This window comes from Bifidobacterium pseudolongum subsp. globosum, assembly GCF_000741295.1.
Classification (GTDB): domain Bacteria; phylum Actinomycetota; class Actinomycetes; order Actinomycetales; family Bifidobacteriaceae; genus Bifidobacterium; species Bifidobacterium globosum.
Genome location: NZ_JGZG01000005.1, coordinates 459072 through 516742, shown reverse-complemented (window position 1 = coordinate 516742; position 57671 = coordinate 459072). Strand labels below are relative to the sequence as shown.

The 57671-nt window shown below is 63.8% G+C and carries 43 protein-coding genes and 1 tRNA gene (2 of these 44 cut by a window edge); 36 read left to right on the top strand and 8 right to left on the bottom strand.

Annotated features, from left to right (window positions below; translation table 11 throughout):
• Window positions 1-1535: the 3' portion of a bifunctional shikimate kinase/3-dehydroquinate synthase gene (locus BPSG_RS04445; RefSeq protein ID WP_026643153.1), read on the top strand. 115 nt of this gene lie to the left of the window's left edge; only the last 1535 of its 1650 coding nucleotides appear in the window; its start codon lies beyond the left edge, outside the window; it ends in the stop codon at window positions 1533-1535.
• A 54-nt stretch (window positions 1536-1589) separates the two neighbouring features.
• Window positions 1590-2051: a type II 3-dehydroquinate dehydratase gene (gene aroQ / locus BPSG_RS04440; protein WP_026643152.1), complete on the top strand. Its 462-nt coding sequence runs from the start codon at window positions 1590-1592 to the stop codon at window positions 2049-2051.
• Window positions 2052-2104: 53 nt separating this feature from the next.
• Here aroQ and BPSG_RS04435 read toward each other — a convergent pair whose 3' ends face one another.
• The 3 genes from BPSG_RS04435 to BPSG_RS04425 form a co-directional block, all read right to left on the bottom strand.
• Window positions 2105-3070 carry a GIY-YIG nuclease family protein gene (locus tag BPSG_RS04435; protein ID WP_026643151.1) on the bottom strand — a complete coding sequence of 322 codons (966 nt, stop codon included), beginning with the start codon at window positions 3068-3070 and terminating at the stop codon, window positions 2105-2107.
• 27 nt (window positions 3071-3097) lie between these two features.
• Window positions 3098-3772 carry a hypothetical protein gene (locus tag BPSG_RS08830; RefSeq protein ID WP_236822919.1) on the bottom strand — a complete coding sequence of 225 codons (675 nt, stop codon included), beginning with the start codon at window positions 3770-3772 and terminating at the stop codon, window positions 3098-3100.
• 101 nt (window positions 3773-3873) lie between these two features.
• Window positions 3874-4299: a hypothetical protein gene (locus tag BPSG_RS04425; RefSeq protein ID WP_026643149.1), complete on the bottom strand. Its 426-nt coding sequence runs from the start codon at window positions 4297-4299 to the stop codon at window positions 3874-3876.
• Window positions 4300-4482: 183 nt separating this feature from the next.
• On the opposite strand from BPSG_RS04425, the gene BPSG_RS08300 reads away from it, so the two are divergent.
• From BPSG_RS08300 to BPSG_RS04345, 17 genes are all read left to right on the top strand, one after another.
• Window positions 4483-6171: a hypothetical protein gene (locus BPSG_RS08300; RefSeq protein WP_152595142.1), complete on the top strand. Its 1689-nt coding sequence runs from the start codon at window positions 4483-4485 to the stop codon at window positions 6169-6171.
• Window positions 6172-6185: 14 nt separating this feature from the next.
• Complete coding sequence (locus tag BPSG_RS04415) at window positions 6186-6977, top strand: hypothetical protein (RefSeq protein ID WP_026643147.1); 792 nt, start codon at window positions 6186-6188, stop codon at window positions 6975-6977.
• A 684-nt stretch (window positions 6978-7661) separates the two neighbouring features.
• Window positions 7662-12701, top strand: coding sequence for a type I pullulanase (gene pulA, locus BPSG_RS04410; RefSeq protein WP_236822920.1), 5040 nt, complete (start codon window positions 7662-7664; stop codon window positions 12699-12701).
• 310 nt (window positions 12702-13011) lie between these two features.
• Window positions 13012-14553: an alpha-amylase gene (locus BPSG_RS04405; RefSeq protein ID WP_051591929.1), complete on the top strand. Its 1542-nt coding sequence runs from the start codon at window positions 13012-13014 to the stop codon at window positions 14551-14553.
• A gap of 353 nt (window positions 14554-14906) precedes the next feature.
• A complete protein-coding gene (locus BPSG_RS04400; RefSeq protein WP_051591928.1) occupies window positions 14907-17042 on the top strand; it encodes a hypothetical protein in 2136 nt (711 codons plus the stop codon).
• A complete protein-coding gene (locus BPSG_RS08690) occupies window positions 17039-17491 on the top strand; it encodes an InlB B-repeat-containing protein (RefSeq protein WP_157928616.1) in 453 nt (150 codons plus the stop codon). The genes BPSG_RS04400 and BPSG_RS08690 overlap by 4 nt, the downstream gene beginning before the upstream one ends.
• Window positions 17492-17687: 196 nt before the next feature.
• Window positions 17688-18473 carry an ABC transporter ATP-binding protein gene (locus BPSG_RS04395; RefSeq protein WP_033502208.1) on the top strand — a complete coding sequence of 262 codons (786 nt, stop codon included), beginning with the start codon at window positions 17688-17690 and terminating at the stop codon, window positions 18471-18473.
• Window positions 18474-18477: 4 nt separating this feature from the next.
• Window positions 18478-20790, top strand: a complete 2313-nt coding sequence (locus BPSG_RS04390) for an ABC transporter permease (protein WP_026643145.1) — start codon at window positions 18478-18480, stop codon at window positions 20788-20790.
• Window positions 20791-20799: 9 nt separating this feature from the next.
• Window positions 20800-21702 (top strand): helix-turn-helix domain-containing protein, encoded by a 903-nt coding sequence (locus BPSG_RS04385; RefSeq protein ID WP_051591926.1) that lies wholly within the window; start codon window positions 20800-20802, stop codon window positions 21700-21702.
• A gap of 52 nt (window positions 21703-21754) precedes the next feature.
• The gene (locus BPSG_RS04380) at window positions 21755-23431 is read left to right on the top strand and encodes a CTP synthase (protein ID WP_026643143.1); all 1677 of its coding nucleotides are present in this window, start codon (window positions 21755-21757) and stop codon (window positions 23429-23431) included.
• A gap of 144 nt (window positions 23432-23575) precedes the next feature.
• A complete protein-coding gene (locus tag BPSG_RS04375) occupies window positions 23576-25219 on the top strand; it encodes a L,D-transpeptidase family protein (RefSeq protein ID WP_026643142.1) in 1644 nt (547 codons plus the stop codon).
• Between the two features lie 135 nt (window positions 25220-25354).
• Window positions 25355-26809 carry a Fe-S cluster assembly protein SufB gene (sufB, locus tag BPSG_RS04370; RefSeq protein ID WP_051125530.1) on the top strand — a complete coding sequence of 485 codons (1455 nt, stop codon included), beginning with the start codon at window positions 25355-25357 and terminating at the stop codon, window positions 26807-26809.
• A 3-nt stretch (window positions 26810-26812) separates the two neighbouring features.
• The gene (sufD, locus tag BPSG_RS04365; protein ID WP_026643140.1) at window positions 26813-28039 is read left to right on the top strand and encodes a Fe-S cluster assembly protein SufD; all 1227 of its coding nucleotides are present in this window, start codon (window positions 26813-26815) and stop codon (window positions 28037-28039) included.
• Between the two features lie 3 nt (window positions 28040-28042).
• Window positions 28043-28822, top strand: a complete 780-nt coding sequence (gene sufC, locus BPSG_RS04360; protein WP_022857601.1) for a Fe-S cluster assembly ATPase SufC — start codon at window positions 28043-28045, stop codon at window positions 28820-28822.
• Window positions 28823-28837: 15 nt separating this feature from the next.
• Window positions 28838-30127, top strand: coding sequence for a SufS family cysteine desulfurase (locus tag BPSG_RS04355; RefSeq protein WP_026643139.1), 1290 nt, complete (start codon window positions 28838-28840; stop codon window positions 30125-30127).
• A 60-nt stretch (window positions 30128-30187) separates the two neighbouring features.
• Window positions 30188-30727: a Fe-S cluster assembly sulfur transfer protein SufU gene (sufU, locus tag BPSG_RS04350; protein ID WP_371836517.1), complete on the top strand. Its 540-nt coding sequence runs from the start codon at window positions 30188-30190 to the stop codon at window positions 30725-30727.
• A gap of 82 nt (window positions 30728-30809) precedes the next feature.
• Window positions 30810-31367 (top strand): metal-sulfur cluster assembly factor, encoded by a 558-nt coding sequence (locus tag BPSG_RS04345; RefSeq protein WP_026643136.1) that lies wholly within the window; start codon window positions 30810-30812, stop codon window positions 31365-31367.
• Here BPSG_RS04345 and BPSG_RS04340 read toward each other — a convergent pair whose 3' ends face one another.
• On the bottom strand, window positions 31368-32240 hold the full coding sequence (locus BPSG_RS04340) for a TrmH family RNA methyltransferase (RefSeq protein ID WP_026643135.1): 873 nt from the start codon (window positions 32238-32240) through the stop codon (window positions 31368-31370). It lies immediately after the preceding gene.
• Between the two features lie 54 nt (window positions 32241-32294).
• Complete coding sequence (locus BPSG_RS04335) at window positions 32295-33092, bottom strand: 16S rRNA (uracil(1498)-N(3))-methyltransferase (protein WP_026643134.1); 798 nt, start codon at window positions 33090-33092, stop codon at window positions 32295-32297.
• A gap of 95 nt (window positions 33093-33187) precedes the next feature.
• Between BPSG_RS04335 and BPSG_RS04330 the strand changes: the two genes are divergently transcribed.
• From BPSG_RS04330 to era, 6 genes are all read left to right on the top strand, one after another.
• A tRNA-Leu gene (locus BPSG_RS04330) sits at window positions 33188-33275 on the top strand.
• A gap of 212 nt (window positions 33276-33487) precedes the next feature.
• Window positions 33488-33823 (top strand): histidine triad nucleotide-binding protein, encoded by a 336-nt coding sequence (locus BPSG_RS04325; RefSeq protein ID WP_026643133.1) that lies wholly within the window; start codon window positions 33488-33490, stop codon window positions 33821-33823.
• Window positions 33824-33903: 80 nt separating this feature from the next.
• Complete coding sequence (locus BPSG_RS04320) at window positions 33904-35031, top strand: PhoH family protein (RefSeq protein ID WP_026643132.1); 1128 nt, start codon at window positions 33904-33906, stop codon at window positions 35029-35031.
• Window positions 35028-35573 carry an rRNA maturation RNase YbeY gene (ybeY, locus tag BPSG_RS04315; protein ID WP_026643131.1) on the top strand — a complete coding sequence of 182 codons (546 nt, stop codon included), beginning with the start codon at window positions 35028-35030 and terminating at the stop codon, window positions 35571-35573. Before BPSG_RS04320 ends, ybeY begins: the two co-directional genes overlap by 4 nt.
• A gap of 12 nt (window positions 35574-35585) precedes the next feature.
• Window positions 35586-37007: a hemolysin family protein gene (locus tag BPSG_RS04310; RefSeq protein WP_033502209.1), complete on the top strand. Its 1422-nt coding sequence runs from the start codon at window positions 35586-35588 to the stop codon at window positions 37005-37007.
• Window positions 36994-37971, top strand: coding sequence for a GTPase Era (gene era, locus BPSG_RS04305; RefSeq protein ID WP_026643128.1), 978 nt, complete (start codon window positions 36994-36996; stop codon window positions 37969-37971). Before BPSG_RS04310 ends, era begins: the two co-directional genes overlap by 14 nt.
• Window positions 37972-38079: 108 nt before the next feature.
• Here the strand turns inward: era and BPSG_RS04300 are convergent, their stop codons facing one another.
• Entirely contained in the window at window positions 38080-40134 is a 2055-nt protein-coding gene (locus BPSG_RS04300) for an AMP-dependent synthetase/ligase (protein WP_026643127.1), read from the bottom strand.
• Between the two features lie 262 nt (window positions 40135-40396).
• Between BPSG_RS04300 and BPSG_RS04295 the strand changes: the two genes are divergently transcribed.
• From BPSG_RS04295 to BPSG_RS04285, 3 genes are read left to right on the top strand one after another with little or no spacing between them, the layout of a single operon-like run.
• Window positions 40397-41536: an NAD(P) transhydrogenase subunit alpha gene (locus BPSG_RS04295; RefSeq protein ID WP_026643126.1), complete on the top strand. Its 1140-nt coding sequence runs from the start codon at window positions 40397-40399 to the stop codon at window positions 41534-41536.
• A 2-nt stretch (window positions 41537-41538) separates the two neighbouring features.
• Window positions 41539-41841 (top strand): NAD(P) transhydrogenase subunit alpha part 2, encoded by a 303-nt coding sequence (locus BPSG_RS04290; RefSeq protein ID WP_022857588.1) that lies wholly within the window; start codon window positions 41539-41541, stop codon window positions 41839-41841.
• Entirely contained in the window at window positions 41841-43256 is a 1416-nt protein-coding gene (locus tag BPSG_RS04285) for an NAD(P)(+) transhydrogenase (Re/Si-specific) subunit beta (protein ID WP_026643125.1), read from the top strand. The genes BPSG_RS04290 and BPSG_RS04285 overlap by 1 nt, the downstream gene beginning before the upstream one ends.
• Before the next feature lie 88 nt (window positions 43257-43344).
• Here the strand turns inward: BPSG_RS04285 and BPSG_RS04280 are convergent, their stop codons facing one another.
• Window positions 43345-44355, bottom strand: coding sequence for an alpha/beta hydrolase (locus tag BPSG_RS04280; RefSeq protein WP_051591925.1), 1011 nt, complete (start codon window positions 44353-44355; stop codon window positions 43345-43347).
• Between the two features lie 255 nt (window positions 44356-44610).
• Here BPSG_RS04280 and BPSG_RS04275 point away from each other — a divergent pair, with 255 nt between their 5' ends.
• The 3 genes from BPSG_RS04275 to BPSG_RS04265 all read left to right on the top strand — a co-directional run bounded on the left by BPSG_RS04275 (window position 44611) and on the right by BPSG_RS04265 (window position 47572).
• Window positions 44611-45237 (top strand): 50S ribosomal protein L25/general stress protein Ctc, encoded by a 627-nt coding sequence (locus BPSG_RS04275; protein WP_026643123.1) that lies wholly within the window; start codon window positions 44611-44613, stop codon window positions 45235-45237.
• A gap of 268 nt (window positions 45238-45505) precedes the next feature.
• Window positions 45506-46633, top strand: a complete 1128-nt coding sequence (locus tag BPSG_RS04270; protein ID WP_026643122.1) for a branched-chain amino acid aminotransferase — start codon at window positions 45506-45508, stop codon at window positions 46631-46633.
• A 117-nt stretch (window positions 46634-46750) separates the two neighbouring features.
• Window positions 46751-47572 (top strand): trimeric intracellular cation channel family protein, encoded by an 822-nt coding sequence (locus BPSG_RS04265; RefSeq protein WP_080699170.1) that lies wholly within the window; start codon window positions 46751-46753, stop codon window positions 47570-47572.
• 99 nt (window positions 47573-47671) lie between these two features.
• On the opposite strand, the gene rpsT is transcribed toward BPSG_RS04265, so the two are convergent.
• A complete protein-coding gene (gene rpsT, locus BPSG_RS04260) occupies window positions 47672-47932 on the bottom strand; it encodes a 30S ribosomal protein S20 (RefSeq protein ID WP_026643121.1) in 261 nt (86 codons plus the stop codon).
• A gap of 153 nt (window positions 47933-48085) precedes the next feature.
• Here rpsT and lepA point away from each other — a divergent pair, with 153 nt between their 5' ends.
• From lepA to BPSG_RS04235, 5 genes are all read left to right on the top strand, one after another.
• Window positions 48086-49966 (top strand): translation elongation factor 4, encoded by a 1881-nt coding sequence (gene lepA / locus BPSG_RS04255; RefSeq protein ID WP_026643120.1) that lies wholly within the window; start codon window positions 48086-48088, stop codon window positions 49964-49966.
• Between the two features lie 37 nt (window positions 49967-50003).
• Window positions 50004-51173 (top strand): radical SAM family heme chaperone HemW, encoded by a 1170-nt coding sequence (hemW, locus tag BPSG_RS04250; protein ID WP_026643119.1) that lies wholly within the window; start codon window positions 50004-50006, stop codon window positions 51171-51173.
• Window positions 51174-51475: 302 nt separating this feature from the next.
• On the top strand, window positions 51476-55996 hold the full coding sequence (gltB, locus tag BPSG_RS04245) for a glutamate synthase large subunit (RefSeq protein WP_051591924.1): 4521 nt from the start codon (window positions 51476-51478) through the stop codon (window positions 55994-55996).
• A 1-nt stretch (window position 55997) separates the two neighbouring features.
• Window positions 55998-57533 carry a glutamate synthase subunit beta gene (locus BPSG_RS04240; protein ID WP_026643117.1) on the top strand — a complete coding sequence of 512 codons (1536 nt, stop codon included), beginning with the start codon at window positions 55998-56000 and terminating at the stop codon, window positions 57531-57533.
• A gap of 86 nt (window positions 57534-57619) precedes the next feature.
• A protein-coding gene (locus tag BPSG_RS04235; protein WP_026643116.1) for a tripartite tricarboxylate transporter TctB family protein crosses the window boundary here: on the top strand, window positions 57620-57671 show its start. The gene runs 407 nt beyond the window's last position; only the first 52 of its 459 coding nucleotides appear in the window; the start codon lies at window positions 57620-57622; the stop codon falls past the right edge of the window.

Sequence of the window (57671 nt, the reverse complement as noted above, 5' to 3'; positions counted from 1 at the left end):
TCCGTGACGCCGACATCCAGATCGAACGGCGCATCGGCATGTCGATCCCACAGTATTTCGCACAGCAAGGCGAGCCCGCGTTCCGCGACGTGGAGCGTGAGGTGATCCTCGAGACACTCGAAGGCTTCGACGGCATCTACGCATTGGGCGGCGGCGCCCCGATGACGCCGGCCGTGCAGCAAGGACTGGCCGCATACGCGCGCGCCGGCGGCAAGGTGATTTACCTGCAGGCGGACCCGCATGAGGCCATGACCCGAGCACGCCGCGCCGGCGGCCGGCCGATGCTCGACGGTGACGCCGATGCACGCTGGATGGCCCTCTACGAACAGCGCGACCCGACCTACCGCGCCGTGAGCAACGTCGTGGTCCGCACCCACGGCATGACCCCCAAAACCGCAGCGAGGAAGATGATTGAGATGACAGACGAAGGCATTGTGCATGTAGACGGTTCCGGCATTGAGCCCTACGACGTGCGCATCGGCGAAGGCGTGTTGAACCACCTGCCGGACGTGCTCGGCGAAGGTCCGGTGCGCGTGGCGCTCATCCATACGCAATCCGTGCAGCGGCACTCCGACCGCGCCCGTGCGATCCTGCGCAAGGCAGGCTACGATGTGAGCGACATTGTGGTGCCCGACGCCGAAGCGGGCAAGACCGCGCACGTGGCCAACGGCATCTGGGAAAGGCTCGGCAACGAAGGCTTCACACGGTCCGACGCGATCGTCGGCCTTGGCGGCGGCGCCTGCACCGACCTCGCCGGGTTCATCGCGGCCACATGGATGCGCGGTGTACGCTATGTGAACTGCCCGACCTCGCTGCTGGCGATGGTCGACGCGTCGACGGGCGGCAAGACCGGTATCAACACGCCGCAAGGCAAGAACCTCGTCGGCTCGTTCTACACGCCCGCTGGTGTGCTCGCCGACCTGCGCACACTCACGTCGCTGCCGAACGACATCTTCATCGAAGGCCTCGGCGAAGTAGCGAAATCAGGCTTCATCCGCGACCCTGAGATCCTGGCGATCCTTGAGGAGCATGCCAGCGAACTGCGCGCGTTCGACGGCGAGACATTCCTCGACTCGCCGCTCAAACCCGTCGTCGCCGAACTCATCGAACGCACCGTGCGCGTCAAGGCGCACCATGTGTCCGCCGACCTCAAGGAAGCGGGCCTGCGCGAGTTCCTCAACTACGGACACACGTTCGGCCACGCGGTCGAACAACTCGAGCATTTCCGCTGGCGTCACGGCAACGCCGTGGCCGTCGGCATGATCTACGCCGCCGAACTGTCGAACCTGACCGGGCACCTCGACCGTCAGACCGTGGAATACACCTACGACCTGCTCGACCGGCTTGGCCTGCCCACGTCTTGGAACGGCGCCGATTTCGACGCGGTGCTCGCCCTGATGCACCGCGACAAGAAGGCGCGCGGCAATACACTGCGGTTCGTGGGGCTCGAAAAGATCGGCAAGCCGTTCCACCTCAACGACCCCGATGCTCAAGCGGTGCGCGAGGCGTTCGAACGCGTGCGCCAACAGGCGTGACGCGCAGACGGTATTATCATGGGGCTGGGAAGCCCGCAAAGGATTGGAGTGGATATGGCCGAAGCTGAGCCAGTCAAGGTGATCGTCGTCAACGGACCGAATCTCGGGCGCCTCGGCGTACGGCAGCCGGACGTGTACGGCAGGCAGGACCTCGAGCAGCTGCGCAGGCTGTGCACGCAGTGGGCGCAGGAGCTTGGTCTCGACGTGGACGTGCGGCAGACCGACGACGAAGCGCAGATGGTGCAGTGGATGCACGAGGCGGCCGAGGGGCAGAAGGCGGTCGTCATGAACCCGGCCGCGTTCACGCATTACTCGTATGCGCTCGCCGACGCGGCGCACATGGTGCTTGATGCGGATATGCCGCTCATCGAAGTGCATATCTCGAACCCGGCCGCGCGCGATGAGTTCCGCAAGCGTTCCGTGATCAGCCCGGTCGCCACCGGCACGATCACCGGCCTTGGCTTCTTCGGCTACAAACTCGCGCTTGAGGCGGTGGCCGAGCTGACGAAGGCGTGAGCGGAATACATTCCAACACCGATACGATGAGGGGAAGGGCGCCAGACGACCTGTCAGTCAGTGCCGGCATCCTCTCCTTCACCGGTACGGCGCCACTGGAGCTTGGAATTGTAGCCATGGGGGTGGTCGGCCTTTTCGTTTCGCACCGAGCCAAGCGTGTCCATCCACCAGTGCTCACGTTCGATGACCGTGCGGTCCGCCACACGGGGGTCGAAGATGTCGAGGATCGAATATTGGAAGTGCTCCTCGATGTACGACACCCCTTGTTCGGTGACCAGGTCTTTCAATAGCTTGTTGCCGCCGGTGTGGTCGCCTTGCGCGTATTCCTGCCAGCGTGACAACAGGCCACGTTCGCCACCATGGCGGCTGTAAGCCGAACCGACATAGTGCCAACCGGTGAGCGTGTCGGTCTGCAGATACACGGCGTTGACAGCTCCCAGTGCGCCGCGCCATTCGTCGTTATGCACGGCGGCGACGAGCTCTTTGAAGGACAGACGTACGTTGTCGTATCCGGGGAACGGCATCGCGGACACAGGCGATTGCGCGATCTTCTCGACGATCATCGTGTCGAAGAAGCGCGCCCGCAGCCCGGCATCGGCCATGTCGTTCACCATCTGTATCGCGCCTCGCCTCTTGCGGTAGACGACGACGGTGCGCGCTTCGAAGGGGCGGAAGCGCTCGATCGGTTTGCGTTGATAGACCTCGTTGCCTCCGCGCATCACCGTGTCACCAACCTCATAGCCGCCGATGAACAGCCAATGGGTTGCCGGTTTCTCACGGCTGTTGAGCTGGATGAACTGCAGCACCTTGCGCCGCCGTAGATTGCCACCGGCCCTGCTGCCGTTCCACCTGCGTGTGAACACCCAATCCATCAGCGCATCGTGCTGCTCATAATACATTGTCATAGCATCGAACCATGCGTCGCTGCTCTGATTCAACCTGATTGAATACTCCGAGAGCTCCTTCTCGGTGATGCCGAGCATCTTGAAGAATCCAATCGGTGAGTTGTCATGCTCCATGATCTGTTCCTTTCTTGCAGTGTGCGGTCATTGCTGCACGCGGTGTTGGCCCCGGGCGTCGGCGAGCTCATGGCGCTGCGCGTGCCAATAGGCGTCGTCCAATGCGGTGGCTCCTTGGGACATCATGTCGAACCATCCATCGTCGACCGTGAAGTCCGCCGTTTCGAACAACGTGAAATCCGCCGGCCAAACGGGGCGCAACTTGGAGCGGAAGGTGTTCAGGGAATCCGGTAACCGGGGGATTTCGTCAAGGCACAACGGGGGGAGTAACGTCGTCCCCTCCTCGGCAAGGGCGATACGATGCCTGCCGATATCGATGATGGCGCCGTCGTTGTGTGCCGCATCTGCGGTGATTTCGAGCAGCTGTACGGTCTGCCACAACCGGTCGATGGCTTCATCATAGATGTTCGTGCCATGTTCGTCATCGATGAGCTCACGATAGAACGGCTTGCCGTCGAAGGCCATGATGTTGAGCTCACGGAAGTCGTTCCCGGGAGCACCGGCGGACTGCAGCCGTGCGATGGAGGTGAATGGCACGGCGAGGGCTGTCGTTTTGTCCTCCGAGGGTGAGGTGACCGTCCAATCCGACCAAGCGAGCGTGGACAACCATCCGGTGACCGCTTGTTCGAGATTGTCCGCGCGCACCGAGCGCGGAACATCGGTGTTCTGGCGAATGCGATAACGGAACCCAAGCGTGGTCATAGGTGCCTTCTTCGATGCACGGACAGTATCTTTGCATCATCATAACTTATATAAAAGATAAAACGATGATGGACGCGCCCCATTGCGTGTTCCAGCCGGTTTTACTTGCTGTTGAGCGTTGTCGTCTCCGCGGTGACCGCCTCGGGTGGGATGATCGCGCGCTCGTCGAAATAGGCGATAGGATTTTTCGAATCGTTGCGTTCGAGCGTTTTGCCGATCCATGGGTCGTAGCGCTCGCCGGCGAGGTCACCGAGGAACCACATGCGCATGTCGTCGCGTTTGACGATGCCCTTGATTTTGGCGACGCAGACGACGACGTTGTCCGGGTTGAGGATGATGCCGATATCACATCGCACCGCGCGTCCCGGTTCGAGCTTCCACCAGCCGGCGCTGCAACTCCAGACGTCTCGCTGGGAGAGGCCCGGTTGCCAACCGATCGCGGTGATCGCATGGTTGTCGGGGTCTTGTTCGTCGTAGTCCAGGATCTTTCGCGGTCCGATCTTCATGGTGACGATTTCGGCCATCATCGTCCTTCCGTGCAAAGTACTTCATTATCTTTTTACCAAGATAGAGCAACATTCGGGCATGTCGGGATTGCCGTGGGCTCCGTACGACGATTTGACAGGTCGCTAGGCGTGGATTACAGTTCTAGCTACTTTTATCTTTTATAAAAGATAAAAAGATAAGGAGAGGCGATGGGGCGCAGGAGTATGGAGATTAGCGACGTCGTTGTCGTCGATGATGGGCGGATCCGGGGTGACGAGGCGCCAACTGAAACGACTGACCCCGATGAACACACCATGTCGCTAGAGGCCGTCGGCGCGAAACGTCGGCCATGCTGCGTGCGCCGATCGCATGGACCTTCGATCAAGAGAAAGGAACATGAGGGGAAGATGACACGTAGAAGAATGGAAACCGGTGACATCGTCCTTATCGATGCGCGCGGCGTCAACGCACTCGGCATCGTCGAGGAGATATCCGGCGATGCCGAAAAAACCGGTGGCTTGGGGAATGCCTCCCAAGGCAAGTGGGCGTATAGGATACGCATATTGTGTGGTTCCCGTCATGCCGATGGGTCGCCTGTGCCGGCGGATACGGACATCTGGATCAACGATGATCCATGGGATGTGCGGGTCGATGGCGAGGATGGGTATGCGCTGCCGGAGCACTTCCAAGGTGAGGATGTGGCAAGGCTGCTGGCGAAAGCCGGTGTGGCGCGCAAAAGCATGACCTCTGATGAGGAGGGGGCATGGAACAGGCGGAAACGGCGCACAGCCATCATAAAGTGGATTATCGCGGTGGTCTGTGTGGTTGCGGTCGTGCTGGGTGCGGGTGTCTTGGTGAAGCGTCACCGGCAGCAGGTTGCTGAACAGCAACGGCAGGAACGGTTGGACAACCTCATTGACAGCACTGATTCATATGCACTGGGACTACTGAGGCAGTGCGGCGATCTGCAGACGATCAGCACAGGGCTCGGCGCACAATATGCAACGGTTGCCCCCCGTACCGATGGGCTCGATTCAGCGACATTGGGGTGCATGCTTGAGTCAATGGGCGAGCAGGATACGGGAGCCAATGAATTGTCGCTCTGGCGAGCACTTATCGGCGCCTCCGTCGGAAACCTCGTGACGAATCCCAAACAATTGGAATCGTTGCCTTGGCAAACGGTGATGGATATCGAGATTCGGTGTGGCAAGGGTTTCGACAGTGTGGTCATGTGTGATGTCCGCAGTGGGGATGAATCATTCGGCGAGGGGGATACGAATGGTGGCGCCTCCTCGGATGATTCGGCGTCGAATGGATCGGCTTCCACAGATGCATCAACATCATCCACCAACAGCTCCGAGGAAGCCGGAGCGCAATCAGGGGAGGGTGAGTTCGATCCGGATAACGTCCGTGGCAGATGGTGCCGGAAGGATGGTGTCACTTGCGTCGTCATCACGCCACAGACCGAGGGGCAGGCGATGCCGCTTGTGATGGACACCTCCCAGATGGGTGATGCGAACCCGTTGCCGGACGGGCAGACGTCGACCCTGATGGTCCCTAATTATCAAAGCCAGCAGGATCCCGCGACCCTCAGGCAGCAATTCCACATGGTCACCGAATACACCTACCGCATCGACTGCAGCACCCAAACGGATGCAAGCTCATGTGACGGCGAGACAGTGCATAAGCCGGCATATGACCAGTCCACTGGCGCTCCTGCCTCGGCCGGCATCATCATGGTGCAGAAGCCATTGGAAGTGGTCCGCGTGGGGCCTGACAACACATTGCCCGTCGATGGGATCGATGCATCGAACCCACCGGCGCAAGTGGCGTATCTCATCATCAAACCGTACGGCGAAGCGCAACCCAACAGCGTCTCTGACGATATGGTGTTCTACTCGCGCATGACTTGAATGGAGGATGGCAGATGACCCGCAGAGCCATGAGATTGGGTGATGTCATCGTCGTTGACGGTGCTGGACTGGATGCGCTTGGCCTGGTGGTCGACGTCTCAACCGACCCCGCGCTGACCAAAGGCGTCGCCTACGATGGAGTGCCGGCGTACCGGGTGCGCGTACTGCATGGGAGGCGGCGTGAGGCGGGTGCCGTATTGCCCGTGCATGGGGATCTCTGGATCCGTGACAATCCATGGGATGTGCACATCGATGGTGAGGATGGCTATGCATTGCCGCATGTGTTCCAAGGTGTGGATGTCGACCGCATGCTGTCTGCGTATGCCGTTTCCAGACGTCCCCCTGAACAGGCTGCCACGCGCCGTTCCATGGCGAGCCTCAGCGCGTCCCCAAGAGTATGGGCCATTGTGGCGGTGATTGCAGTTGTTGCCGTTGTACTGCTTGTGCGTATGAATAATCGCCCGCATCCGGACATCTCGATTCCATTGGCGCAGGCATACGCCATGCACTGTGGTGCATATCCTGATCTACCACCAATCGTGTTGTCGAACAATGGGTTGAATGTGTGGAGAGGTGCCGAGGGGACCGTCTCGGAAGCGGATGAACCATGGACTTCCGATGCCTTTGCGTGTTTTGCGGAGCAGATTGGTTACACGAAAGGGGAGAGTGCTTTCGTTGAGGAGATGGAAGCAGCCGTTGGGCTTAACCAATATGTGATCAATAAGCACTTCGTGATGTTCTGCCAGCAAGTGCGGTACGTGGATGAGGTGTCCTGTGGCGTGTACAACAGGGCATTCATCGGCTAGGCGGCGTTGTTCCCCTGCTCCGAATGCCGCCTGTCCATGAACAGCGGCGTCGCTGGTCGCCACAATCAGCGAACCTGGGTTCTTTGGCTGCAAACGCGCGCTTGAGGCGGTGGACGAGCTCACCAAATGAACCTGCATTTCCACGGTTTGAACAGGAAGCATAAGTCTGGACCTGTGTAATATCGGGAGAAGACCCTCTGTCCCGTGGGTCGGAGGGTCTTTTTGTGCCGTGCAATGTGAACAGAGTGAGGCAATACGGTGCAGAAATAGTGTAGAATATTCCTGATTTCATTGCAAACGTGTGCAAAGCTCGTAGCTGAGCTCCTCGGAAATCCGTGCAATAGAAGCATGCGAGGGACTGCATACTTTGGCAAGCCGGCGCGTTGGTGGAGTGGCGGACGTACCGCAAGGCGCTCCATGGATGGGCCGGCCCAGGGAAAAGAGAAATGGAACATCTATGGTGATTCAGCAGGTTAGAGACTGCATGCGCCGGACCACAGGCATAGGCGTGGCCCTTGCCATGGTCGGCACGGGCGCCCTGCTCGCAGTGCCGATGGCGGCGAACGCCGCGGAGGACACCGGGCAGACCACCCTCCCGCGAAAACGGACGTGCAGGTGATCGCATTCCAGTAGACATGGAATTCGATCGCCAAGGAATGCACGAACACGTACGGCCCGCAAGGCGTGGCGTACGTCGAGATCTCACCGCCTCAGGAATCGATCCAGGGCGCCCAGTGGTGGACGAGCTACCAGCCGGTGAGCTACAAGCTCGATTCGAAACTCGGCACCGAAGCCGAGTTCAAGAACATGATCACCACCTGTAATGCCGCCGGCGTCGACATCATCGCCGACGTCGTGCTCAACCAGGCGACCGGTTCGGACGTCGCCGCAGGTGAGCAGACCGGCGTTGCGGGCACGAAGTACAACGGCTCGACCGGAGACTACCCGGGCTTCACCGGTGAGAACGACCGGTATCCCAAGGGCGTGACCGCAGCCGACTTCCACGACTACAACAACGGCGCGAGCATCTCCGACTACACCAACCAGCAGGAGGTGCAGGAAGGCCGCCTGAGCTCGATGTGGGACTTTAACACGTCGAGCGAGAAGGTGCAGGAGATCCAGTCCGATTACCTCGCCAAGCTCTACAAGATGGGCGTCAAGGGCTTCCGCATGGATGCCGTCAAGCACATCAACAACGAGGACATCAAGGGCATCAAAGACAAGATGGCCCAGAAGGTCGGCAAGAACGCCAGCGACATCTACTGGATCCAGGAAGTCATCGGCAATGCGAGCGAAGCGCCCGGCATCCAGCCGCGCAATTACCTGGAGACCGGCACCGTGACGCAGTTCGACTACAAGTCGGACCTCAACGCGAAGTTCAAGGGCAAGATCGCCGAACTCAAGGACCTCTCGACGCGCATCGGCGACCTGTCGTCGAATCCGAACGCGATTGCGTCCAAGGACGCGAACGTCTTCGTGACGAACTGGGACACCGCTCGCAACGACGGTGCGATCACGTACAAGAACGATTCGATGTACGCGCTCGCGAACGCATTCATGCTCGCCTATGACTACGGCACGCCGCGCCTGCTGTCGGACTATAAGTACGACGTCAACGACAACGGCGCCCCGGGTGCGATCGCGACCGAAGTGCCTGACGTGGACTTCGACGAGGCGTGCTCGACGAAGGACTGCGAATGGAACTGCCAGCAGCGTTGGACGACGACGCGCGGCATGATCGCGTTCCACAACTACGTGGACGGGACCGCCGTCGAGCAGTGGCAGGACGACGGCGCGAATAACATCGCGTTCTCGCGTGGCGACAAGGGCTTTGTCGCGATCAACAACTCGACCGAAGACAAGACGGCCGAATATGCGACCTCGATGCCTGACGGCGAGTACTGCGACGTCTACGGAGTGCAGGACTGCTCGAAGACCGTGACCGTCTCCGGCGGCAAGGTCAAGGTGACCGTGCCGGCGATGCAAGCCATCGCGATCTACGGCGGTGCAACGAAGACGACGCACCCCGTGTCTGACGTGGCCGTTGACCCGAGCACCCCGGACGTCGTCATCCCGGACAACACCGTCAAGCCGGACGACCAGACGACGACCGTGTGGTACAAGCCCGTCAACACGTGGGACAAGGTCTTCGTGCACCATGGCGCTGGCTCTGATTGGACAGCCGTTCCCGGCGAACAGATGGAAGGACCGGACGCGCAGGGCTACTACACGAAGACGATCGACACCAAGGGTGAGGATCACCAGATCTGCTTCAATAATGGTGCCAGCGAGTGGGACAGCAACGGCGGCCAGAACTATCTGATCCGCAAGGGCGTCACGCATGTCGCGGTCGAGGACGGCTCGCTGTCGGTGGGCAACCCCGAGGCGATCGGCGGCCAGTCCCGTGTGGTCATCCACTACAAGGAGGCCCCGGGCGATCCGGACTATTCGCTGTGGACGTGGGGCACGACCAAGACCGGCGACGGCCTTGACGGCGCACGCTACCAGTTCACCGGTGAGGACTGCTATGGCAAGGTGGCCGAACTGACGTTCGACAAGGAGCTCTCCGACTTCAGCTTCATCATCTCCACTGAGGACTGGTCCAAGAGGGTCGCGGTCAGCGACGATCCCGAGGACGGCAACCGTGACGTCAAGTTCACCGAGAAGAACGGCACTGTGGAAGTGTGGGTCGACGGCGTGAACTCGCCGCGTGAGACCCAGCTGGAAGCGCCCGACGACTACAAGTGCAAGGCCGACAAGGTCGACGTGACCGTGCATTACATGCGCAACGACGGCCTGTACTTCAACGCCGACGACACCGAGACGAAGGTCCCGCAGTGGGATCTGTGGATGTGGAACTCGAACAGCAATGGCTTCGCCTCGAAGTTCACGGGCCATGATGACTGGGGTGAGCTCGCCACCGCATCGTTCTCGAACTACACCTATCAGGCATCCAACGGCGAATCGGACTTCGGTCTGCTGCGCCGCTACGGTGTGGACGAATGGAAAAAGAAGGACGGCTCCGACGGTGACATCAAGATGACCGCCAATGCCATCGTCTTCAGCAATGACGGCACCGCCAAGGCAGAAGTCTGGCTCATGCAGGACGACCCGACCGTCTACACCGCGCGCCCGGCGCTCGGCGCCCGCATCTCGACGGCCGAGATCGCGCAGAACAACGCGATCGACGCGAAGCTGACGAAGCCGGCCGATGTCAAGGTTGAGGATGTGAAGGTGACCGACGCCAAGGACAATGCCGTCGACATCGACACGGTGAAGGCCAATGGCACCACCGTGACGATCACGCTGAAGAACAACCTCGACCTGACCGCGAAGTACACGGTCGAAATCGAGGGCTTCGGTTCGGCCGACGCCGTCGCGGGCTCCGTGGTGCGCACTGACGCCTTCGACAAGGAATACGCCTACGACGGCGACGACCTTGGCGCGACCTGGGCGGATGACGGCACGACCTTCAAGCTCTGGGCCCCGACCGCAAGCAAGGTCGAGCTCGTGACGTTCAAGGACGCCAAGACCGCCGACGCCGAAGCCGCCGACACCATCGCGATGGACCGCGGTGAGAAGGGTGTGTGGAGCGCCACGGCCAAGGTCGCCGACGGCACCGCCTACATCTACCGCGTGTCGTTCGCCGATGGCACCGTCAACGACTCCGCCGACCCGTACGCCCGCGCATCCGTGGTCAACGGCAAGCGTTCCGTGGTGCTGTCGCCGGCCAAGACGACGGTCAAGGACTCGGGTCGCATGGCGCCGTTCTCCAAGAACACCGACGCGGTGATCGCGGAGACGCACATCCGCGACCTCACGAAGAACGAGAACTCCGGTGTGGACGCCGCAAAGCGCGGCAAGTACCTGGGCATGATCCAGAACGGCACCACGAACTCCGCGGGCAAGTCCACCGGCGTGGACTACCTCAAGGAGCTCGGCATCACGCATGTGCAGATCCAGCCGATGTTCGACTACGCGAGCGTCGACGAGACGAAGCCGCTCGATGACTCCAACTACAACTGGGGTTACGATCCGCTCAACTACAATGTGCCGGAAGGCTCCTACGCCTCTGACCCGACCGACCCCGCCAACCGCGTGGTCGAGGCCAAGCAGATGGTGGACGGCCTGCATGCCAACGGCCTGCGTGTGGTCATGGACGTGGTGTACAACCATGTTGCCGATGCCGCGACGAACCCGTTCGGGCTCACGGTGCCGGGGTACTACTTCCGCTACCAGAACGGCTCGCTCGTCAACAACTCGGGCTGCGGCAACGACACCGCCTCCGAGCGTGCGATGATGCGCAAGTACATCGTGGATTCCGTGGCCTACTGGGCGAAGGAATACAACATGGACGGCTTCCGTTTCGACCTCATGGGCCTGCATGATGTGGAGACGATGAAGCAGGTGCGCTCGGCCCTCGACAAGATTGACCCGTCGATCATCATCGTCGGCGAAGGTTGGAACATGAACACCACGATGGACAAGTCCGCGATGTCGATTCAGCCCAATGGCTACAAGCTCGACACCCCGAACTCCACCATTGCGTTCTTCAACGATTCGATCCGCGACGGCCTCAAGGGCTCGGTGTTCTCCGATGAGGACAACGGGTTCGTCTCGGGCAAGCAGGGTATGGAACCGCTCATCATGAACAACATGCTCGGCTGCCGCAACCTCGACGGCACGGCCGAAGGCGCGTTCTGCACCAACGGCGACAGTGGAAACGACGGCAAGGACGGAATTGTCAAGTACGCGAATGCCGGCCAGGTGGTCAACTATGTGGAGATCCACGACAACCTGACGCTCAACGACAAGCTCGAGAAGTCGCTGTTTGTGCAGGGCCGCAACGAAGGCCTCGACGAAGCCGGGCAGAAGGCGAAGGTCATCGAGACCTCGAAGCTCGCCAACTCCGCCGTCTTCATGGCGTTCGGCATCTCCGAGTTCCAGGTGGGCCAGGAGTTCCTGCGCACCAAGGGCGGCGACGAGAACAGCTACAAGTCCGGTGATGCGGTCAACGCCGTGGATTGGGACCGTATGAACGACGCCGACTACGGTGACCACGCCCAGTACGTCAAGGACCTCATCGCGATCCGCAAGAAGACCTCCGCGCTGCGTGTCGAGAGCTATAAGAAGATCTCGAACAGCACGAAGGAACTCAAGGCGGCCGACAATGTGGTGGCGTACGAGATCGCCCGCGACAATGGCACCTACGTGGTGGCGCTCAACGCCGGCGACGAGGCCGCCGCCGTGCCGGGCGTGACCGCCGGCGACTACGGCGTGCTCGTGTCCAACGGCCATACCTACCTGCATCCGGTCCAAGCCGTGGCCCAGGCCGACAATGCCGATGGTGTGGACGCTTCAGTGGCCGGCGCCGCGATCGCGGTCAAGGATGGCCAGAACGTGGTGGTGCCCGCCCATAGCGCGGTGCTGCTCGCCCCGGTCGCCGACCTCGGCCAGCCGGACACCCCGGATCAGCCGGATACCCCGGATCAGCCGACCAAGCCGGATACTCCGGCCAACCCGGATGAGCCCGGCGACACCGACAAGCCGGCCGCCGGCGAACAGCCGGGTGGCAACGCCGCGGGCTCGCAGTCGTCCGCCGGCGCCGCGCAGCAGGTTGCCGGGGTCGCCTCGACCGGTTCGGCCATCGCGCTGCTGGTCGCTGTGGCGGTGGCCTTCGTGGCCGCGGGCGCCGGTCTGCTGATCGTCCGCCGCCGTGACTGAGACGGCAACGGTGCAGGCGCCATAACGGCGCGCATCAGCTGAATCCCGAGGAGGATGCCCCACAAGGCATCCTCCTCGCGCATTATCGGTGCGCATATGCATGGCACGCGAAACAACGGCGTTGCGCCGCACCATCGGCGATTACAGTGGGAACGAGCGCCCGCGCCGCCGCCGGCCCGGGTGATGATTGAGAAGGAAGGACAACGGTCCGATGACAACGAGGACACCTCACACCGCACCATCCATACTGCGTGGGCCCGTTGGCGCAGTGCGCCGCACAGTGGTCCGGGCGTGTGCCGCATGCGCCGGCATGGCGTTGGTGCTCGCGCCGCTCGCCGCATGCGGGCATGCCGACACAGGCAGCACGGCATTGCCCCGCAAAACCGATGTGGAGGTGATCGCGTTCCAGCAACCATGGAATTCCATCGCCCGCGAATGCACCCAGACCTATGGTCCTGCCGGCGTGGCCTACGTGGAGATCTCGCCGCCGCAGGAATCGATCCGCGGCACCCAATGGTGGACCTCATACCAACCGGTGAGCTACAGGCTTGACTCCAAACTCGGCACCGAGGAGGAGCTCGCCCACATGATCGAGGAATGCTCGGCGGCCGGGGTTGATATCATCGCCGATGTCGTGCTCAACCAGACGACCGGGGCGGGGGAGAACAAAGAGCTCACCGGTGTGGCCGGCACCCGGTACAACCCGGGCACCGGAAGCTATCCCGGGTTCACCGGCAACGAGGGGCAACACCCCGAAGGCGTGAACAGCCATGATTTCCATGACTACAACAACGGCGCCTCGATCAGCAACTACCGCGATCAGGATGAAGTGCAGCAGGGCCGGTTGAGCGGCATGTGGGACTTCGACTCATCCAGCGCCAAAGTGCGCGACCTGCAATCGGATTACCTGGCCAGGCTGTACCGGCTCGGTGTGCGCGGTTTCCGCATGGACGCCGTCAAACACATCGACGCCGAAGACGTGAAGGCCCTCAAACAGGCGATGGCAAAGAAGATCGAAGTGCCGGAACAAGACATCTACTGGATCCAGGAGGTCATCGGCAACGCCGGGGAGGCCAAGGACATCCAACCCTCCAACTACTTCGACACCGGCACCGTGACCCAATTCGCGTTCGCCGGCGCCATGAAATCGAATGTGCCCGGTTCGCTCAACGCATTGTCGGACCTGCGCGAGCGCCTTGGCGACATCAAACGCAATCCTTACGCGATCCCGACCGACAAGGCGAACGTGTTCGTGACGAACTGGGACACCGAACGCAACGGCCAAGCGTTGTCGTATAAGGACGGCGCCGCCTTCGCGCTCGCGAACGCTTTTTCGCTCGCCTACGACTACGGCACGCCACGGCTGATCTCCGACTACCGGTTCACCGACAATGACGCGGGCGCGCCAGACGCCACCGAGACAAGCGTGCCTGACGTGAATTTCAACGAGGCGTGCGCCACGAACGACGGCCCATGGAATTGCGAGCAGCGGTGGACGCCCACGCGCGGCATGATCGCATTCCACAACTATGTGCACGGCACCGCCGTGGACCATTGGCAGGAGGGCGCGGATGCCGCTGTCATCGCCTTCTCGCGTACAGGCAAGGGATTCATCGCGATGAACGGCGGTGACGAGGAGGCCAGTGTGGAATTTGAGACCTCAATGCCCGACGGCGAATACTGCAATGTCTACGCGGTGCAGGACTGCTCGCAGACGGTGCGCGTGCGCAAGGGGAAGGTGCGCACGTCCGTCCCCGCGCGATCTGCGGTGGCGTTGTACGCGGGGGCCACGGCCAAGGCGCATCCGTCGTCTCCTGTGGCTGTCGACCCGAGCACGCCACGGCAGGATTGATTGTGCGGATTTCCCCTACAGTGCGGCCGGTGCTTCTCGCCAAGCACCGGCCGCACTGCCGTATCCGTGGTGGTTTGGTGAAGATGGTGGTGTTGCAGAAAAAGACACGTTTATAATTCGCTCGTTGCGATATTATATACTGGTCAATAGTAGCAGGAATGTCGTATATAACTGTATGGTTGCGTCGGCATCATTGATGCCGCGCACCACATCGATTAGGGAGATAGATAAATACGAAGGCCTTCAGGCGAAAACTCACCGCGGCGATCGGCGCCACCACGGCGTGCGCCACACTGACATGTGGGGCGTCGGCGCAGCGCACGCGGACGAACAGGACACGCTCGGCGACCTCCGTGCTCAACGCCTACAACGCACTCAACGGCAACGGCATGATCACCGAAGCGGACAAGGGTCAAGGCGACCGCGGACAGTCCTACAGCTACGCCGCCGCATCGCACGGTGACTGGGTGTACATCGGCACCATGTACGGCGGCCTTGGCGTGCAGGCGATCCTGAACCATGGCATGGCGTCCAACATGGGCATGTCCGCCGAAGCGGCGAAGAACCTCATGCAGACGATGTACGCGGGGCACATGTATCTGGGTGAGCCCGACGGCAAGAGCGCCGGCGGCATGCTGTTCAAGTTCAATGTGAAGACCGGCGAGACAAAGATTCTCATGTCCAAGAGCGCGGGCATCGAAGGTGGCAAGGGCATCATCCCCACATTCCGCAGCGCGTTCGAGATGAACGGCAAACTGTATTTCGAGGGCATGGTCATGGACACGGCGAACCCGGACCTCGACCAGCGCGAGATCCAGACCGCCATCGCGATGCAGAACGGCTTCCCGTGCATCTACGAGATCGACCCGGCCAACGGCGACAAGCTCACGATCGTGCACAACAGTGTGGACACGGAAGGGTTCCGCACGCTCGTCAACCAGAAGGTGTTCACCTCCACGCGCGCGATCGGCTCGTTCAACGACACGCTGATCGCCGGTGACCTCAAGATCGACGCCAACGGCAACGGAGCGGCCTATCTGGTGGCGTCGAACACGCCGTCGGTCCCCGGGTCGTACAAAGTGATCGCCGACATGGCGAGCTTTGACAACCTGCCGGCGATCCACCGCTCCGACGTCAACGGTGGTGGCGGCATCTACCAGGTGCTCGAATTCAATGGCAAGCTCTACGTCGTGGTGTGCACCGGCAGCGCGGACACGCGCAACGAGCAGACCGGCACGCTGCGCTCCTTCGCCATCTATGTGGGCGAGAACAACGGCGACGCGACGAACAAAGCCGACTGGAGCTGGCGGCCGCTCGTCGGCGACCCCACCAAGGGCGCCAAATACTTCTACGGTCTTGACTCCAGCCGCGTGAGCGCCGGCGCCTGCACGCTGCAGGTCTTCGGCGACCACCTCTACATCGGCGATTACAACGACGTGTCGAGCGCACTGCAGGGCTTCGCGATGAACATGGACTTCGTGACCCAGGCCACGAACCTCGAACAGTCGATCAACCTGTACCGCATGGACGCCAACGAGAACGTCGAGATGCTCGTGGGCGACGCCAACGAGACCTTCCCCGACGGTGGCAGCACCGGCCTGGGCAGCGGCTACGGCAACAACATGAACCAGTACACGTGGCAGACCGCCGTGCACGAAGGCAAGATGTACCTGTCGACGATGAACACGACGACGCTGCTCGAACCGATCGCCCAGTTTACCAACGGCGACATCCTGCACATGAGTGCACAGGAGTGGAAGACGACGGTGCAGCATCTGCGCGCGTTCCTGGAGATCGTGCTCAAGGGCGATGACGCCGCCACGCTCTCGCGCACCCGTTCCGTACGCCCATCGGCGGACGACCCGGATGCGCTCGTCGACTGGGCGTGCCGGCAAGCGGCCGCCCGCGCCGCCGCTGACGCCCCGGCCCAGGCCGATGGCGACAACGAGGCCGATGAGGAGTTCGTCCTGACCGACGCCCAACGCGAATCGCTTGTCAAGGGCATCAAGGACGGCGGCATCGTGCCGGAAAGCCTTGACGACGCCAACACCGCAGGGGAACTGTTCGCCATCAACAGCGCGCTGGGTTCCCTGACGCCGCAGCTGGACGAGCGGGCGTCTGAGGAATTCGTGGATGCCTACGGTGACATGCTCGCCGCGCTCACCGCGCTGCCGAAGGTCCCCGAGAGCCTCAAGAAGCTCTATGAGACGCTCCTCAAGCTCTCCTCCAAGCAGAACATGCAGGCGTTCTTCAAGTCCCTGCCGTACCTGGCCAAGTCGAAGCGAGGCTTCAACCTGTTCGAGATCAGCGAGGACGCCAAGGGCGGCGTGACGGTGCAGACCGTTGCCAACGACGGGTTCGGCGACCCCTTCAACCACGGCCTGCGCATCTTTAGCAACACCGACGACTACATGCTCATCGGCACGGCGAACCCGTTCTACGGCACCCAGCTGTGGCGTGTGGCGAACACGCTGTTCCCGTGCATGTGAGCGCAGGGGAGGGCGGCACCGCGTCCGCCGACAAGACCGCCGACGTGGCGCCCGGCGCCACGGTCACACTGACCGCTACACCGGATGAGGGCCACCGCTTCGCCGGCTGGAGGGTGAACCAGGGCGGCGCGGTCATCGCCAACGACAACACCTTCGCCATGCCCGCACACAGCGTCTACGTCGAGGCCCAGTTTGAGCGCATCGATACCGCGCCGGATACACCGGGCACCGGCGACGAGGGGCCGGACTCGCCGGCGGATCCGGACAGGAATGACCCGGCCGGCGCCCAGCCGGGGTCCACCACGACCAATGGGACCCATGCGGGAGGCAGCCGGCAGTCGGTCGAACTCGCGTCCACCGGCGCCTCGACCATCGCCCTGATGGTGGCCGCAGCCACCGCGATCGCGGCCGGAGGTGCGATGATCGCCCTCAAGCGCAAGTGCGCCTGACGCCCTCACCCACATAGGGGGGCAACACGACACGCCGACACCACATCGTTGGAATTCCGCCGATGCTACGGAACGTAGCATGGAAATCCCGTGGTGTCGGCGTTCGTTGCTTGTGGGCGCTGGACCCACCTCGTACGGTGGCCTCATCGACGCGGCGCCACCCGACCGCCGCCCTGACCATCGAGGAGCAGCCACCATGGCACACAGCCACCCGCCGACCGGCACCGCAATCATCAGCGCCCGCGGATTGACCCAATCGTTTCGTACGGCCGACCGTGAACAGACTGTGCTCAACGGACTCGACGTGGACATCCGCCGCGGCGACTTCACCGCGATCATGGGCCCCTCCGGCGCAGGCAAATCGACCCTGCTCTACGCGCTCGCCGGTTTGGAGCGCCCCACCGCCGGCACCATCAAATTCGACGGCGAAACCATCACCGGCATGCGCGACGACGCGCTCGCCGTGTTTCGCCGAACGCACTGCGGCTTCGTGTTCCAACAACACCAGCTGCTCGAACGCAGGAGCCTCATCGACAACGTGCTCGTCGCCGGCGCGCTCACGATGCGCTCCAAGCCGCGCATTGCCGCCAAAGCGCGCGAACTGTTCTCGCTCGTGCACCTCGACGAACGCGCCCAGACGCGCACGAGCGCACAGGTCTCCGGTGGCGAGGCCCAGCGCGCGAGCATCGTGCGCGCCCTGATCAACGACCCCGAGCTCGTGTTCGCCGACGAGCCGACCGGCGCGCTCAACTCACACAATTCCCAGGCGGTGCTCGACGTGTTCTGCACACTGCACGCCAACGGGCAAAGCATCGTCATGGTCACCCACGACCGGCACAGCGCCCTGCGCGCCAACCGTGTGCTGTACCTGCGCGACGGCGCGATCGCCGGCGAATGCACGCTCGGCGCGTGGGACGGCGGAGAACCGTACGGTGAGCGCGAACACACGCTCGCCGTGTTCCTCAATGAGATGGGGTGGTGACCCGATGCGCACACTCGCCCTGCACCAATGGCGCCGCAACAAGGGGGCCTTCCTCGGATTCGGCGCGACCATCCTCATCGCCGCCTGCATGTTGGGCTCCGCGCTCACCCTGTTGTTCACCGTCGGCCCGCGCTACACCGCGCTCGCGGACGAACTGCACACCGCGGACGTGGACATCGTGGTGCCGCGTACAGCCGCCACTGCCGATGTGCGCGACGTGATCGACCACACCACCGGTGTCGCGGCCGTCGATCCCCACGACGTGCTGCTCATGGACACGCAGATCCATGATTTCCGCGGCACCGATTTCGCCATCCGCGCGATGATTACCGACGCCGACGCGTCGCGCACACTCAACCAGACACGCGTGTTGGCGACATCGGGCGACAGCGGCGACCTCTATGTCGCGCAGTACACGGCGTGGTTCGGGCAGTTCGCGCCGGGGGACCGGATCGAACTGCAACTGGCCGGCCATGACGAGTCGTTCCGCATCGCCGGTGTGGTCGAAGAGATGGAATTCGGCAACGCCGGATCGCAGATCCTCGCGTTCAGCGCCCCAGCCGCACGCTTCACCCAGCTTGAACGCGCGTATCCGCAGACGCGCATGACCGAATACGCGGTGAGCATAAGCGCCGGCGCCGACCCGCGCGCCGTGCGTTCACACATTGAGCGGGCGCTCGCCGACGCAGGCGTACCCGTGGCCGCCGCTATCGACTGCGACAGTGTGCGCGCAACCCGTACGATGGTCAGCCGGCTCATCATCCTCATCCTCGTGGTGTTCGCCGTGCTCGTCACCGTGGTCAGTCTGGCATTGTGCACATTCCACATCAGGAACATCGTGGAGACCGACCGTACCGACATGGGCGTGCTCAAAGCGCTCGGCTACACCAGCCAGATGATCTCGCACGCGATGATGGCACCGTATCTGCTCGTGTGTGTGGGCGCGACGTTGGCCGGACTCGCCCTATCCACACTCGCCACCCCAGCGATCGGCTCACTGATCGCGCTGCAGGCCGGCTTCACGTTCCATGCGCAGGCCGACGCGCGCGCTTGGCTCATCACCATCGCGGCGCTCGCCGGCGTCACGCTGCTGTTCGCGTGGATTGGCGTACGCTCCTTGCGTGCACTGCAACCGATCGAAGCGATCCGCGGCATCAGTGCGCGCAGCCAGCGCCATACGGTACGCCCACTCAACCGCATGCCGGGCAATGCGCGCACGGCGATCAGCCTGCAGCAAGCCGCCGCATCCCCCTCGCGCAACCTGCTCGTGGGGTGCATGGCGTTCCTGATGACCCTGATCGTCAGCTTCGCCGCAGTGCTCACATACAACGCCACGGTCAAACCGGACAACCTTTACAACACGCTGTCCACGGAGACGCCACAGGTTGTCGCCACACCAGCCCAAGGAGAAACCACTGAGGCGATGCAACGCATCCGTGCGATTCCCGGCGTACAGAACGTGATCGCATACACCACGGCGCGCGTCGGTGTCGACGGCACCCAACTGCCCGCTTTCGTGAGCGACGACTTCGACGCCGCCAGCAACGACATCCGGTACGACGGCAACCACCCCGCCACCGCGCACGAGATCGCCATAGGGTCAGCGCTCGCGGACGCGCATCCGATCGGTTCGCATGTGACGGTGAGCCACGGCGGTACCGCGCTCGGCTACACCGTGGTGGGCTACATCCAGAGCGTCAACGACGGCGGCTCCGTCTGCGAACTGACCAACGCGGGCTATACACGCCTCGACCAGGACTTCGCACACAGCCCGCACACGCTCTACGTGTACTGCGATGGGGCCGACACCGCGCGCGTCATCCGTGCGATCGAAAGCACGTGCGGCGACCTCGTGACGCACACCACCGACATGGAACGCATGCGTGACACAAGCCAACAGATGTACGGATCGGTCATGTCAACCGTCAGCCTCGCCATGCTCATCCTCGCGGTCGGTCTGACGAGTCTGGTGCTGATGATGGTCGTCCGGTCCACGATCGCGCGCGAACGCCGCCGTTTCGGTATACTCAAAGCCCTCGGCTACACCAGCGGACAGCTCATGCGCCAGATCGCCGCAGCACTCATGCCCGCCACCGCGGCCGGCGCCGTCCTCGGCGCGCTCGTCGCGGGCATGGCCGCGCGGCCTGTGACCGACGCGCTGTTCGCGACAGTGGGCGTCATGCGCAGCCAATTCGACCACACAGCCCTGCTGCCCATAGCCGCTGCGCTCGCCCTGACCGCCGTGCAAGGCGCGCTCGCCTTGGGCTTCGCCACCCCGATCCGCACCATCAGCCCCTACCAGCTCATCACCGAATAGGAGACCACCATGGACGAACAGACAGCCACACCCAAGGCGCGCACAATGGAATTCTCCACACGCCTCAAGGACCTGCGTGCACAATCCGCGCTCTCGCAGGAACAACTCGCGCGCCGCGTCGGCGTCTCGCGGCAGGCCATCACCAAATGGGAAAGCGGCGCAGGCCGCCCGGAACTCGAAAGCCTTGTCGCGCTCGCCGATGTCTTCACGGTGAGCGTCGACGCCCTGCTCGGCGTCGACGACGCGCACGCGGGGCCGGCGCGCGGCGAATACCGGTACGAAAGTGCCACGAACTACGACGTCGACGGCGGCAAGCATTTCGACATCGACTGCGGGTCGATCTACGCGTGCATGATTCGCGGATATGACGGCGAGCAGCTGCGTGTGCGCGTCGTGTCGAACACCGTGGCCAATCTGGCGCGCCACTTCAAGATCTCGGTCGACGACAGGCCCAAACGCCTCGACGTGCAGGTGCGCCGCGGCACCGGCATCAGCGAGACGCTCGCCAAAGACGACGTGACGGTGATCATCTGGGTGCCGCAGCGGTATGTGACGACGGTCGAATGCGCGGCGAAGGCGCAGGAGGCGCATGTGCGGGGCCTGACGTGCGACGGGCTCGAACTCGATGTGCGCACGCCGCGGCTCAGTCTCGACGACGTGCACGCGCATGTGGAGGTCAACTGCAACCTCGACATGGAGATCGACTGTGCGTCGATCGACGGGCGCGTCGATGTCAACCAACTGTCGTCGACCTCGCGCATCACCGTGCCGAAGGACGTGCCGATCGCCGTACTGACGCACGGGCTGCGCACGCGCACGATCGTGGGAGCGGGGGTGCGACAGGACGAGGATTCGCCCAACATCGTCGAACTCAACGGCGTGGCGAGCGAGCTGATCATCGAGGGCAGGTGAGGGGTATCGCTCCGCCGTGCCATGTCACGGCGGAGCGATACCATGAAGACCCATGGTTAGAAGACAACATGGCAATGCTCAAGAACACGTCACCAAGCACATTTTCGTCACCGGCGGCGTCGTTTCCTCCCTTGGCAAGGGTCTTACCGCTTCCTCCCTCGGCCGTCTGCTGCGCAGCCGTGGCCTGCGTGTGCTGCAGCAGAAACTCGATCCGTACATCAACGTCGACCCTGGCACGATGAACCCGTTCCAGCACGGTGAGGTCTATGTGACCGAGGACGGTGCGGAGACCGATCTCGACATCGGCCACTACGAGCGTTTCCTCGATGTCTTCCTTTCGCAGAAGGCGAATGTCACGACCGGCCAGATCTATCAGGAAGTGCTCCGCAAGGAGCGAGCCGGCGAATACCTCGGCCAGTGCGTGCAGGTGATCCCGCACATCACCAACGAGATCAAGTCGCGCATGCGCGCCCAGGCCTCCGACGACGTCGATGTGATCATCACCGAGATCGGCGGCACCGTCGGCGACATCGAATCCCAGCCGTTCATGGAGGCCGCGCGCGAAGTGCGCCGCGACCTGGGCCCGGAGAACTGCATGTTCATCCACGTCTCGCTCGTGCCGTACATCGCGGCCGCCCATGAGCTCAAGACGAAGCCGACCCAGCATTCGGTGATGATGCTGCGCCAGCTCGGCATCTCGCCGGATGCGCTCGTGCTGCGCAGCGACCGCCCGCTCAACCAGTCCATCAAAGACAAGATCTCGCTCATGTGCGACGTCGACGCCGAAGGCGTGGTGAACTGCGTGGACGCCAACAGCATCTACGATGTGCCGAAGGTGCTGTTCGACGAAGGCCTCGACGCCTATGTGGTGCGCGAACTCGGCCTGCCGTTCCACGACGTGGATTGGGACGAGTGGGAGGACCTGCTCGAACGCGTGCACCACCCCAAGCACGAGGTCAACATCGCCATCGTGGGCAAGTACATCGACCTGCCCGACGCCTACCTTTCGGTCACCGAGGCCATCAAGGCCGGTGGGTTCGCCAATTGGGCCAAGGTCAACGTCAAGTGGGTCGCGGCCGACCGTTGCGAGACCGAGGAAGGCGCCGCCGCGGCGCTCGACCAGGTGGACGGCATCGTGGTGCCCGGCGGCTTCGGCATCCGAGGCATCGACGGCAAGATCGGCGCCCTGCGCTACGCCCGCGAGCACGGCATCCCGGCGCTCGGCCTTTGCCTGGGCCTGCAGTCCATGGTCATCGAATACGCCCGCGACGTGCTGGGCATCGCCGACGCCGGTTCCACTGAGTTCGACCCGGATTGCCCGAACCCGGTGATCGCGACGATGGAGGAACAGAAGGACATCGTGGCCGGCAATGGCGACATGGGCCACACGATGCGCCTGGGTTCCTACCCGGCGGATCTGCTCGAGGATTCCCTCGTGGCCGAACTGTACGGCACGACGCATGTGACCGAACGCCACCGCCATCGCTACGAGGTGAACGTGGCCTACAAGCAGCAGCTGCGCGACGGCGGCCTCGTCATCTCCGGCCAGAGCCCGGATGGCGAACTCACCGAGTTCGTGGAACTGCCACGCGAGGTGCACCCGTTCTATGTGGCCACCCAGGCGCACCCGGAGTTCAAGTCGCGCCCCACCAAGCCGCATCCGCTGTTCGCGGGGCTCGTCAAGGCCGCGCTCGAGCACAAGGAGGAGCGCCTCCACATCGCACAGTAAGTGTGCAAACCCCGTGCAATGTGGCATACACCACATTGCACGTGCACGTTTTGTAGGTATCATGGCCGTGAGCACTGTGGCGTTCACGGCCATGTTGCATAATAAGACTCGCATTATCAGTATCTGAACAGCACAAGGAAGCCAATGTCTTTGCACGATGGAAACCAGCCGTTGCCCCAGGGCGGCGGCACCACGCCGAATGGACCTGTCCGCCGCACCGAGGGGGAGCGGACCCAGGCGTTCACTCCATTTCCTTCCGTCGAGCCGATCGACGGGTTCAACGCGACGGCGGCCCCCGCGGCGCCTGCCAAACGGCATCATATCTGGCCGTGGATCGTGCTCGCCGTGGTCGTGCTGCTTGTGGCGGCGGGGTTTGGCGCATTCGCGTTCTTTCAGGACCGTGCGCTGCCGGGCACCACGCTGTGGGGGCACGATGTGGCCGGCAAGACACAACAGCAGATCGCCACGATGATCGACGACCAGGTGAACGCCACCAAGGTGCCGGTGGCCTACGGAGGCAAGACCGCCGAAGTAAGCGCCAAGGACCTTGGGGTGAGCGTGGACGCGCAGGCGATCGCACATGATGCGGTGGACGCCAAGCGCAACGACCCCGTGTGGGACCGTTACGCGTTCTGGGACAAGAAAGACGTGGCCCCCTCCATCGACGTGGCGCAGGCCGATCCCACCGTGCTCGATGAACATCTGGGCACCAACAGCGTCAAGCCAGTCAATGCGGAGCTGACCGTCAACGAAGACAGCGGTGAGGTCGAGGTGACCCCCGCGGCCAACGGCAGTGGCGCGGACCCCACCGAGGCCGCCGAAGCCGCGGTCGCGGCCATCGAATCGTTCGGCGCCACCAAGCCGCAGACGGTGACGGTCGAGCTCAAGGACATCGAACCGCAGGTCACCGATGCCGTGGCCACGCAGGCCAAGCAGACGGTGGACGAACTGGTGGCGAACAAGGTGGGCGTCTCGGTCGGCGACCATGAGATCGCACAGTTCACCGCGCCGATGCTCATCGCCTCGTCGCGCATCGAACCCGACACCGAGGCTGCGCTCGACGAAAACGAAGCACGCAACGGCGTGCTCGTCTTCAGCGCCGACAAACTGCAGCAGCAGTACGACGAAACGATCAAGGGCTCGCTCACCTCCACCAAAGAGGACCGCGAGGTCATCGTGAACGGCAACGGCACCGAGACGGAAGTGATCAAGGAAGGCCACGACGGCGTCAAGATCAAGGACGGCGCCGACGCCTCGATCGGTGTCGACGCGCTGCCGGTGCTCACCGAAGGCAAGGGCACGGTCAAAGTGGCCGGCGAGGTCGACCCGATGAAGGTCAAGCAGATCAAGCGCCATGTGGTCGTCGACCTGTCCGACCACAAGGTCTACGCGTATCAGGACGACAAGCTCGTCAAGTCGTTCTCGATGTCCGCGGGGCAGGGCAACGACTATGCGACCGGCGCGTGCAACCCCTCGGGTGACATGTGCACGCCGCTGGGCGATTTCGAGGTCTGGCTCAAGTACCCCACACAGGACATGTCCGGCACGCTCACGCTCTCTGATGGCAAGAAGGAGACCTGGGACGTCAAGGGCGTCGGCTTCGTGAACTACTTCTCGAAGTCAGGCTGCGCGATCCACCGCATCGCCACGAGCACGCCGTACTCCGACGCGCAGATCGCCGCGATGGGTGCGAACACGTCGCACGGCTGCGTCGGCATCGGCTGGGATGTGGCGGAGTGGTTCTACGACTTCGCCGGCATGGGCACGAGCGTGCATGTGCAGCAGTGACGTGGCGGCCTCTGGCGTGTTTGCGCGCCGGTCTGTTACGTTAGGTCAGGAATTGGTATTGTCCGGTAGTTTTGTGAATGGAGGCGGCGACCTGTGGCGGAACATCCTTTGCCCAACGCAGCGTCTGACGTGGAGATGAACCAGTATGTGGCTGATCGAGGACGCGTCAATGAAGACAAGATAAGACAAGATGACGAGATCATCGAACAATTCGGTGAATACTCGTACGGCTGGCATGATTCGGACGCCGCCGGCGAGGCCGCCAAGAAGGGCATCAGCGAAGAGGTGGTCCGTGAGATCTCGGCGGACAAGGGCGAACCCGCATGGATGCTCGACATGCGCCTGCGTGGGTACAAGGCGTTCGTCGAACAGCCCATGCCAAAATGGGGCGTCGACCTTTCCGGATTCCATGCGCAGGACTTCAAATACTATGTCAAGCCGGTCGGCAAGCAGGCCGCCACATGGGAGGACCTGCCCGACGACATCCGCGAGACCTACGACCGCCTTGGCATCCCCGAAGCGGAGAAAAGCCGTCTCGTCTCCGGTGTCGCGGCACAGTACGAATCCGAGGTCATCTACAACTCGATCCAGGAGGACCTCGCCAAGCAGGGCGTCATCTTCGTTGATACCGACACTGCGGTGCGTGAATACCCCGAGCTCGTCAAGAAGTACTTCGGCACCGTCGTGCCGCCGGAAGACAACAAATTCGGCGCGCTCAACACCGCCGCATGGTCGGGCGGCTCGTTCGTGTATGTGCCGAAGGGCGTGCACGTCGACATCCCGCTGCAGGCCTACTTCCGCATCAACACGCCGAACATGGGCCAGTTCGAACGCACGCTCATCATCGCCGACGAAGGCTCGTACGTGCACTATGTGGAAGGCTGCACCGCGCCAATCTACTCGACCGACTCGCTGCACGCCGCGATCGTCGAGATCATCGTCGAGAAGAACGCGCGTGTGCGTTACACGACCGTGCAGAACTGGTCGAACAACGTCTACAACCTCGTCACGCAACGCGCCTATGTGCGCGAAGGCGCCACGATGGAATGGGTCGACGGCAACATCGGCTCGAAGGCGACGATGAAATACCCGGCGTGCATCCTCGCCGAACCGTATGCGAACGCGTCCACGATGTCGCTTGGCTTCGCCGGCCAAGGCCAATACCAGGACACCGGCGCCAAGATGATCCATCTGGCCCCGCACACGAGCTCGACGATCGTGGCCAAGTCGATTTCGCGCGGCGGCGGCCGCAGCGCCTACCGCGGTCTCGTCAAGATCGTGGACGGCGCGGAGGGCGCCAGCTCGAACGTGGTGTGCGACGCGCTGCTCGTGGACGATTTCTCACGTTCCGACACCTATCCGCATGTCGACGTGCGCGAAGACGACGTGTCGATGGCCCACGAGGCGACGGTGTCGAAGGTCTCGGAAGACCAGTTGTTCTACCTGATGAGCCGTGGCATCGAAGAAAAAGAGGCGATGGCGATGATCGTGCGCGGGTTCGTCGAACCAATCAGCCGTGAGCTGCCGATGGAATACGCGCTTGAGCTCAATCGCCTTGTCGAACTGCAGATGGAAGGATCGGTGGGCTGACCGATGGCAGACCGCAAAGAAATCAACATCCCGGTCGCGGATCCCAACGACCCGTACGCTGTGCCCGCGGCGATGCCGTCGAGCGCGGACACCAACCCGCGCTCGTTCGACCTGGCCGATTTCGCCATGCCGACGCGCAAGCAGGAAGATTGGCGCTTTACGCCGATCGAGCGCATCGAGGAGTTCTTCGACGTGTTCGATCCGAGTGGCGCGACGAGCGTGGACGTGCGGTACATCGACGGCTCCGCGATCGATGAGTCGGTCGTGCAAGTGCGCCGCGTGGATATCGGCGGCGATCTGAGCGGCACGGTGAGCAAGCCCAACGACCGCGTGTCGGTGGTGGAATGGAACAGCGTGCGCACGGCCACCGTCGTGGACATGCTGCGAGAGCCGGACCAGCCGGTCCTCGTGCAGGTGCATGGCAGTGGCCTCGACCTCGACGCGCTGCACCTCGTGATCAATGCGCGCGACCGCGTGCACGGTGATGTCGTCGTGCAGCACGACGGTCAGGCGCGCTTGGCCGAAGGCGTCGAGATCGTGACCGGCGACGACGCGCACATCAGCACGACGTTCGTGCAGGAATGGACCGCGGATTCGAAACATGTGGCGTCGCACCGCATCCATGTGGGCAATGAGTCGTCGCTGCGCCATTCGGTCGTCACCCTGGGCGGCGAGGTCGTGCGCATCCGCATGGACCAGGATTTCGGTGGCGAGCATGGCGACCTCAACATGCTCGGCATCTATTTCGTCGATCCGGGCGAACACATCGAGCACCGCACGATGGTCGTGCACAACCACCCCGAATGCCGTTCGCGCGTCGTCTACAAGGGTGCGCTCAGCGGCAAGGGCGCGCACTCCACGTGGGTCGGCAACGCACTCATCGAGCCCACCGCGCCGGGCACCGACTCCTATGAACTCAACCGCAACCTCGTGCTCACCCCGGGCGCCGTGGCGGATTCCGAACCGAACCTCGAAATCGAGAACGGCAACATCGTGGGCGCCGGGCATGCGAGCTCGGTCGGCAGGTTCGACGACGAGGAGCTGTTCTACCTGTGCTCGCGCGGCATACCCGAACGGGAGGCGCGCAAACTCGTGGTGCGTGGCTTCTTCGGCGAACTCGTCGAAGAAATCGGCATCGAGCAGATCGCCGGCCACCTGATGCAAGCAATCGACCGCCGTCTGGCGCGCGGCGAATCCAGCGCCATGCAGACCGTATTGGAGGAGAAGTAAGCGATGTCCACTCTTGAAATCAAAGACCTGTACGCCTCGGTGGAAACCAAGGAAGGGCGCAAGCAGATCCTGCGCGGCGTGAACCTGACCGTCAATTCGGGCGAGACGCACGCGATCATGGGCCCCAACGGCTCGGGCAAGTCGACGCTCGCCTACACGCTCGCCGGCCACCCCAAGTACGAGGTCGATTCCGGGCAGGTGCTGCTCGACGGCGAAGACATCCTGCTCATGACGCCGGATGAGCGCGCTAAGGCGGGCCTGTTCCTCGCCATGCAGTACCCGGTCGAGGTGCCGGGCGTCTCGATGACGAACTTCCTGCGCACCGCGAAAACCGAGATCGACGGCAAGGCTCCGGCGATCCGCACATGGACCAAGGAGCTCACCGAGGCGATGAAGCGCCTCAAGATGGATCCGAAATTCGCCACTCGTTCGGTCAACGAAGGATTCTCCGGCGGTGAGAAGAAGCGCGCCGAAGTGCTGCAGCTCGAACTGCTCAAGCCGAAGTTCGCAATCCTCGACGAAACCGATTCCGGCCTGGACGTTGATGCGCTGCGCATCGTGTCCGAAGGCGTCAACCGCGCCAAGGAAGCGAACGATTTCGGCATTCTCATGGTCACGCACTACACGCGCATCCTCAAGTACATCAAGCCCGACATCGTGCATGTGTTCGCCGACGGTCATTTCGTCAAGACCGGCGGCCCCGAGCTTGCGGATGAGCTCGAGGAGCGTGGGTACGACGAATACCTGCCGGAAGGCTCGGATTCCGAGTCCGCCCTGGCCTGACTTTTGGAGTGCGCGATGGCAGATTTCGAGGCGATTCGCCGGCAGTTCCCAATCCTGGACCAGCAGGTCCATGGTCGCCCGTTGGTGTATTTGGATTCGGCGGCCACGGCCCAGAAACCGCAGGCCGTGATTGATGCGGAAAGCGGGTTCTACGAGTCAATCAACGCGGGCGTGCACCGTGGCGCCCATGAGCTCGCCGCGCGCAGCACGGTCGCGTTCGAAGACGCCCGTGCCGCCATGGCCCGCTTCGTCGGCGCTTCGGCCGAAGAGGGGCACGAAGAGCTTGTGGTGACCGCCGGCGCCACCGCGGGCCTCAATCTGCTCGCCACCGCCTTTGGCTATGCCTCGATGGGTCGCGGGCCGGCCGCCGCACGGCGGTTCGCGCTCGGGCCGGGCGACGAGATCGTCGTCTCGCAGGCCGAACACCATTCCGTGCTGTTACCGTTCCAGGAGCTTGCTGCGCGCACGGGCGCCACGCTCACATGGCTCGCGCTCGACGACGAGGGGCGTATCCGCACCGACACCGCCGACGAGGTGATCACCGACCGTACGAAGGTCGTGGCGATGACCCATGTGGGCAATGTGACCGGCGCCATCACCGATCTGGCCCCCGTCGTGCGTCGAGCGCACGAGGTGGGCGCCGTGTTCGTGCTCGACGCCTGCCAGTCGGTGCCGCATCTGCCGGTGGACTTCCACGCGCTCGACGTCGATTTCGCCGCGTTCAGCGCCCACAAGATGTATGGGCCGACCGGGGCCGGGTTCCTGTATGGGCGCCGTGAGCTGCTCGAAGCACTACCCCCGGCATGGTTCGGCGGCTCGATGGTCGAACTGGCGTGGATGGACAAACCCGCGCAATACATGGATCCGCCGGCCCGGTTCGAGGCCGGCACACAGCCGGTGGCGCAGGTCGTGGCCGCGGGTGTGGCCGCTCAGTGGTTGCAGTCCATCGGCATGGACGCCGTCGCCGGACACGAGCAGGCCTTGACGAGCGAACTGCTGCGGCTCGGGGACATCCCCGGTGTGCGCATCCTCGGGCCCATGAGCGCCACTGCGCGCATCGGCACGGTGGCGTTCGAAGTCGAAGGCGTGCATCCGCACGATGTGGGGCAGTACATCGACGCGCAGGGCATCGCGATCCGCGTCGGCCACCATTGCGCGCAGCCCGTGCACCGGCATTTCGGCGTCTATGCGTCGAATCGTGCATCACTCGGTGTGTACAACACCATGGACGACGTGCATGCGTTGCTCGACGCCGTGGCCGGTGTGCGCCCGTTTTTCGGGGTGGGCGGCACGCGCGCGGAATAGTGCGGCGCGGGGCCGGTTGGACACAATGGAACAATGTTGCATGCAGGAAAGGCGGGCATGATGCCAATGGCACAGGACGACGGTTTGGAACAGATGTACCAGGAGGTCATCCTCGAAGCCTCGAAGCACCCTTCGGGCCGTGTTGCATTCGCCCCCGACCTCACGGATGAGGCCGTGAGCGCGGGGGAGAGCACGGTCATGGCCCCCCATGAGGCATGTGCGGCCGGCGAATCCCACCAGTTCAACCCGACATGCGGCGATGAGGCGACGATCCATGTGGACGTGTCCGACGCCGTACCGCACCGCATCGAACGGGTGGTGTGGGATGGCCACGGCTGCTCGATCTCGCAGGCGAGCCTGTCGATCATGGTCGACCTGGTGGAGGGCCGCACCGTGGACGAGGCGATGGACCTGTTCCGTACGTTCCACGCGCTGATGGAGTCGCGCGGCGCCGGGCTGGCCGAGGACGCCAAAGCAGATGAGCTTGGTGACGCGATTGTGTTCCAAGGCGTTTCGAAATACCCGATGCGCATCAAATGTGCGTTGCTGGGGTGGGAAGGCCTCAAGGATTCGATGGCCAGGGCATTGGCGCAGGCGTGACGCCTGCTGTGAACTTCGATAACTCAACCATGTGGGCGCACCATGCACCGGTGCGCCCACGTTACAGGAAATGAGGTGCGCGATGAGCGACAATCTGGTGCCAGGTCCGCAGGCGACGATTTTCGATGCGGTGAACAGTGTGGTAAACGACGAGCAGGCGGCGCAGGCGATCATGGCCAACCCGTCGTTGGCGAAGGACGTGGATGTGAATGGTGTGCGCGGCCACGGCAAGGATGACGGCTGTTGCGGCGGCCAGGGGTGCGGTTGCCAAGGGGATGGCGAGATTCCGCTCAAAGCCGTCGATGAGATCGGCCGTGCCACGGCCGCCGATGTGCGTGAGGCCCTCCATCAGGTGATCGATCCGGAGCTCGGCATCGACGTCGTGGATCTGGGCTTGGTCTATGGCATCGAGATCGACGAGCTGGGACGCGCGATCATCACGATGACGCTGACAACGCCGGCATGCCCGCTCACCGACCTCATCGAGGACGAATGCGCGAGCACACTGGCCGGTCTTGTCGAGGAATTCCGCATCGATTGGACGTGGACGCCGCGTTGGAGTGTCGAGAAGATCACGCCCGAGGGCCGTGAACAGCTCGCCGCGCTCGGGTTCAACCTCGACTCGATGCCCACGTACTGATCAGTTCTGCCGCACGCGGGTGCTGTAGAACGCCACGGCGCTCGACGCGGCCACATTGAGCGAATCGACCCCATGGCTCATGGGTATGCGTACGGTGAGGTCGGACTGGGCGATCGTATGGTGCGACAGCCCGTCTCCTTCGGTGCCGAAGATGAGCGCAAGCCTGTCGACCGCATCCGGTGCGCCCATGGGCAGGTGCAGCCGGCGCACGAGTTCGTCGAGGCTGATCGAATCGTCGTCGAGCGCCATTGCCGCCGTGGTGAAGCCCAGGTCATGGAGTTCCTTGAGCCCCTGCCATGGCCAGTAATGGGTGTCATCACCGCCGATGCGCGTCCATGGCACCTGGAACACGGTGCCCATCGACACGCGCACCGCACGCCGGTACAGCGGGTCAGCGCAGGACGGCGTCACGAGCACCGCGTCCACATCAAGGGCCGCGGCGGAACGCATGATGGCGCCCACATTGGTGTGGTCCACGATGTTCTCCAACACCGCGATGCGCTTTGCGTGCGTAGTGACCTCGGCCACGGACGGCAACGGCCAGCGGCGCATCGCGGCGAGCGCGCCACGGTGCAGCCGGTAGCCGGTGAGTTGGCACAACTGGTCGGGGGAAGCCACGAACACTGGCACGTCGGGCCCCCAATGGGCGTCGATGAACGCGAACGTGTCCGCCATGCCTTCAAGCCAAGGGCGTTCCACGAGCAGTGACAGCGGTTCGCGCCCTGCGGCGAGCGCCCGGTCGATCACCTTGGGGGATTCGGCGATGAAGATGCCCTTTTGTGGTTCGAGCCTGTTGCGCAGCTGCAGTTCGGTGAGGTTCGTGTACGCCGCCACGCGTTCGTCGTCAATCGAATCGATGTCGATGATCTGCATGATGTATGCCTCCCGGGGCCCATGGGTGTGGTTCGAATGCCACGGCTCACCGTATCACGCAAAGCGCCCGAGCGTGCGTGACAGCAGGCTCAATGCCACTGGGCCTGCGGTGGAGGCGCGCAGGATGTTGGCGCCGAGGATGCAGGCGTCCGCACCCGCCGACGTGAGCGCCTCGATCTCTTGGTCGCTGATGCCGCCTTCCGGCCCGACGACGACATAGACGGTGCGCGTCTTGCCGTCGGCGAGGCTGCGCTCCATGAGCGCCTCCACACGCTGTTCCACGTCGCTCCAGCCCACGGTGGCGTCCTGATGCAGCACGATGACCACATCGCCGTTGACGGCGGCGCGGCGGCATTGCGCCAGCAACTGCTTGCTCGTCATGCAATCGTGCAATGCCGGCATGAACGCGCGGCGTGACTGTTCGGTGGCGGCGCGCAGTGTCTGCGCCCATTTGCGGTCGGTGCGCCCCGCCTTGTAGCGGGCGATCGCACGGTCGGACTGCCAGGGGAACACATCATCCACGCCGATCTGCGTGGCCGTGTCGATGGCCTGCTCGTCATGGCCGTTCTTGGCGAGGGCCTGCACAAGCGCCAACCGCACCGTTGGTGCGTCCTCTTGGGTGAATGACTCGACGAGGACCGTGCCGGCGCGTTCGTCGGCCACCGTCGCGTCGATGCGCAATCCGGCCCCGTCCGATATCTGCAGTGCATCGCCCTCGTGCAGGCGCATGGATTGGATCGCGTGGCGTTTGACGGCATCGGGCAACGCCATCGTCCAGCCAGAGCGCAGCGCGTCACGGTTCAACGGGGAGTCATCGGTGCTGGAATCCACGATAAACAACGGTTGTGTCATGCCTACAAGGCTACCGTACCGGGCGCGACACGCCGAGATTTGCGTATTCACGTGAAAGCCCTTATAGTTTCTTTCTGTTGCCAAGCAACGCACCTGTCCGGGTGGCGGAATGGTAGACGCGCTAGCTTGAGGTGCTAGTGCCTATTTTATACAGGCGTGCGGGTTCAAGTCCCGCTCCGGACACCGGTAAGGCCGGTTCGCATATCGAGTGCGGACCGGCCTTTTTGCTATCCATGGCCCGGCACCTGCGCGCACGGCATGATGCACGCCGGGGCGCGGCCATGTGTCGAGGAATACGATGCCCCGCCGCGCTGTTTATCCTAGCGACGCAATAGCATGGAGCCGGTGCGCCGCACCGCGTTCCAACAGAAGACCGAAGCAAGGAGAAGGCGGGAATGCAGGATTCCGAATGCTTGTTTTGCAAGATCATCAATTGCGAGATCCCCAGCGAAAAGGTGTATGAGGACGCGACCACCTATGCGTTCAAAGACATCAACCCCAAGGCGAAGGTCCATGTGCTGGTGGTGCCCCGCGACCATTACGCCAATGTGGGCGAGCTCGCCAAGGGCAACCCGGCGCTGCTGGCGCACATGGTCGAAGTGGCACAGCTCATCGCCAACCGCGAATACGACGGCGCCTACCGACTGATCTTCAACACAGGCCAAGAAGCCGGCCAGACCGTCTTCCATGTCCATGGGCATGTGCTCACCGGCGAGCCGCTCGACGAGTAAGAGGCCCCGCCGCTGGCCACATGCAGCCATAGCGGTCAACAGCACTGCAACAATCGAACACACAACATAGAAGAGGTGTGGTGGCAACTACAACCAGAACGGTACGCATTCCCGAACAGCTCGACACCGTGCGGGTCCTGGGACCCAACGACGAGGTCATCCGCGAGCTCGAACATGCGTTCACACACATCACGATGCACATCCGCGGACTGGATGTGACAATCAGGTCCACGTCACGTGCGGGGGAGAGCGAGGCGAGCGAAGCCGAGGACATGTTGCACACGATCATCGACGCGGCCTACCGCGAGCCGATGGATGCGGTGACGGCGCGCCGCATGCTCGACCAGCGTGTGCTGTCGAACACGGTGCGCGACGAGGCCCCTGGCCATGGCGCGGCAACCGACAAGGTGCGCCGGGCGCGCGCCCTGCGCCGCGACGATGCCCGTGACGCGCGCGGCACCTACCGCAAACCGCATACGCCCGGCGTGATCACCTATGCCGCCGGGTATCCGGTGCGTCCCAAGACCTTGGGGCAGGCGGGCTATGTGCAGGCGATCGACGAGCACACCATCACATTCGGCATCGGCCCGGCCGGCACCGGCAAGACCTACTTGGCGGTGGCCAAGGCCGTGCGCGCGTTCCAGGAAGGCCAGGTGCGGCGCATCATCCTGACACGTCCCGCCGTGGAAGCGGGGGAGAACCTCGGGTTCCTGCCCGGTTCGCTCAACGAGAAGGTGGACCCGTATCTGCGCCCCCTGTACGACGCCCTGTCCGACATGTTCGGTCCGGAGCGCATGCGCGCGCTGCTCGACGACGGCACAATCGAAGTGGCGCCGCTCGCCTACATGCGCGGCCGCACGCTCAACGACGCGTATGTGATCCTCGACGAAGCGCAGAACACGACCGCGCAGCAGATGAAGATGTTCTTGACGCGATTGGGATTCAACACGAAGATGGTGGTGACCGGCGACATCACCCAGGTCGACTTGGCCGCGCCCCGGTCGGGACTGGCCACAATCGAACGCGTGCTCCGCGGCATCGACGACATCGCGTTCGTGCATCTGGGCGCCGCGGACGTGGTGCGCCATGCCCTCGTCGGCCGCATCGTCGACGCCTACGATCGTTACGACGCGGCCCGTGCGGCCCGTGCGGCGCAACGCGCGGCCGGGGCGACAGCGCAGCATGAGGGGAAGGACGGCGCGCAATGAGCGTGGAAGTGACCAATGAGACCGAGTGGATCATCGACCCCAAGGTGTTTTCCGACCTAGGGGTATGGGTGCTCGACCAGATGCGCGTGAGCACCCAATCAGATCTGGCGATCATGTTCGTAGATCCAGAGCCGATCGCCACGCTGCACGAACGCTGGATGAACCTGCGGGGCCCCACCGACGTGATGAGCTTCCCGATGGACGAGCTGCGCCCAGGCGACGGCCGCACCGTCGTCGAAGGCGTGCTCGGCGACATCGTGATCTGCCCATGGGTGGCGGCGCAGCAGGCCGCTGCCGCAGGGCACAGCACCATGGAGGAGATGCTGCTGCTCACGATCCACGGCATCCTGCACCTGCTGGGCTACGATCACCGCACGCCGGAGCAGGAACGCCAGATGTTCGGGCTCCAGCGCCAGCTGCTGCTCACGTTCTTCGCGCTCCATCAAGGCAACGCATGGGTGGCGCTCGTACCACAAGACGCCACGGACGCGTTGGCCCTCTACGAGCAACGGTATGGCACCGACCGTCAACTAGGCCACTGATTGGAAGGAACTATGTCAGAGGAACTGCGCATTATCGCAATCGTGGGCATGGCGGTCATCGCGGTGTTGTTCGCATGGCTCTCGCTCATGATGGCCGCGCTCGAAAGCGCGGTCTCGCGCGTCACCCGTGCCAATCTCAACAACCTCATGATTGAGACGCAGACCGACGGTGAACTCACGCCGTTCACGCGCGCCAAGAAGATCAAGCGCATCCACACCGTGCAGCAGCTCATCGTGCACCGGTACCCCACGGCGAGCGCATGCGCGTTCTTCCGCATCTCGAGCAATGTGCTGATCGGCGCGATCGTCGTGTGCATCATGTCGTTGCTGCATTACCCGTTCTGGGCGCAGTTCGTGTCCGGTGTGGGCGCGGCGCTCATCATGGCGGTCGTCTCGGTGCTGATGCGTCCGCGTACGGCAGGCTCGAGCAAACCGCTCGAAATCATGCTCAGGCACGCCACGCTCGCCTCGGTGGCGACGCATCTGACGCCGTTCATCTGCAAACGCGACGCGGACGATCTGCAGCACCACCGCCGTGCCTCCGAACTGTCCGACGACGAGGAGCTGGAGAAGATCCAGCTCGAGCAGGGCAAGGCGGCGATCGACCGGCTCGTGGAGAGCAACCGGTTCGACCCCGAGGTCTCGCAGATGCTGCGCAACGTGCTCATGCTCTCCGATACGCTCACGCGCGAGATCATGGTGCCGCGCACCGACATGATCTGCATCGAACAGGGAGACACGCTTGAATCGTTCCTCAGGCTGTGCTCACGCTCCGGTTTCTCCCGTGTGCCGGTCATCGGCAGCGACATCGACGACCTGCTCGGCGTGGCGTATCTCAAGGACGCCGTGCGCGCGACCGCGTTCAACGCGGATGCGCTCACCCGCGCGATCGAGTCTATCATGCGCAAGCCGATGTATGTGCCGGAATCCAAGCCCGCTGACGACCTGTTCCACGAGATGCAGCAGACGCGCAATCACGTGGCCATCGTCAGCGACGAATACGGCGGCATCGCCGGCATGGTCACGATCGAGGACGCGATCGAGCAGATCGTAGGGGAACTCGACGACGAGCACGACCACGCGCAGCACGCGGAACCCGAACAGATCGGCCCGCGCACATGGAGCATGCCCGCGCGCACGCCGATCACCGAGCTCGAGGAGATCTTCGAGATCGACCTCGATGAAGACGATGTGGACACCGTGTATGGTCTGCTCACCAAACTGCTCGGCCGTGTGCCGATCGTCGGGTCGACCGCCACCACGCGTGGACTGCGTCTGACCGCGGTCGATTCCGTCGGCAGGCGCAAGAAGGTCTCCACGATCGTCGTGGAGCCCATCAGCGTCGAGGGCACTGACGAAACTGGCACTACCGCAACCGAAAACGAACCCGAGACGGGCGACGAAGACAAGGACACCCCGCATGACGAACAATGACCCGCAGGACATCACCGCACGGCCGCCGTACCGCTCAGGATTCGTGGCCGTGGTCGGCCGGCCGAACGTCGGCAAATCCACCCTCATCAACGCGCTGATCGGCACGCAGATTGCCATCGCCTCGTCGCGCCCGGAGACGACGCGCAAGGCGATCCGCGGTGTGCTGACGCTCGACAACGCACAGATGGTGCTCGTCGACACCCCCGGCATCCACCGCCCGCGCACACTGCTCGGCCAGCGCCTCAACGACGTCGTCGACGAGTCGCTCGCCGACAGCGACGAGATTGCGTTCCTGCTGCCCGCCGACCAGGAGATCGGCCCCGGCGACAAGCGCATCCTGAGCCGTCTGCGCTCCCAGTTCGCCACGAAGAACGCCGACGGCGGGTTCACGTGGAAGGTGCCGCTCATCGCGATTGTCACGAAGATCGACGAGCTCAACCGCACCGAACTCATCGACAAGCTCATCGAAGTCAACGAATTCGCGCAGTTCGCGGACATCGTGCCGGTGAGCGCGCTCAAGGACGACAATCTGCGTGAAGTGAGCAACGTGCTCGTCGAGCATTTGCCCGAGGGTCCGCAGATGTATCCGGCGGAGCAGATCAGCGAGGAGCGCCCCGAAGAGACGATCGCCGAGCTCATCCGCGGCGCGTTCCTCGAGGAGCTGCACGACGAACTGCCACATTCGCTCGCCGTCGTCGTCGACGGGATCGAGTACCCGCGCGACAACGAGAGTGGGCAGGCGTATGACGGCAAGGCGCGCGTGCTCGTCTCGATCTATGTGGAGCGTGATTCGCAGAAGCCGATCATCATCGGGCACAAGGCCGAGCATCTCGTGCGCGTCAAGAAGAAGCTGCGCACGGCGGTCAACCGCATCGTCGGCACCAAGGCGCAGCTCGACCTGCACGTCAAGGTCGCCAAGAACTGGCAGTCCGATCCGAAGAAACTCGACCGTCTGGGGTTCTGACATGCGCCCGCACGACGGACACGGCGACTGACTGGGTATATGGAGCGGCCGCCGGTGCAGATGCACCGGCGGCCGCTCCATATACCCAGTCAGTGTACCCGGGATGCGTCAGCTGTTGCGCTGGCCGTCGGGCTTGCGCGACGTGTACATCTGCGTGTTGAGCAGGTCGGCGTACCGCTTGATGACCTTCGGGCGGATGATCTTCATCGACGCGGTCATCAGGCCGTTCTCCTGTGTGAACTCCTCAGGCAGGATGATGAACTTGCGCACGGACTCCGCGCGGGAGACACCCTCATTGGCCTTGTCGACCCACTTCTGGACCTCGGCGCGCACCACGGGGTTCGTGGCGGCCTCGTCCATCGTCATGTCGGCGTTGAGGCCCTTCTTGGTGAGCCATGGGCGCAGCGATTCCTCGTCGAGTGTGATGAGGGCCGAGATGAACGGGCGCTTGTCGCCGAGCACGAGTGCCTGCGAGACGAACGGCGCACGCTGGATGACCTCCTCCATCGGGCCGGGGGAGACGTTCTTGCCGCCGGCGGTGATGATGAGGTCCTTTTTGCGGCCGATGATGTAGAGGAACCCGTCGTCGTCGAGACGCCCCAGATCGCCGGTCGCGTACCAGCCGTCCGGGGTGAACGAGGTCTCGGTGGCCTCCTCGTTCTTGTGGTATCGGGGGAACACGGCCGTGCCCTTGACCTGGATCTCGTTGCCGTCGCCGATGCGCACCTGGAATCCGGGGAAGGGGATGCCCACGGAACCCTGATGGTAGGGCACTCCCAGCGGGTTGAACGCGCACGGCGCCGTGGTCTCGGTCAGGCCGTAGCCCTCATAGACGGGTATGCCGGCACCGCGGAAGAACGCCATGAGGTTCGGGTCGAGCGGTGCGCCGCCGGTCACGATCCACTTGGCGTTGCCGCCGAGCACGTCGCGGATCTGCGAGTAGACGATCGGGTCGAATGCGTTGCGGCGCGCCGTGGCGAAACGGCTGGCCTTGCCGCGCGTGCTCAGCTCCTCCATGTACTTCTGCGCGGCCACCACGGAAGCGGCGAACACACGGCCCTTGGGACCGTTGCCGGCCTTTTGCGAAGCGGCGTTGTACACCTTCTCCAGCACACGTGGCACCACGATCATGATGTGCGGGCGGGCCACCTTGAGGTCGGAGGTGAGCGTCTTGATGCCGTTGGCGATGTAGATGTGGATCTCGCTCGCCACGCAGATGTAGTTGATCGCGCGCGCGAATGAATGCGCCTGCGGCAGGAACAGCAGCACACGGTTCTTCTTGTTATGCAGCAGTTCCGGCATGTAATCGGGCAGGTTGGTGGCGGTCGAGCAGTAATGCGCGTGCGTCATCTCCACGCCCTTCGGCGTCGATGTGGAACCGGAGGTGTACACGATCGAGCACAGGTCGGTCTTCTTGACCGAGTTGATGCGCTTGTCGAGATCCACGTCCTTGACCTGCTTGCCATAGGTCACAAGCTCGTCGAGCGCGCCGTTCTCGAGGCACATGATGTGCTTGAGCGTGGGGCATTCGTCTTTGGCGAGTGCGGCCTTGACGAGCATGTCGCGCGTTTCGACCATCAGCAGCGTGGCGTCGGCGTTGTTGACGATGTTGCGGATCTGCTCGGCGGAATCGGTGTCGTAGACGGTGGCGAGGACGCCGCCGACGGCGAGCACCGCCGCGTCGAACACGTCCCACGCGTACGAGGTGTGGCACATGAACGCCACGCCGTCGCCTTTCTTCAGGCCCAAGTGGAGCAGGCCCTTGGCCACGGCGCGAATGTCCTCAAGCGTCTCCGAGGCGGTCTTCGAGACCCATTCGCCGTTCTCCTTGTAGGTGTAGAGCGGTTCGTCGCCCATGCGCGAGGCGCGGTCCTCGTAGATGCGGTACACATTGAAATCGTCGGGCAGCGGGTCGTTGCCCTGCGTGCTCGCGGTGATGAACGTGGAGTCGGCGTCGATGAACGTCGTCGTCGGGCGGTCCGGCCCCCAGAAATCGACGTGCGGCAGGTCCTCGTAATTGTGGTGCTGCACCTGCTCCTCAGGGTCGACGTAATCGGGTTCGTCGTCTTTGCTGCTGATGGGGTGGCGGAAGTCGCTGCCCAACTGCAACACGCGTTGTGTGACGTCGGAAGCGTGTTCCTTGACTGAAGAGAAAATGGACATATGAACTCCTTACACCCACTGATAAAAGCGTTTTCTACCTGAAGTGTAGCCGTTTTCGCGGGTCGCGTCACCTTACGCTTACGTAGGAACGGGGCATGTTCATACACAGCGTCGAGCGCCACGGCACACATATCACGGCCCCATGATGACCGCCGCGTATTCGAAAGATGGACGCCCAGCGCCGCTAGGGCGGTGTTTCATTACACTGGAACGCTGTATGTTCACCATCCCGCGCAGGGCGGGATGCATAGAAAGGGTTCACATGGCCGAACTACCAGAAGGCACTGTGGTCTTCGGCGTCTTCAATGAGACGTCGGAACACGAGTCGCGCGTCGCGTTGACGCCGGACATCGTGGCACGGTTGCGCAAGTCAGGAGTGACCGCACTCATCGAACACGGTGCAGGCGCGGCTTCCGATTACACGGATGCGGATTATGAGGCGGCGGGCGCACAGGTCACCGACGCCGCCACGATCCTTGGGCAGGCGGACGCGCTCGGGTTCGTCGACCGCCCGTCCGACGACCTGATTGCCCGCATGAAGCCGGGCACATGGGTCATCGGCATGCTCGGGTCGTTCACCGACGCCGACTATGTGGAGCGGCTCGCCAAGGCGGGCCTCACCGCCGTCGCGATCGAACGACTGCCCCGCCAGCTGAGCGCGGCGCAGTCGATGGATGAGATGACCTCGCAGAATTCGGTGATGGGCTACAAGGCGGCGCTCGTGGCCGCCAACGCCTACGGCTCGTTCCTGCCGATGATGACGACCGCCGCCGGCACGATCCGCCCGGCCAAGGTGCTCGTGCTCGGCGCCGGCATCGCCGGCCTGCAGGCCATCGGCACCGCCAAGCGCCTCGGTGCGGTCGTGACCGCGTACGACGTGCGCCCGGCCTCCAAGGACGAGGTCGAGTCGCTCGGCGCCAAGTTCCTCGACCTGGGCCTCGACTTCTCGAAAGGCCAGGGCGAAGGCGGCTACGCGCGCGCGTTGACCGCCGAGGAGCAGGCGCAGCAGCAGGCCGCCGTCGACGAGAAGGCAGCCGGATTCGACATCATCATCACCACCGCCAAGGTTCCTGGCCGCAAGCCGCCGATGCTGCTCACCGCACGCGGTGTCGAGGGGCTGCACCGCGGCGCCGTGATCGTCGATTGCGCGGCAAGCGACCTCGGCGGCAACGTCGAGGGTTCCGAAGTCGGCACACACGTCACCGACGGCGGCGTGACCGTCATCGGCGCACCGTATCTGGCGAGCGAGGTCAGCACGACCGCGTCGAATCTGCTCAGCCGCAACGTGGCCGACATCCTCGTGCATTTCATCAAGGACGGCGCGCTCGTCGTCGATCCGGCTGACGAGATCGACGCCGCCATGGTCGTCGCGGGCGCCGCCACGGCATCGAAGGGAGAGTAACCATGCCTGAGCTCGTAGTTTCCATCACCCTGTTCATCCTTGCGCTGCTCATCGGCATCGAGGTCATCGGCAAGGTCCCGGCCACGCTGCATACGCCGCTCATGTCGGGCGCCAACTCCATCCACGGCATCGTGATCGTCGGTGTGGTCATTGTGGCCGCCGAAGCGAATTCGCCGCTGTCATACGTGTTCATCTTCCTGGCCGCCGTACTGGGCACCATGAACGTCGTGGGCGGCTACGTGGTCACCGACCGCATGCTCGAGATGTTCAAGAGCGACAAGAAAGACAAGGGAGGCAATAAGTAATGACCGCAACACCCATCGATATCGTCGCTTGGTTCGTCTATGTGCTGGCCTCGGTCATGTTCGTCATGGGCCTGCATTACATGAACTCCCCGAAGACCGCGCGCAAGGGCAACTTCATCTCCGCGGCGGGCATGGTCCTCGCCGTGGCCATGGCGTTCATCAAGCTGTTCGTCACAGGCGGCTATAACTGGATCGCCGTCGGCCTGCTCATCGCCGGCATCGCGGTCGGCGCCATCGCCGGCGTCGTCTCCGCGAAGAAGGTCAAGATGACCGACATGCCGCAGCTCGTCTCCGTGTTCAACACGGTGGGCGGTGGCGCGGCGGCCCTCGTCGCGCTCAACGACATTCTGGCCTCCGACCATACGCCGAACCTCGTGGTGCTCATCACCGCCGGCCTCGGCGTCATGATCGGCTCGGTCACCTTCACCGGTTCGCTCATCGCGGCCGGCAAGCTGCAGGGCATCGGCTTCGTCAAGAAGATGCGCCTGCCCGGCAAGAGCGTGTGGAACGTGCTCTTCATCGTGCTCATGCTCGCCTCGTTCGTGATGCTGTGCGTCTTCCCCGAACAGCGCCTGCTGTGGTCGGTCCTGACCACTGTGTTCGCCCTGTGCTATGGCCTCGTGTTCGTCATTCCGATCGGCGGCGCTGACATGCCGGTCGTCATCTCCGTGCTCAACGCGTGCACCGGCACCGCCGTGGCGATGAGCGGCCTGGCGATCGACAACGTCGCGCTCATCGTGGCCGGCGCGCTCGTGGGCGCCGCTGGTGTGACGCTTTCGGTGCTGATGAGCCAGGCCATGAACCGTCCGCTCATGTCGGTGCTCGCCGGCGGTTTCGGCGGTTCGGATGCGTCCACGGGCGCTGCGGACGGCCCTGAAGGCACGATGAAGGAGACCACGGCGGACGACGTGGCCGTGCAGCTCGTGTACGCCGATAAGGTCATCTTCGTGCCCGGCTTCGGTCTCGCCCAGGCGCAGGCCCAGCGTGAGCTCGCCGACCTCGGCGAACTGCTCAAGGAGCATGGTGTCGAGGTCGAATACGCGATCCACCCGGTCGCCGGCCGTATGCCCGGCCACATGAACGTGCTGCTCGCCGAGGCGAACGTGCCGTACGACGAGCTCGTGGACCTCGACGACATCAATCCGCAGTTCCCGAGCGCGAACGTCTCGCTCGTCGTCGGTGCGAACGACGTGACGAACCCGGCGGCGCGCAAGCCCGGCACCCCGGTTTCGGGCATGCCCATCCTTGACGTCGACAAGTCGCAGAATGTCGTCGTGATGAAGCGCGGCCGCGGCCGGGGCTACGCGGGCATCGAGAACGAACTGTATTTCGAAGACAACACGCAGATGCTCTTCGGTGACGCGAAGGCCGGCCTGCAGGCCGTCATCGCGGCCGTCAAGGAACTGCTTGACTGACGAAGGCCGTGCGGACCCATCTGCATGGCGGGTATGGGAAGGCCCCATCCGGATGATCCGGATGGGGCCTTCCCATACCCGGCTGGGTTCAATGCAACGGGAACAGACGGTCAATGAACGAATCGACGGCATTCCAATACAGGTCCGGCGCCACCGCGAATTCCGCGGTGTGTATGGCGCCCGGTACTTCGAGCAGTGTCGCATCGTTGCTGGCGCATGCCTCGTACAGCGTGCGGGCGCACGTGGGGGAGACGATCGTGTCGTCCATACCATGGGTGAACAGCACGGGGATGCGCATATGCCGCACGGCATTGAGCGGGGAAACGTCTGTGAAGCTGAACCCAAGACGCAGCTTGTTCCACAGGCTCGCGCAGGCCACCACGGGTTTGACCGTCCATGCGGGGGCGTGCAGCAACGAGGCCACGGTCATCTCGAGTTGGCTGGCCAGGCTCGCATAGGCGCTGTTCGCGACCGCGGCGACCACATTGGGCGCCAACCGCGGGTCGGCGCATGCCAGCAACACCGTGGCCGCGCCCATGGAATTGCCGTCCAAGAGGATGCGCGCCTGCGGATCATGCGCCACGATGGCGTTCACCCACTGCATCAGGTCACGGTGTTCCATGTATCCCATCGTCACGAACCGGCCTTCGCTGTCGCCATGCCCACGTTGGGCCGGCACGAGCACCGTGAAGCCGCGGCGCGCATAATGGTATGCCCACGGTGCCATCTCCATCGGTTCGCCCGTATATCCGTGCATGCATATGGCGTAGCAATGCGCGGCGGGCCGTGCGGTGTCGGGGTCGAACCGCCAGCCGTGCAGCATCAGTCCGTCATGGGTGCGCAGCGATACGGGCTGGCCTGATTCCCCGAACCACGTGCTCGCCGCCTTGTCGTGGTATTGCGCCAGGGGGGCATGGTGTAACCGGTCATTGCGCTTGTGCGCAAACGTGGAGTTGGGGTACTCGGTGTCGAACACGATCGAACACAGTGCGGCGCCGATGCCGGCGATGGTCCCCACGGCGACCGCGGCGCCCGCACTTGCCGCGATCGCGGCGATGCGGGGTGCACGTGAACGATGGGTCGGGTCTTGTTGTGTCATGGCATGCCTCCAAGCAGTCATTGTAGCGGCTGCGCCACGCAGTGGCGCCGGCGGTATGCGGCTTTGACGTGGGGCGTACTGGGCGGCGCTTGTCGGCGGGGAGGGCTATGGTGAGCAAGTTGCTTTGGCGAGGGAAGCGGCGGCGCGCCGTTTCCGTTATCGACTCGGCGTGAAGGTCCTTCCCGGATGCGTGTGGGGGAACTTTGGCGTGGGGGACGCCGGAGCTGAACACGAACCGTCTAAGGAGAACCGATTATGGCAAACAACACCATCGTGCTTGAAGGCGAACTGCGTACCGAATTCGGCAAGGGCCCGGCCCGCCGCATGCGCGTCGCCAAGGAAATCCCGGCCACCGTGTACGCGGGTGGCGAGCAGCCGGTCTACCTGAAGCTGCCGATGAAGGACACCACGCTGGCCCTGCGCCACACGAACGCGCTCATCACCCTCAAGTTCGGCGACGAAAGCCGCCTGGCTGTCGTCAAGGACGTGCAGCGCAACCCCGTCAAGCGCATCGTCGAGCACGTTGACTTCTACGAGGTCAAGGCCGGCGAGAAGATCGACGTCGAGGTGCCGGTGTTCGTCGACGGCACGCCGAAGGGCGCGGCCATCGCGTTCGTCGACATCCAGGAGCTCAAGGTGCGCGCCGATGTGGCCAACCTGCCCGAGCGCATCGTCGTGGACGTCAACGGCCTGGCCGAAGGCGACAAGGTCTTCCTCAAGGACCTGGTGATGCCGGAGGGCGTGGAGCTCGACATGGACGGCCTCGAGGAGTCCGTCGTGACCGTCGAGGTGCCTGAAGAGGCCCCGGCCGCCGAAACCGGCACCGATGCCAACCCCGCCGATGTTCCGGCCACCGCCGAGAAGGACGACGCGGAAGCCTGATCTCCCATGGCCGTTCCACACAGCGGACGCTGGCGGGGCGACGACCATGACTGATCAAGGGGCGCAGTGCACCCAGTGTGCATTGCGCCCCTTCGCGTATCACTTGGCGGCACGACGGCGCAATCCCGCGGATGGTGTCAGCATGTGAACGCCACCGGCGTATTGGTAAAGGGGTTGTGCAACAGTATTGACCAAGACGGTGCCACAAGCGCTGCACGTACCCCAGAATCATTACTATTTCGCAATCCATTGCAAAGAAGTATGCATTATGACCAATGAATCCCATCATGACCCGGCGTATCTCGACTCACTCGCGGAACGCTTCACCGTGCTGCCCAACGAGAACCCAGCATCGGACGCCAAGCGCGAGGAACTGATTGACAAGCCCGCGTTCGGCCAGATCTTCTCCGACAGCATGGCGCACATGACCTGGACGAAGGGCGAAGGCTGGTCCGACCGCCGCATCGAACCGTATGCGCCGCTCAAGCTCGACCCGGGCGCTTCGGTGCTGCACTATGCGCAGGAATGCTTCGAAGGTCTCAAAGCCTATCGCCATGCCGACGGCTCGACGTGGCTCTTCCGCCCGGACGCGAACGCCGAACGCATGCAGAACTCCGCCAAGCGCCTGTATCTGCCGGAAGTGCCGATCGAGGACTTCCTCGGCTCGTGCGCCGCGCTCGTCGAACGTGATGTCAAGTGGGTGCCGTCCCGCCGTGAATACACGCTGTACCTGCGTCCGTTCCTCTTCGCCTCCGAACCGTTCCTGGGCGTGCGCGCGCCGGAAGAGGTCGACTATTGCGTCATCGCCTCGCCGTCCGGCCCGTACTTCCCGGGTGGCGTGAAGCCGGTGAGCATCTGGGTCGAAGACAAGTGGTTCCGCACCGGCCCCGGTGGCACCGGTTTCGCCAAGTGCGGCGGCAACTACGCCGCTTCGCTGCTCGGCGAATACCGTGGCATCGCCGAAGGCTGCGAGCAGGTGTGCTTCGTGGACGCCGCCACCAAGACGTACCTCGAGGAGCTCGGCGGCATGAACATGATGGCCGTGTACAAGGACGGCCATGTGGAGACCCCGAGCCTGACCGGCAACATCCTGCCGGGTGTCACGCGCCGCTCGATCATCCAACTGCTCGAGGACGGCGGCCACGACGTGGTGGAGACGATGATCGAACTCGCCAAGCTGCTCGACGACATCAAGTCCGGTGAGGTCACCGAGGTGTTCGCATGCGGCACCGCCGCGATTGTGACACCGATCGGCCGCTTCAAGTCCGAGACCTTCGACGTCACGGTGGGCGACGGCGAACCGGGCGAACTGACGATGGCGATCCGCAACCAGCTGCTCGGCATCCAGCTCGGTGAGATCGAGGATCCGCACAACTGGATGTGGAAGGTCTGCTGACCCGCATCCATCTGCAGGCAGCCAGTGTCGAACGCGCCAGTCCATCGTACGGGGGTACGATGGACTGGCGCGTTCGACACTGACCGGCGGCTGGCCGGCATGCGGAGAGGAGCCGGTATGGAAGTCGCATTGCAAAGCTCGCCGTTCTTCCAGGGGGTCGAATACCTCGCCATCTTCTGTTGCGGCCTCGTCGGCGGCCTCGCCGCGATCCGCAAGCAATACGACGTGTTCGCGATCGTCATCACCGCGTGGCTCACCGCATTGGGCGGCGGCATCATCCGCGACATCTTGCTGGGGGCCGTGCCGCCGGTCGGCATCTCCGACAAGGTGTCGGTGCTCACCGCGCTCATCGCCGGCTGCGTCGTCACGGTCATCCATGTGGAAGTGGGCAGGCTGCACCGCACGATGCTCATCCTCGACGCGCTCGCACTCGGCCTGTTCGCCGTCAACGGCACAAGCAAGGCGTTGATGTACAACACGTCGGGCCTCACCGCCGTGTTCCTCGGCACGTTCACCGCCATGGGCGGCGGCCTGATCCGCGACATCCTGCTCAACGAGGTGCCCGTCGTGATCCGCGACCGGCATTGGTACATCATGCCCGCCGTCATCGGCAGCATGCTCACCGTGGTCGTGTGGCGCTGGCGGGCCCACGCCACGATCTCGATGCGCATGGAGATCGCGCTGGACGTGGGCATTGTGGTGCTGGTGCTGGCGCTGCGCCTGTGCTCGGTCAAATTCAACTGGCAGCTGCCCGGCGCGGTCGAGCGTTCGCAGGCGCATCTGCCTCACCGGATCGTGCTCAAACGCCATGTGCACCATCACGACGGGCCCGATACGATTCAGCACGCGCAGGTGCCGTCCACGACCATGGACGCTGCGGACGAACCCGCGCCGCCGGCCGACCCCAACGGGGGAGCGGACCGTGAGCGGCCCGCATGACCACTGTCGGCGGGCCTGAAGCGCCGCGCCACCGCCCGCACATATGGAAACACCCCGCCACCAGAGGGGTGCGGGGTGTGTAAGGCGTGGCGCCTTCGATCACATGGCGTTGATCTTCAGGGCAAGACCGGACTTACGGTTCGCAGCCTGGTTCTTGTGGATGACGCCCTTGCTCGCGGCCTTGTCCAGCTTGCGGGCGGCGATCTGGTAGGCGGCTTCGGCCGCGGCCTTGTCGCCGGCCTCGATGGCTTCGCGGGTGTGACGGATGGCGGTCTTGAGCGCGGACTTCACCGCGACGTTGCGCTTGTGCGCCTTTTCGTTGGTACGAACGCGCTTCTTCTGCGACTTGATGTTTGCCACTGTGTTTTCTCCAAACGACGTGTTCTATAAGGACATACAGCAGAACAGGATAACATGCGGCACGGATATTGCGCACACGTGTGCGGGGCGGATGCGTTTGCCGTGCGCGTCGGTTAGAATCATGGACGAACTTGATACATACAGGAGGATGGCGTGAGCCAGCATCATAACCAGCCCGGTTTTACCGATCAGTCGTTGATCCGCAATTTCTGCATCATCGCGCACATCGACCACGGCAAGTCCACCGTGGCCGACCGCATCCTGCAGTTGAGCGGCATCGTGCCGGAACGCGAGATGCGCGACCGCTTCCTCGACCGCATGGACATCGAACAGGAACGCGGCATCACCATCAAATCGCAGGCCGTGCGCGTGCCGTGGACCTTCGACGGCGTGGAATACACGCTCGGCATGATCGACACCCCCGGCCACGTGGACTTCACGTACGAGGTGTCGCGCGCGCTCGCCGCGTGCGAGGGCGCGGTGCTGCTCGTGGACGCCACGCAGGGCATCGAGGCGCAGACGCTGAGCAACCTGTACATGGCGATCGACCATGACCTGACGATCATCCCCGTGCTCAACAAGATTGACCTGCCAAGCGCTGAGCCGGACAAGCATGCCGAGGAGATCGCCGGCCTGATCGGCTGCGACCCGGCCGACGTGCTGCGCGTGTCCGGCAAGACCGGCGAAGGCGTGCGCGAACTGCTCGACCGCATCGTCGTCGAGGTTCCGGCGCCCACCGGCGACGCCCAAGGCGACGCGCGCGCCCTGATCTTCGACTCCGTCTACGACTCGTACCGCGGCATCGTCACCTATATCCGCATGGTCGACGGCGAACTGCGCTCGCGGGAGAAACTGCACATGATGGGCGTGGGCACCACGTACGACCCCATCGAGATCGGCGTGATCAGCCCAGACATGATGCCCACGCGCGCGCTCGGCGCGGGTGAGGTCGGCTATGTGATCACCGGCGCGAAGGACGTGAGCCAATCCAAGGTGGGCGACACGATCACCTCGGCCGCGCACCCGGCCACCGAACCGCTGCCCGGCTACCGCGACCCGCAGCCGATGGTGTACGCCGGCCTGTTCCCGATCGACAACGCGCAGTTCCCCGAACTGCGTGAGGCGCTCGACAAGCTCAAACTCAACGACGCCGCCCTGATCTACGAACCGGAGACCTCGGTCGCGCTGGGCTTCGGCTTCCGCTGCGGCTTCCTCGGGCTGCTGCACATGGAGATCGTCTCCGAACGCCTCCGCCGCGAATTCGGGCTCGACCTGATCTCTACCGCGCCGAACGTGCCCTACGAAGTGACCGCCGAAGACGGCACCGTGCACCGGGTGACGAATCCGAGCGAATTCCCCGACGGCAAGATCAAACGCATTGTCGAACCGATGGTCGCGGCCGACATCATCACCCCCAAGGAGTTCATCGGCGCCGTCATGGACCTGTGCCAGGACCACCGCGGCATCATGGGCACGATGGAATACATCTCCACTGACCGCGTCGAGATGCACTACCGCATCCCGCTCGCCGAGATCGTGTTCGACTTCTTCGACCAGCTCAAAAGCCGCACCAAGGGCTATGCGTCGCTCGACTACCATGAGGACGGCGAACAGGCCGCCGACCTCGTCAAGGTCGACATCCTCATCCAAGGCGACAAGGTCGACGCGTTCTCCGCGATCGTGCACCGCGACAAGGCATACAGCTACGGTGTGATGATGACGAAGAAGTTGCGCGAACTCATTCCGCGCCAACAGTTCGAGATCCCGATCCAGGCGGCGATCGGCTCGCGCATCATCGCCCGCGAGAACATCCGCGCCCTGCGCAAGGATGTGCTCGCCAAATGCTACGGCGGCGACATCACCCGCAAACGCAAGCTGCTCGAAAAGCAGAAGGCCGGCAAGAAGCGCATGAAGATGCTGGGCCATGTGGAGGTGCCGCAGGAGGCGTTCGTGGCGGCGCTCGCCACCGGCGACTCCGCCAACGACCGCGACACGAAAGACAAGATCCGCGCCGCCCAGAAGAGCGAGGGCTGAGGCCACGGTGGGCGCCGATTTCGAAGTCTACGTGCATGTGCCGTTCTGCCTGCGGCGTTGCGGCTACTGCGATTTCAACACTTACACCGCATCCGACCTGGGTGCGGGCGCGTCGCGCGCCAACTACGCGCGCATGGCCGCCCGCGAGATGGAACTGGTGTATGACTGGCAGTGCGCGTACGGCATCGCCGAACCCGCCGCCTCGACCGTGTTCTTCGGCGGCGGCACGCCGACCGTGCTGTCGCCGGACGACCTGGTCTTCCTCGTGGAGCGCATCCGCACGTTGTGGGGCATCGCGCCGGGTGCGGAGATCACGACCGAAGCGAACCCCGACACCGTGGACGAAACGGCCATCGACCGGCTCGCCGCAGGCGGGTTCACGCGCATCTCGTTCGGCATGCAATCCGCGGTGCCGCACGTGTTGCGCACCTTGGACCGCACCCACACGCCCGCGCATGTGACGCGCGGTGTTCGGGCCGCACAGGCCGCCGGGCTTGACGCGAGCGTCGACCTTATCTATGGAGCGCCGGGGGAGAGCCTCGACGACTGGCGCACGAGCGTGCGCTCGGCGCTCGACCTGGGCGTGCTCCACCTGTCCGCCTACGCGCTCACCGTGGAACCCACGACGGCCATGGGCCGGCGCATCGCCGCCGGCACGCTGCCCAAACCAGACGATGACGACGAAGCGGCGAAATACGAGATCGTCGATGCCATGGCGCAAGCGGTCGGGCTCGAGTGGTACGAGATCTCCAACTGGGCCGCCCCCGGGCACGAAAGCAGGCACAATCTGGGCTATTGGCGCAATGTGGACTGGGCGGGCATCGGCCCCGGCGCACACAGCCACTACCGGCTGCCCGCCGGCGGCGACGATGGCGGGGGAGGGCGCGCCGTACGCGCATGGGACACGCTGCACCCACGGCGCTGGGGGCAGCAGATCAACGAAGGGCAGGTGCCGTTCGCCGACCACGAGTCGATCGACCCGCAGGCAGACCTCGAAGAGACCATCATGCTCGGCCTGCGTCTGCGCGAAGGCCTTGACCTGCAGGCCGTGCAAGCGCGCACCGGCACCGACCTCGCACCAGTCGTCCATGCACTGACCGGCGACGGGCTCGTCACTTGCACGCAGGGGCGGATCACCCCTACACTGCGCGGCCGCCTGCTCAACGACACCGTGATCCAACGCGTGTTCAGCGCCGTGCTGCACTGACCGATACGCCGGCACATGGCCATCGGCGGCATTGTTCTCACTATGTGAATCACTTTTCCCGTTCATGGGCGTTCGACATACAACCGAAATATTCGGCCCCCTAGAATGCTCAAGGCAAGGTTGGCCCCCATGCGTGCATGGCGGCCATTTCGGCTGCCGGACACCACAGCGTGGATGCATGCCGGTGGTTGGTGCCCTGTGTTGGCAACTTCAGTAGGGAACGGGCATTCCCTGTGCAGAGAGAGGTGATCGCGGTGACGTTTGGAACCCCGCTAGATTTGACGGTTCATCGCCCGGAAGGCATGTACGACCCCAGTTCCGAGCATGACGCCTGCGGTGTAGGCATGGTCACCACCCTCAATGGAAAGCCGGAACGCAAAATCGTTGACGACGCCATCGAGGTGCTGGTGAATCTCAACCACCGCGGTGCCGTCGGCGCCGAGGAGAACACCGGCGACGGCGCCGGCATCCTCATGGCCATGCCCGACGAGTTCATGCGCGCCACCATCGACGCCGACCTGCCCGAGGCAGGGCATTACGCGGCCGGCATCGCGTTCCTCGACCGTGACATTGCCGCGTCGGGCCGTCAGGAACAGGCCATCACCACCATCGCCAACGAAGAAGGGCTCGACGTGCTCGCCTGGCGCACCGTGCCCACCGACCCCAACGGGCTGGGCCTGCAGGCGCTCGCGAGCATGCCGGCGTTCAAGACGCTCGTGCTCGCCGATCCGAAAGGCGAGTTGGCCGGCATCGATCTGGACCGCCGTGTCTACCATGTGCGCAAGCGCGCCGAACATGAGGTCGGCGTGTATTTCGCCTCGCTGTCGAGCCGCACGATCACCTACAAGGGCATGCTCACCACGATGCAGCTCAAGCCGTTCTTCCCGGACCTGTCCGATGAGCGCATGAAGACGACCGTCGCCACCGTGCATTCGCGCTTCTCGACGAACACGTTCCCCTCGTGGCCGCTCGCCCAGCCGTTCCGCATGCTCGCCCACAACGGCGAAATCAACACGATCCAAGGCAACCGCAACTGGTTCACCGCCCGTCAGGGCCGCCTCAAGTCCGACCTGTTGGGCGACATGGACGAGCTGCTGCCGATCCTGACACCGGGATATTCGGATTCGGGCACGTTCGACGAAGTGCTGGAACTGCTCAATCTCGCCGGCCGTTCGCTGCCGCACGCCATTTTGATGATGGTGCCGCCGGCATGGGAGAAGAACACCGAGCTCGACCCCGATGTGCGCGCGTTCTATGAGTACAACAACACGCTCATCGAACCGTGGGACGGCCCCGCCGACCTCGTGTTCACCGATGGCGCGATCGTCGGCGCGCTGCTCGACCGCAACGGGTTCCGCCCGGGCCGTTGGCAGATCGACGACGAAGGCTATGTGGTGCTCGCCTCCGAGGCGGGCGTGCTGCCGCAGGTGGGCGACGAGCATATTGTCAGCAAGGGCCGCTTGGAGCCGGGCCGCATGTTCCTCATCGACATCGAGCAGGGGCGCATGGTGCCCGACGAGGAGATCAAGCACGATCTGGCCACGCAGCACCCGTACCGCGAGTGGGTCGAAGGCAACACGGTGAGCATGGCCGAACTGCCCGCCCGCGAACATGTGAGCCATTCGAACCAGTCGGTGCACCGCCGCCAGCGCGCATTCGGCTACACGCAGGAAGAACTCAAGATGGTGCTCCTGCCGATGGCGAACACCGGCAAGGAACCGTTGGGCTCAATGGGCAACGACACCCCGATGTCGGTGCTGTCCGGCCGCAGCCGCATGCTGTTCGACTACTTCACGCAGAAGTTCGCGCAGGTCACCAACCCGCCGCTCGACTGGGAGCGTGAGAAGATCGTCACCTCGGTGGAGTCCGCGATCGGCCCCGAGCCGAACCTGCTCGACGACTGCGCGCTGCACGCCAAGAAGATCCTCATTGAACAGCCGGTCATCACCTCGGACGAGATGGCGCAGCTCAAGCGCCTCGACCGCGCGGCGCAGCTCGACGGCTACTACCGCCCTTACACCGTCAAGGGCCTGTACCAGGTCACCGGTGGCGGCGACGCCCTGCGTGAGCGCCTCAATGAGATCTTCGCCGAGATCGACGCGGCCATCGAAGACGGCAAGAACTTCCTGATCCTGTCCGACCGCGATTCGAACCACATGATGGCGCCGATCCCGTCGCTCCTGCTCACCTCGGCCGTGCAGCACCACCTGCTGCGCCGCCAGACGCGCACGCAGATCTCGATGGTCGTCGAAGCCGGCGATGTGCGCGAGATCCACCACGTGGCATTGCTCATCGCCTACGGCGCGGCCGCCGTCAACCCGTACCTCGCGTTCGAATCCGTCGAGGACCTGGCCCGTGACGGCTTCCTGACGGTCGGCGAGGAGAAGGCCATCGCCAACCTGCGCAACGCGCTGTCGACCGGTGTGCTCAAGATCATGAGCAAGATGGGCGTCTCGACGATCATGAGCTATCGTGGCGCCCAGCTGTTCGAGGCCGTCGGCCTCGACGACGCGGTGATCGACGACTACTTCACCGGCACCGTCTCGCGTGTCGCGGGCTGTGGCCTTGACGATCTGGCGGAAGAGGTGGCGATCCGCCACCGTGTGGCCTATCCGAACCAGTGGACCGCCACGCCGCACCGCAACCTGCGCACCGGCGGCGACTACAAGTGGCGCCGCACCGGCGAGGAGCACCTCAACGACCCCGAGGCGATTTTCCTGCTGCAGCAGTCCACGCAGCGCGGCGACTACGCGATGTTCAAGCAGTACACACACCACATCGACGACACGTCGCACCGCCTCATGACGCTGCGCGGCCTGATGAAGTTCGATTCGCCGCGTGAACCGATCAGCATCGACGAGGTCGAACCGGCCACCGAGATCGTCAAGCGCTTCTCGACCGGCGCGATGAGCTACGGCTCCATCTCGAAGGAAGCGCATGAGACGCTCGCGATCGCGATGAACTCGATCGGCGCGCGCTCGAACTCCGGCGAGGGCGGCGAATCGACCGAACGCCTCAACGACCCGCTGCTGTGCAGCAAGATCAAGCAGATCGCCTCGGCGCGCTTCGGCGTGACGAGCGACTACCTGGTGCACGCCACGGACCTGCAGATCAAGCTCGCCCAAGGCGCCAAGCCCGGTGAGGGCGGCCATCTGCCCGGCGCGAAGGTGCCGCCGTGGATCGCCAAGGTGCGCCACGCCACGCCGGGCGTCGAGCTGATCTCGCCGCCGCCGCACCACGACATCTATTCGATCGAGGACCTCAAGCAGCTCATCAACGACGCGAAGATGTCAAACCCGAAGGCGCGCATCCACGTCAAGCTCGTCTCCGAGTTCGGCGTCGGCACAATCGCCGCGGGCGTGGCGAAGTGCCATGCCGACGTGGTGCTGATCTCCGGCTATGACGGCGGCACCGGCGCGGCACCGCTCAACGCGATCCGCCACGCGGGCACGCCGTGGGAGATCGGCCTGTCCGAAACCCAGCAGACGCTCGTGCTCAACGGCCTGCGTTCGCGCGTGACCGTGCAGTGCGACGGCGAGCTCAAGACGGGCCGCGACGTGGTGATCGCCGCGCTGCTGGGCGCCGAGGAGTTCGGATTCGCTACCACGGCCCTGATGGTCGAAGGCTGCGTGATGATGCGCGCATGCCAGAAGAACACGTGCCCGCAGGGCATCGCCACACAGGACCCGGAATTGCGCGCCCGCTACACCGGCAAACCGGAGCATGTGATCAACTTCATGATGTTCATCGCTGAAGAGGTGCGCGAGATCCTCGCCCAGCTCGGCTTCCGCACACTCGAGGAGGCCGTGGGCCACGTGGAGTGCCTCGACCAGAACGAGGCGGTGCGCCGCTGGAAGTCCGAAGGCATCGACCTGTCGAATGTGCTCATGCAGCCCGGCCCGGTGCCCGGCACGATCCTGCACAAGACGATCGAACAGAACCATGAACTCGACAAGGCACTCGACAACGAGCTCATCGCCCAGGCGCAGCCGGCCCTCGAGCATGGCGAGCGTGTGCAGATCGCGATGGACATCCGCAACGTGAACCGCACGCTCGGCACGATGCTCGGCTACGAGATCACCCGCCGCTACGGCGGTGAGGGCCTGCCGGACGACACGATCGACATGACGTTCACCGGCACCGGCGGCCAGTCGATCGGCGCGTTCATCCCGCGCGGCGAGACGATCCGCGTGGTGGGCGAAGTCAACGACTACGCGGGCAAGGGCCTGTCGGGCGGCCGCATCGTGATCAGCGCTCCCGCCGACGTGACCTATGACACGCATGCGAACGTGATCGCCGGCAACGTGCTGGGCTTCGGCGCCACGACCGGTGAGATGTTCGTGGCAGGACGCGCAGGCGAACGCTTCGGCGTGCGCAACGGGGGCGCCACGTTCGTCGTCGAAGGCGTGGGCGACCACGGCTGCGAATACATGACCGGCGGCACCGTCGTCATCCTCGGCCCCACAGGCCGCAACCTCGGCGCGGGTTTCTCCGGCGGCCATGTCTTCGTGCTCGACCTCGACATGGACAAGGTGAACCCCGAATCCGCGGCCGGCGCGCTGCGCTTCGGCCCGCTCGACGAGACAAGCGAACCGGTGGTGCGCGCCCTCGTCGAACGCCATGCCCAGGAGACCGGTTCGGGCTTCGCCCAGTCGCTGCTTGACGATTGGGACAACGCGAAGACCCGCTTCACCCACATGGTTCCCAAGCAGTTCGTGGCGATGACGCACGCCATGGAGGAGGCCAAGCGGGAACATATCGATTTCAATGAGCCTGGAGTCTGGGAGCAGACTTACGAGCACGTTATGGAAGGAGCGCGCTGACATGGGTGATCCACGTGGTTTTCTCAAGGTCCGCACACGTCACGAACTAGCCGAACGCCCCGTCGAGGAACGCATCAAGGATTGGCTGGACGTGCATGCCGAATCCGGCTTGCAAAGCTGGACACAGGAACAGGCGGCACGCTGCATGGATTGCGGCACGCCGTTCTGCATGTCGGGCTGCCCGTTGGGCAACCTCATTCCCGAATGGAACGACCTGGTGCGCCAGGGCCAGTGGCTCGAGGCATACAACCGCCTGTCGATGACGAACAACTTCCCCGAGGTCACCGGCCGCATCTGCCCGGCCCTGTGCGAATCGTCGTGCGTGCTGGGCATCCACCAGCCGCCCACGATGATTAAGCTCGACGAGGTCACCGCGATCGACCAGGCGTGGGAGCTCGACTATGTCAAGCCGTTGCCACCGGAGCGTCTCAGCGGCCAGACGGTCGCGGTCGTCGGATCGGGGCCGGCCGGTCTGGCGTGCGCCCAGCAGCTGACGCGTACCGGCCACACCGTTGTCGTGTTCGAACGTGATGACGAGATCGGCGGCCTGATGCGTTACGGCATTCCGAACTTCAAGCTCGACAAGGGGCTCATCGACCGCCGTGTGGAGCAGATGAAGGCCGAAGGCACCAGGTTCCGCACCAACACCGAGGTGGGCAAGGATATTTCGTGGGACGCGCTGCGCGCCAGCTATGACGCGGTCGTCGTGGCGATCGGCTCCACGGTGCCGCGCGACATGAACATCCCCGGCCGCCAGCTCGATGGCATCCATTTCGCCATGGAGTTCCTACCGGACGCCACGCGCCGCTTCTACGGCAAGCAGCCGGTGCACGACATCACCGCCGAAGGCAAGCATGTCGTGATCATCGGCGGCGGCGACACCGGTTCGGACTGCCTGGGCACGTCGATCCGCCAAGGCGCCAAGGACGTGACGGTGCTCCAGATCATGCCGCAGGAGCCCACGAGCCGCCCCGACAACCAGCCATGGCCCACGTTCGCGCGCCTGTACCAGAAGACCTCGTCGATGGAAGAGGGCGGCGAATACATCTACAACACCGATTCCGTGAGCTTTGAAGGCACGCCGGAGCAGGAGGCGCGCATCAGCGTCGAACACGGCACGCAGGCCGAAGGGTTCGTGGCCGACGCACAAGGCCATGTGACCGGCCTCAAGGTGGTGTCGGTGGCGCCGGGGGAGGATGGTCCGTTCACCCGACAGCCCGGGACGGAACGTGTGCTGCCCGCCGACCTCGTGCTCATTTCGGTCGGCTTCCTGCATCCGGACACCACGACGCTCGTGGACCAATTGCCGGTCGAACTCGACAACCGTGGCAATGTGGCGCGTGACGACGCCTACGCCACGTCGCAGGACGGCGTCTTTGCCTGTGGTGACGCCGGACGCGGCCAGAGCCTCGTGGTGTGGGCCATCGCGGAAGGCCGTTCGTGCGCCGCCGCCGTGGACCAGTACCTGATGGGCTCCACCGAACTGCCGTCACCGATCGTGGCTTCGGAACGCCCGATGGCTTTGCCGCGCCGCTGAACCGGGATGGCGCGCCTTGCGCATGCAGTACAGTAAAAACCGTGGCTGTGTGCATGCGCAGCAATCGAGGTATCAAGGAGGGAACAATGCCCAACCGAGCGGAACGCCGTTCCAAGAACAAGAACGGGGTGCCGGACC

Coding starts and splice junctions, on each gene's coding strand:
- aroQ (WP_026643152.1), top strand. CDS start 1,590: ATGGCCGAAGCTGAGCCAGTCAAGGTGATCGTCGTCAACGGACCGAAT.
- BPSG_RS04435 (WP_026643151.1), bottom strand. CDS start 3,070: ATGGAGCATGACAACTCACCGATTGGATTCTTCAAGATGCTCGGCATC.
- BPSG_RS08830 (WP_236822919.1), bottom strand. CDS start 3,772: ATGACCACGCTTGGGTTCCGTTATCGCATTCGCCAGAACACCGATGTT.
- BPSG_RS04425 (WP_026643149.1), bottom strand. CDS start 4,299: ATGATGGCCGAAATCGTCACCATGAAGATCGGACCGCGAAAGATCCTG.
- BPSG_RS08300 (WP_152595142.1), top strand. CDS start 4,483: ATGGAGATTAGCGACGTCGTTGTCGTCGATGATGGGCGGATCCGGGGT.
- BPSG_RS04415 (WP_026643147.1), top strand. CDS start 6,186: ATGACCCGCAGAGCCATGAGATTGGGTGATGTCATCGTCGTTGACGGT.
- BPSG_RS04405 (WP_051591929.1), top strand. CDS start 13,012: ATGGCGTTGGTGCTCGCGCCGCTCGCCGCATGCGGGCATGCCGACACA.
- BPSG_RS04395 (WP_033502208.1), top strand. CDS start 17,688: ATGGCACACAGCCACCCGCCGACCGGCACCGCAATCATCAGCGCCCGC.
- BPSG_RS04390 (WP_026643145.1), top strand. CDS start 18,478: ATGCGCACACTCGCCCTGCACCAATGGCGCCGCAACAAGGGGGCCTTC.
- BPSG_RS04385 (WP_051591926.1), top strand. CDS start 20,800: ATGGACGAACAGACAGCCACACCCAAGGCGCGCACAATGGAATTCTCC.
- BPSG_RS04380 (WP_026643143.1), top strand. CDS start 21,755: ATGGTTAGAAGACAACATGGCAATGCTCAAGAACACGTCACCAAGCAC.
- BPSG_RS04375 (WP_026643142.1), top strand. CDS start 23,576: ATGTCTTTGCACGATGGAAACCAGCCGTTGCCCCAGGGCGGCGGCACC.
- sufB (WP_051125530.1), top strand. CDS start 25,355: ATGAACCAGTATGTGGCTGATCGAGGACGCGTCAATGAAGACAAGATA.
- sufD (WP_026643140.1), top strand. CDS start 26,813: ATGGCAGACCGCAAAGAAATCAACATCCCGGTCGCGGATCCCAACGAC.
- sufC (WP_022857601.1), top strand. CDS start 28,043: ATGTCCACTCTTGAAATCAAAGACCTGTACGCCTCGGTGGAAACCAAG.
- BPSG_RS04355 (WP_026643139.1), top strand. CDS start 28,838: ATGGCAGATTTCGAGGCGATTCGCCGGCAGTTCCCAATCCTGGACCAG.
- sufU (WP_371836517.1), top strand. CDS start 30,188: ATGCCAATGGCACAGGACGACGGTTTGGAACAGATGTACCAGGAGGTC.
- BPSG_RS04345 (WP_026643136.1), top strand. CDS start 30,810: ATGAGCGACAATCTGGTGCCAGGTCCGCAGGCGACGATTTTCGATGCG.
- BPSG_RS04340 (WP_026643135.1), bottom strand. CDS start 32,240: ATGCAGATCATCGACATCGATTCGATTGACGACGAACGCGTGGCGGCG.
- BPSG_RS04335 (WP_026643134.1), bottom strand. CDS start 33,092: ATGACACAACCGTTGTTTATCGTGGATTCCAGCACCGATGACTCCCCG.
- BPSG_RS04325 (WP_026643133.1), top strand. CDS start 33,488: ATGCAGGATTCCGAATGCTTGTTTTGCAAGATCATCAATTGCGAGATC.
- ybeY (WP_026643131.1), top strand. CDS start 35,028: ATGAGCGTGGAAGTGACCAATGAGACCGAGTGGATCATCGACCCCAAG.
- BPSG_RS04310 (WP_033502209.1), top strand. CDS start 35,586: ATGTCAGAGGAACTGCGCATTATCGCAATCGTGGGCATGGCGGTCATC.
- era (WP_026643128.1), top strand. CDS start 36,994: ATGACGAACAATGACCCGCAGGACATCACCGCACGGCCGCCGTACCGC.
- BPSG_RS04300 (WP_026643127.1), bottom strand. CDS start 40,134: ATGTCCATTTTCTCTTCAGTCAAGGAACACGCTTCCGACGTCACACAA.
- BPSG_RS04295 (WP_026643126.1), top strand. CDS start 40,397: ATGGCCGAACTACCAGAAGGCACTGTGGTCTTCGGCGTCTTCAATGAG.
- BPSG_RS04290 (WP_022857588.1), top strand. CDS start 41,539: ATGCCTGAGCTCGTAGTTTCCATCACCCTGTTCATCCTTGCGCTGCTC.
- BPSG_RS04285 (WP_026643125.1), top strand. CDS start 41,841: ATGACCGCAACACCCATCGATATCGTCGCTTGGTTCGTCTATGTGCTG.
- BPSG_RS04280 (WP_051591925.1), bottom strand. CDS start 44,355: ATGACACAACAAGACCCGACCCATCGTTCACGTGCACCCCGCATCGCC.
- BPSG_RS04275 (WP_026643123.1), top strand. CDS start 44,611: ATGGCAAACAACACCATCGTGCTTGAAGGCGAACTGCGTACCGAATTC.
- BPSG_RS04270 (WP_026643122.1), top strand. CDS start 45,506: ATGACCAATGAATCCCATCATGACCCGGCGTATCTCGACTCACTCGCG.
- BPSG_RS04265 (WP_080699170.1), top strand. CDS start 46,751: ATGGAAGTCGCATTGCAAAGCTCGCCGTTCTTCCAGGGGGTCGAATAC.
- gltB (WP_051591924.1), top strand. CDS start 51,476: ATGTACGACCCCAGTTCCGAGCATGACGCCTGCGGTGTAGGCATGGTC.
- BPSG_RS04240 (WP_026643117.1), top strand. CDS start 55,998: ATGGGTGATCCACGTGGTTTTCTCAAGGTCCGCACACGTCACGAACTA.